The sequence below is a fragment of the Micromonospora sp. NPDC002575 genome, from assembly GCF_042889525.1.
Taxonomy (GTDB): domain Bacteria; phylum Actinomycetota; class Actinomycetes; order Mycobacteriales; family Micromonosporaceae; genus Micromonospora; species Micromonospora carbonacea.
In genome coordinates this window covers 1-55,289 of record NZ_JBIARA010000004.1, presented here as the reverse complement: position 1 = coordinate 55,289, position 55,289 = coordinate 1, and the positions used below count along the sequence as shown (strand labels likewise).

General features: G+C 73.0%; 53 protein-coding genes and 1 tRNA gene (1 of these 54 running past the window's edge). 23 read left to right on the top strand and 31 right to left on the bottom strand.

Annotated elements, in window-relative coordinates:
• Both ACFYWL_RS07900 and ACFYWL_RS07895 read right to left on the bottom strand, forming a co-directional pair.
• A protein-coding gene (locus ACFYWL_RS07900) for a (Fe-S)-binding protein (protein ID WP_386968945.1) crosses the window boundary here: on the bottom strand, positions 1–369 show its 5' portion. It extends 1,827 nt beyond the left edge of the window; only the first 369 of its 2,196 coding nucleotides appear in the window; it begins with the start codon at positions 367–369; its stop codon lies beyond the left edge, outside the window.
• Between the two features lie 361 nt (positions 370–730).
• Positions 731–994, bottom strand: a complete 264-nt coding sequence (locus ACFYWL_RS07895; RefSeq protein WP_386968942.1) for a cell division protein CrgA — start codon at positions 992–994, stop codon at positions 731–733.
• 229 nt (positions 995–1,223) lie between these two features.
• Between ACFYWL_RS07895 and ACFYWL_RS07890 the strand changes: the two genes are divergently transcribed.
• The 4 genes from ACFYWL_RS07890 to ACFYWL_RS07875 are packed head-to-tail and all read left to right on the top strand — an operon-like array spanning position 1,224 to position 4,826.
• A complete protein-coding gene (locus ACFYWL_RS07890; protein WP_386968940.1) occupies positions 1,224–2,030 on the top strand; it encodes a DUF881 domain-containing protein in 807 nt (268 codons plus the stop codon).
• Positions 2,027–3,892 (top strand): class E sortase, encoded by a 1,866-nt coding sequence (locus ACFYWL_RS07885; RefSeq protein WP_386968937.1) that lies wholly within the window; start codon positions 2,027–2,029, stop codon positions 3,890–3,892. Before ACFYWL_RS07890 ends, ACFYWL_RS07885 begins: the two co-directional genes overlap by 4 nt.
• A 2-nt stretch (positions 3,893–3,894) precedes the next feature.
• Positions 3,895–4,173, top strand: coding sequence for a hypothetical protein (locus tag ACFYWL_RS07880; RefSeq protein WP_386968934.1), 279 nt, complete (start codon positions 3,895–3,897; stop codon positions 4,171–4,173).
• A gap of 2 nt (positions 4,174–4,175) precedes the next feature.
• Positions 4,176–4,826, top strand: coding sequence for an aminodeoxychorismate/anthranilate synthase component II (locus ACFYWL_RS07875; RefSeq protein WP_386968931.1), 651 nt, complete (start codon positions 4,176–4,178; stop codon positions 4,824–4,826).
• A gap of 21 nt (positions 4,827–4,847) precedes the next feature.
• Here ACFYWL_RS07875 and ACFYWL_RS07870 read toward each other — a convergent pair whose 3' ends face one another.
• The 8 genes from ACFYWL_RS07870 to ACFYWL_RS07835 are packed head-to-tail and all read right to left on the bottom strand — an operon-like array spanning position 4,848 to position 14,213.
• Entirely contained in the window at positions 4,848–5,192 is a 345-nt protein-coding gene (locus tag ACFYWL_RS07870) for a hypothetical protein (protein ID WP_386968929.1), read from the bottom strand.
• 32 nt (positions 5,193–5,224) lie between these two features.
• Positions 5,225–7,039 (bottom strand): Stk1 family PASTA domain-containing Ser/Thr kinase, encoded by a 1,815-nt coding sequence (gene pknB, locus ACFYWL_RS07865; RefSeq protein ID WP_386968926.1) that lies wholly within the window; start codon positions 7,037–7,039, stop codon positions 5,225–5,227.
• Complete coding sequence (locus ACFYWL_RS07860) at positions 7,036–8,469, bottom strand: protein kinase (RefSeq protein WP_386968924.1); 1,434 nt, start codon at positions 8,467–8,469, stop codon at positions 7,036–7,038. The genes pknB and ACFYWL_RS07860 overlap by 4 nt, the downstream gene beginning before the upstream one ends.
• A gap of 1 nt (position 8,470) precedes the next feature.
• A complete protein-coding gene (locus ACFYWL_RS07855) occupies positions 8,471–9,976 on the bottom strand; it encodes a peptidoglycan D,D-transpeptidase FtsI family protein (RefSeq protein WP_386968922.1) in 1,506 nt (501 codons plus the stop codon).
• Positions 9,973–11,466 carry an FtsW/RodA/SpoVE family cell cycle protein gene (locus tag ACFYWL_RS07850; RefSeq protein ID WP_386968919.1) on the bottom strand — a complete coding sequence of 498 codons (1,494 nt, stop codon included), beginning with the start codon at positions 11,464–11,466 and terminating at the stop codon, positions 9,973–9,975. Before ACFYWL_RS07850 ends, ACFYWL_RS07855 begins: the two co-directional genes overlap by 4 nt.
• Positions 11,467–11,496: 30 nt before the next feature.
• Positions 11,497–12,921, bottom strand: coding sequence for a PP2C family protein-serine/threonine phosphatase (locus tag ACFYWL_RS07845; protein ID WP_386968917.1), 1,425 nt, complete (start codon positions 12,919–12,921; stop codon positions 11,497–11,499).
• Positions 12,918–13,406: an FHA domain-containing protein gene (locus ACFYWL_RS07840; protein ID WP_007073875.1), complete on the bottom strand. Its 489-nt coding sequence runs from the start codon at positions 13,404–13,406 to the stop codon at positions 12,918–12,920. Before ACFYWL_RS07840 ends, ACFYWL_RS07845 begins: the two co-directional genes overlap by 4 nt.
• Positions 13,407–13,412: 6 nt before the next feature.
• Positions 13,413–14,213, bottom strand: coding sequence for a DUF3662 and FHA domain-containing protein (locus ACFYWL_RS07835; protein ID WP_043961072.1), 801 nt, complete (start codon positions 14,211–14,213; stop codon positions 13,413–13,415).
• Between the two features lie 208 nt (positions 14,214–14,421).
• On the opposite strand from ACFYWL_RS07835, the gene ACFYWL_RS07830 reads away from it, so the two are divergent.
• The 4 genes from ACFYWL_RS07830 to ACFYWL_RS07815 all read left to right on the top strand — a co-directional run bounded on the left by ACFYWL_RS07830 (position 14,422) and on the right by ACFYWL_RS07815 (position 17,207).
• Positions 14,422–14,507: transfer RNA gene (locus ACFYWL_RS07830), tRNA-Leu, on the top strand.
• A gap of 128 nt (positions 14,508–14,635) precedes the next feature.
• Positions 14,636–15,709, top strand: coding sequence for an NAD-dependent epimerase/dehydratase family protein (locus ACFYWL_RS07825; protein ID WP_386968913.1), 1,074 nt, complete (start codon positions 14,636–14,638; stop codon positions 15,707–15,709).
• Positions 15,706–16,512: a WecB/TagA/CpsF family glycosyltransferase gene (locus tag ACFYWL_RS07820; RefSeq protein WP_386968911.1), complete on the top strand. Its 807-nt coding sequence runs from the start codon at positions 15,706–15,708 to the stop codon at positions 16,510–16,512. The genes ACFYWL_RS07825 and ACFYWL_RS07820 overlap by 4 nt, the downstream gene beginning before the upstream one ends.
• A 92-nt stretch (positions 16,513–16,604) precedes the next feature.
• Complete coding sequence (locus tag ACFYWL_RS07815) at positions 16,605–17,207, top strand: hypothetical protein (RefSeq protein WP_386968909.1); 603 nt, start codon at positions 16,605–16,607, stop codon at positions 17,205–17,207.
• Here the strand turns inward: ACFYWL_RS07815 and ACFYWL_RS07810 are convergent.
• From ACFYWL_RS07810 to ACFYWL_RS07800, 3 genes are all read right to left on the bottom strand, one after another.
• Positions 17,172–17,588 (bottom strand): hypothetical protein, encoded by a 417-nt coding sequence (locus ACFYWL_RS07810; RefSeq protein WP_386968906.1) that lies wholly within the window; start codon positions 17,586–17,588, stop codon positions 17,172–17,174. The two genes, ACFYWL_RS07815 and ACFYWL_RS07810, sit on opposite strands and share 36 nt — an antisense overlap.
• 193 nt (positions 17,589–17,781) lie before the next feature.
• The gene (locus ACFYWL_RS07805) at positions 17,782–18,003 is read right to left on the bottom strand and encodes a DUF397 domain-containing protein (RefSeq protein ID WP_043961068.1); all 222 of its coding nucleotides are present in this window, start codon (positions 18,001–18,003) and stop codon (positions 17,782–17,784) included.
• Positions 17,973–18,854, bottom strand: coding sequence for a helix-turn-helix domain-containing protein (locus tag ACFYWL_RS07800; protein WP_386968903.1), 882 nt, complete (start codon positions 18,852–18,854; stop codon positions 17,973–17,975). Before ACFYWL_RS07800 ends, ACFYWL_RS07805 begins: the two co-directional genes overlap by 31 nt.
• 634 nt (positions 18,855–19,488) lie before the next feature.
• Here ACFYWL_RS07800 and ACFYWL_RS07795 point away from each other — a divergent pair.
• Complete coding sequence (locus ACFYWL_RS07795; RefSeq protein ID WP_386968900.1) at positions 19,489–19,779, top strand: hypothetical protein; 291 nt, start codon at positions 19,489–19,491, stop codon at positions 19,777–19,779.
• 101 nt (positions 19,780–19,880) lie between these two features.
• Positions 19,881–20,339 carry a hypothetical protein gene (locus ACFYWL_RS07790; RefSeq protein ID WP_386968897.1) on the top strand — a complete coding sequence of 153 codons (459 nt, stop codon included), beginning with the start codon at positions 19,881–19,883 and terminating at the stop codon, positions 20,337–20,339.
• Positions 20,340–20,397: 58 nt separating this feature from the next.
• On the opposite strand, the gene ACFYWL_RS07785 is transcribed toward ACFYWL_RS07790, so the two are convergent.
• On the bottom strand, positions 20,398–21,066 hold the full coding sequence (locus ACFYWL_RS07785) for a PASTA domain-containing protein (RefSeq protein WP_386968895.1): 669 nt from the start codon (positions 21,064–21,066) through the stop codon (positions 20,398–20,400).
• A 96-nt stretch (positions 21,067–21,162) separates the two neighbouring features.
• Positions 21,163–21,852, bottom strand: a complete 690-nt coding sequence (locus tag ACFYWL_RS07780) for a PASTA domain-containing protein (protein WP_386968892.1) — start codon at positions 21,850–21,852, stop codon at positions 21,163–21,165.
• 111 nt (positions 21,853–21,963) lie between these two features.
• Between ACFYWL_RS07780 and ACFYWL_RS07775 the strand changes: the two genes are divergently transcribed.
• Positions 21,964–23,295 (top strand): hypothetical protein, encoded by a 1,332-nt coding sequence (locus ACFYWL_RS07775; RefSeq protein ID WP_386968889.1) that lies wholly within the window; start codon positions 21,964–21,966, stop codon positions 23,293–23,295.
• A gap of 72 nt (positions 23,296–23,367) precedes the next feature.
• Here ACFYWL_RS07775 and ACFYWL_RS07770 read toward each other — a convergent pair whose 3' ends face one another.
• On the bottom strand, positions 23,368–24,846 hold the full coding sequence (locus ACFYWL_RS07770; protein ID WP_386968887.1) for a glutamate--cysteine ligase: 1,479 nt from the start codon (positions 24,844–24,846) through the stop codon (positions 23,368–23,370).
• A 369-nt stretch (positions 24,847–25,215) separates the two neighbouring features.
• A complete protein-coding gene (locus ACFYWL_RS07765; protein WP_386968884.1) occupies positions 25,216–25,797 on the bottom strand; it encodes a YceI family protein in 582 nt (193 codons plus the stop codon).
• A gap of 102 nt (positions 25,798–25,899) precedes the next feature.
• Between ACFYWL_RS07765 and ACFYWL_RS07760 the strand changes: the two genes are divergently transcribed.
• Positions 25,900–26,400: a MarR family winged helix-turn-helix transcriptional regulator gene (locus ACFYWL_RS07760; protein WP_386968881.1), complete on the top strand. Its 501-nt coding sequence runs from the start codon at positions 25,900–25,902 to the stop codon at positions 26,398–26,400.
• 204 nt (positions 26,401–26,604) lie between these two features.
• Here ACFYWL_RS07760 and ACFYWL_RS07755 read toward each other — a convergent pair whose 3' ends face one another.
• The 3 genes from ACFYWL_RS07755 to ACFYWL_RS07745 all read right to left on the bottom strand — a co-directional run bounded on the left by ACFYWL_RS07755 (position 26,605) and on the right by ACFYWL_RS07745 (position 32,371).
• Positions 26,605–29,247: an ATP-binding protein gene (locus tag ACFYWL_RS07755; RefSeq protein ID WP_386968879.1), complete on the bottom strand. Its 2,643-nt coding sequence runs from the start codon at positions 29,245–29,247 to the stop codon at positions 26,605–26,607.
• Positions 29,248–29,518: 271 nt separating this feature from the next.
• Entirely contained in the window at positions 29,519–30,673 is a 1,155-nt protein-coding gene (locus ACFYWL_RS07750) for an acyl-CoA dehydrogenase family protein (RefSeq protein ID WP_386968876.1), read from the bottom strand.
• Positions 30,674–30,838: 165 nt separating this feature from the next.
• Positions 30,839–32,371, bottom strand: coding sequence for an acyl-CoA carboxylase subunit beta (locus tag ACFYWL_RS07745; protein WP_386968874.1), 1,533 nt, complete (start codon positions 32,369–32,371; stop codon positions 30,839–30,841).
• A gap of 216 nt (positions 32,372–32,587) precedes the next feature.
• Here ACFYWL_RS07745 and ACFYWL_RS07740 point away from each other — a divergent pair, with 216 nt between their 5' ends.
• Positions 32,588–33,160, top strand: coding sequence for a snapalysin family zinc-dependent metalloprotease (locus ACFYWL_RS07740; RefSeq protein WP_386968871.1), 573 nt, complete (start codon positions 32,588–32,590; stop codon positions 33,158–33,160).
• A 91-nt stretch (positions 33,161–33,251) separates the two neighbouring features.
• Here the strand turns inward: ACFYWL_RS07740 and ACFYWL_RS07735 are convergent, their stop codons facing one another.
• Positions 33,252–34,172, bottom strand: a complete 921-nt coding sequence (locus tag ACFYWL_RS07735; protein ID WP_386968868.1) for a hydroxymethylglutaryl-CoA lyase — start codon at positions 34,170–34,172, stop codon at positions 33,252–33,254.
• 346 nt (positions 34,173–34,518) lie between these two features.
• Positions 34,519–35,856 (bottom strand): acetyl/propionyl/methylcrotonyl-CoA carboxylase subunit alpha, encoded by a 1,338-nt coding sequence (locus ACFYWL_RS07730; protein WP_386968866.1) that lies wholly within the window; start codon positions 35,854–35,856, stop codon positions 34,519–34,521.
• Positions 35,857–36,067: 211 nt separating this feature from the next.
• On the opposite strand from ACFYWL_RS07730, the gene ACFYWL_RS07725 reads away from it, so the two are divergent.
• Both ACFYWL_RS07725 and ACFYWL_RS07720 read left to right on the top strand, forming a co-directional pair.
• A complete protein-coding gene (locus tag ACFYWL_RS07725; protein WP_386968864.1) occupies positions 36,068–36,589 on the top strand; it encodes a SigE family RNA polymerase sigma factor in 522 nt (173 codons plus the stop codon).
• Positions 36,582–37,856: a rod shape-determining protein MreC gene (locus ACFYWL_RS07720; RefSeq protein WP_386968861.1), complete on the top strand. Its 1,275-nt coding sequence runs from the start codon at positions 36,582–36,584 to the stop codon at positions 37,854–37,856. The genes ACFYWL_RS07725 and ACFYWL_RS07720 overlap by 8 nt, the downstream gene beginning before the upstream one ends.
• 65 nt (positions 37,857–37,921) lie before the next feature.
• Here ACFYWL_RS07720 and ACFYWL_RS07715 read toward each other — a convergent pair whose 3' ends face one another.
• Positions 37,922–38,482, bottom strand: coding sequence for a hypothetical protein (locus ACFYWL_RS07715; protein WP_386968857.1), 561 nt, complete (start codon positions 38,480–38,482; stop codon positions 37,922–37,924).
• A gap of 237 nt (positions 38,483–38,719) precedes the next feature.
• Here ACFYWL_RS07715 and ACFYWL_RS07710 point away from each other — a divergent pair, with 237 nt between their 5' ends.
• Positions 38,720–38,989, top strand: coding sequence for a DUF4158 domain-containing protein (locus ACFYWL_RS07710; protein ID WP_386968854.1), 270 nt, complete (start codon positions 38,720–38,722; stop codon positions 38,987–38,989).
• Positions 38,990–39,317: 328 nt separating this feature from the next.
• On the opposite strand, the gene ACFYWL_RS07705 is transcribed toward ACFYWL_RS07710, so the two are convergent.
• The gene (locus tag ACFYWL_RS07705; protein ID WP_386968852.1) at positions 39,318–39,509 is read right to left on the bottom strand and encodes a DUF397 domain-containing protein; all 192 of its coding nucleotides are present in this window, start codon (positions 39,507–39,509) and stop codon (positions 39,318–39,320) included.
• Complete coding sequence (locus tag ACFYWL_RS07700) at positions 39,500–40,267, bottom strand: helix-turn-helix domain-containing protein (RefSeq protein WP_386968849.1); 768 nt, start codon at positions 40,265–40,267, stop codon at positions 39,500–39,502. The genes ACFYWL_RS07705 and ACFYWL_RS07700 overlap by 10 nt, the downstream gene beginning before the upstream one ends.
• A gap of 211 nt (positions 40,268–40,478) precedes the next feature.
• Between ACFYWL_RS07700 and ACFYWL_RS07695 the strand changes: the two genes are divergently transcribed.
• Both ACFYWL_RS07695 and ACFYWL_RS07690 read left to right on the top strand, forming a co-directional pair.
• Positions 40,479–40,889, top strand: coding sequence for a hypothetical protein (locus ACFYWL_RS07695; protein ID WP_386968847.1), 411 nt, complete (start codon positions 40,479–40,481; stop codon positions 40,887–40,889).
• Positions 40,890–40,909: 20 nt separating this feature from the next.
• Positions 40,910–41,194 carry a hypothetical protein gene (locus tag ACFYWL_RS07690; RefSeq protein WP_386968844.1) on the top strand — a complete coding sequence of 95 codons (285 nt, stop codon included), beginning with the start codon at positions 40,910–40,912 and terminating at the stop codon, positions 41,192–41,194.
• A 186-nt stretch (positions 41,195–41,380) separates the two neighbouring features.
• Here the strand turns inward: ACFYWL_RS07690 and ACFYWL_RS07685 are convergent, their stop codons facing one another.
• The 3 genes from ACFYWL_RS07685 to ACFYWL_RS07675 all read right to left on the bottom strand — a co-directional run bounded on the left by ACFYWL_RS07685 (position 41,381) and on the right by ACFYWL_RS07675 (position 46,745).
• Positions 41,381–42,004, bottom strand: a complete 624-nt coding sequence (locus ACFYWL_RS07685; protein WP_386968841.1) for a TetR/AcrR family transcriptional regulator — start codon at positions 42,002–42,004, stop codon at positions 41,381–41,383.
• 109 nt (positions 42,005–42,113) lie between these two features.
• Positions 42,114–44,948: a hypothetical protein gene (locus ACFYWL_RS07680; RefSeq protein ID WP_386968838.1), complete on the bottom strand. Its 2,835-nt coding sequence runs from the start codon at positions 44,946–44,948 to the stop codon at positions 42,114–42,116.
• Between the two features lie 9 nt (positions 44,949–44,957).
• Complete coding sequence (locus tag ACFYWL_RS07675; protein WP_386968835.1) at positions 44,958–46,745, bottom strand: HSP90 family protein; 1,788 nt, start codon at positions 46,743–46,745, stop codon at positions 44,958–44,960.
• Positions 46,746–46,931: 186 nt separating this feature from the next.
• Here ACFYWL_RS07675 and ACFYWL_RS07670 point away from each other — a divergent pair, with 186 nt between their 5' ends.
• Entirely contained in the window at positions 46,932–47,318 is a 387-nt protein-coding gene (locus tag ACFYWL_RS07670; protein ID WP_386968832.1) for a hypothetical protein, read from the top strand.
• A gap of 75 nt (positions 47,319–47,393) precedes the next feature.
• Here ACFYWL_RS07670 and ACFYWL_RS07665 read toward each other — a convergent pair whose 3' ends face one another.
• The 3 genes from ACFYWL_RS07665 to ACFYWL_RS07655 form a co-directional block, all read right to left on the bottom strand.
• The gene (locus ACFYWL_RS07665; RefSeq protein WP_386968830.1) at positions 47,394–49,112 is read right to left on the bottom strand and encodes an esterase/lipase family protein; all 1,719 of its coding nucleotides are present in this window, start codon (positions 49,110–49,112) and stop codon (positions 47,394–47,396) included.
• An 81-nt stretch (positions 49,113–49,193) separates the two neighbouring features.
• Positions 49,194–50,096, bottom strand: a complete 903-nt coding sequence (locus tag ACFYWL_RS07660) for a sulfurtransferase (RefSeq protein WP_353900061.1) — start codon at positions 50,094–50,096, stop codon at positions 49,194–49,196.
• A 50-nt stretch (positions 50,097–50,146) separates the two neighbouring features.
• Positions 50,147–50,914 carry an SGNH/GDSL hydrolase family protein gene (locus ACFYWL_RS07655; RefSeq protein ID WP_386968827.1) on the bottom strand — a complete coding sequence of 256 codons (768 nt, stop codon included), beginning with the start codon at positions 50,912–50,914 and terminating at the stop codon, positions 50,147–50,149.
• Positions 50,915–51,124: 210 nt separating this feature from the next.
• Here ACFYWL_RS07655 and ACFYWL_RS07650 point away from each other — a divergent pair, with 210 nt between their 5' ends.
• The 4 genes from ACFYWL_RS07650 to ACFYWL_RS07635 all read left to right on the top strand — a co-directional run bounded on the left by ACFYWL_RS07650 (position 51,125) and on the right by ACFYWL_RS07635 (position 55,166).
• Positions 51,125–52,414 (top strand): ATP/GTP-binding protein, encoded by a 1,290-nt coding sequence (locus ACFYWL_RS07650; protein WP_386968824.1) that lies wholly within the window; start codon positions 51,125–51,127, stop codon positions 52,412–52,414.
• A 15-nt stretch (positions 52,415–52,429) separates the two neighbouring features.
• Entirely contained in the window at positions 52,430–52,843 is a 414-nt protein-coding gene (locus ACFYWL_RS07645; RefSeq protein ID WP_386968822.1) for an RloB family protein, read from the top strand.
• A 69-nt stretch (positions 52,844–52,912) separates the two neighbouring features.
• Positions 52,913–54,682, top strand: a complete 1,770-nt coding sequence (locus ACFYWL_RS07640; protein WP_386968820.1) for a proline--tRNA ligase — start codon at positions 52,913–52,915, stop codon at positions 54,680–54,682.
• A 58-nt stretch (positions 54,683–54,740) separates the two neighbouring features.
• Entirely contained in the window at positions 54,741–55,166 is a 426-nt protein-coding gene (locus ACFYWL_RS07635) for a CBS domain-containing protein (RefSeq protein WP_386968817.1), read from the top strand.
• Positions 55,167–55,289: the final 123 nt, after the last annotated feature.

Genomic DNA, 55,289 nt, shown 5'->3' with positions numbered 1-55,289 from the left:
CACGCCGAGGACCGCGATCAGCTCGGTGACCAGGCCGTAGACCGCCAGGCCCCCGATCAGCGGCAGGCCGCCGGTCGGGGAGACGACCTCGAAGTACGCCTCCAGGACCAGCAGCGACAGCACGATGAAGCCGACCATGACGAACCAGTGCGCGGCGCCGACCACGCTCCAGCGAAGCATCCTGGTGTGGCCGGCGGTCTCGGCCAGCATCGTCCTCGTGCGGGCGCCCCGGTCGCCGAACCGCTCCGGGTCGGGCTGACCCAACCGGATGACTGCCACGATCCTCATGACCGCGCGCACCGCAAGCCACACCGCCACGGCGGTGACGGCCGCCGCGAGGATCGTGGTGACGATCTGGACGCTGCCCATCGAGTTGGCCTCCCGGTCTGCTGCCTGTCGAGCGGCTCGGCGGCCGGGGCCGGGTCAGGGGCGCGACCGACGCCGCGCCGTCGTCGCACCCCGACCGGACCGGTCGATGACCTTGCTCCGCTCGGTCATACAGTGCAGCCTACGCGAGAGTTACCCATCAGTAACGTGAGCCTTCTCGCACCTGAGCCGCGCCGCCCTGCGGACACCATAGGGTGCCCGACGTCGAAACGCCGGGCAGGGGCACGGCAGGGTGCCGCGGATCGTGCCGGGAGGGCGGGCCCGGGGCGGTGTTCGCGCTCCCGCCCGCCTGGCAGGCGACGCCGGCCCCTCGGGGTCAGCGTCAGCCGGGCCCGCCGCGGGGTCAGCGCCAGCGGGAGAGCAGGACCAGGGAGGCGACCATCGCGCCGAAGCCCACCGCGAGGTTCCAGTAACCCCACGACATGACCGGGTACGCCTGCTCGGAGAGGTAGTAGACCACCAGCCAGGCGATGCCGCCGACGATCAACGCGACCGCCGTGACCGGCAGCCAGACCGGGCTAGGCTTGCGCGTCGCCGCCGTCGCCGTCGGACGCACGTCCGTCGGCGGGGTGTACACCTTCTTCTTGCGGACCTGAGACTTGGGCACGACGCTCTCCAGAGGGGGTGACGACCTCGTCCGGCCTGACAACCGGGCGCGGGGGCGACGGTCCATGGCCAATAATGTTCGACAGCTAGCGTAGTCCGGATGACCCGTTCAGGCCATGAATGGGGTCAGGCCGATGCACGGAGTGACCGAAAAAGGCGGGACTGTTCGGGTCGCCGCACCGGCCCGCATCGTCGCGGGCCGACACGAGACGACGCGGAAGGAGCGCTCGGTGGAATACACGTCCGGCGCGGCCTCCTGGCAGAAGGTCCTCCGCCGGGCGGTCGCCGGTCTTCTGCCCCGGCGTCCCCGGCAGCGGCGTCCGGGCTGGTCGATCGGCGTGCCGCTGATCGCCGCCGCGGCCGGGCTGCTGTTCACCACCACCGCGACGACCGCCGGCGGCACCGCGCTGCGCGAGGACCGCCGGCCCCAGCTCACCCAGCTCATCGAGGACCGCCGGGTGCAGGTCGCCGCGAGCGAGCGCCGGGCCGCCCAGCTCCGGGGAGAGGTCGAGGACGAGACGGCGACCCTGGCCGATTCCGACGGCCCGATCAGGGAGCAGCGGGACCGCGCCGCGGCCAGCCGGCAGGACGCCGGGTTCACCGCGCTCACCGGCACGGGTGTCACGGTCGAGCTCAACGATGCCGTACGGCGGGCCGACCAGGAGCTGCCCGACGGCGCCACCAACGACGACCTGGTCGTCCACCAGCAGGATGTGCAGGCCGTCGTGAACGCGCTCTGGGCGGGCGGCGCGGAGGCGATGTCAATCATGAACGTCCGCGTCCTCAGCACCAGCGCGGTACGCTGCGTGGGTAACACCCTGCTGCTGCACGGGCGGGTGTACTCCCCTCCATTCAAGATCATTGCAATCGGCGACCCCGCTGCGCTCCGGCAGGCCCTCGCCGCGTCTGAGGGAGTGCAGATGTTCAAGGGCGCGGTCAACGACTTCCAGCTGGGCTACCGGGAGACCGTCTCGACGGTCACGGTGCCGGCGTTCGAGGACTCGACAGCCCTACGCTCGGCGACGGTGCCCCGGTGACCCGGAGGCCCGACGACAGCTGGGACGGCCAGCACCGGGGCCGGCAGGAGGAGGACACGACCTTCCTCCCCAGGCTCGACCGCGCCGACCCGGCCACCCCCGGGCCGGCGTCCCCTCACCCGGCTGCTCCCGGCCCGGCTACCGCAGACGCGGTGACCGCTGCTCCGCCCGGCCCGGCCCGCGCCGACCGGCCCGGCCCAACCGGTCCCTGGCCCGCCCCGGTGCTGACGCCCCGCCCGGCGGTGCCCCAGGCCCATCAGCCGGCGACCTCCCCGGCCCACCGGCCGGCGGTCTCCCAGGCGCACCGGCCGGCGGCGACCGACCGGATGCCCACGGAGGCCGTCCCGCCCCTGGCCGGGCCCCGCACCGCCCAGGAACGACCCGCACCGGCCCCGGACCCGGGGCGCGCCCACGACTGGTTCGCCGGCACCCCCCAGCGGTCCGCATCCGGGCCACCGGCCCCGGCCCACCCCTCGCAGGCCGCGCCCGCCCGGCCCCCCGTGGACGCCCCGGCCCGCCGGCCGGCGGCCCAGCCCGATCAGGCGTCGTACGGACGGCCCCCGGGCAACGGCGTCGAGCCCGAGCGGGCACCGCACGAGCGGCAGCCCGCCGGTGGCGGCGTCGGGTTCGGGCCAGGACACCGGCCGGCCGAGTTCGGGCCGGCCCCCCGACCGGCGCACGACACCGACGGTCCCACGGCCTTCATCCCTCCGGTCGAGGCGCGCGCCGCCGACCGCCCCGGGGCATCCCCCTCCCGTGGGTCCGGCTTCCCGGGCACCGTGCCGCCCGACGCGGTCGGCCGCCCCGCGGCGGACCGCCGCCCCGGCACCCCGCCGCCCGCTGCGGACCGTCGCCCCGGCACCCCGCCGACCGGGCCGGTGTCGCCCGCTCCGGTGTCGCCCGGGGTGGGGCGTCCGGTTCCGCCGGGCGGCGGCACTGGTCACCCCGCCGACCCGGCGGCCACCGCCGTCATCCCGGCGGTGCCCCGTCGGCCTCCGGCCCCCGACGCGACCGCGCTGATGGGCGCGGTGCCGCGCCTGCCCGACACCGGCGACGGGGCCGCCACGGAGGCGGAGCCGGCCGAGCCGTCCCGACTGCGCCGCGGCGAGCGGGTGGTCCAGCTCCGGGCCGAGCAGACCGACGAGGGCTACAAGAGCGTCTACTCCGACCTGACCCGGCCGACGTTCTGGACCCGGTTGCGCACCGGGATCCGGTTCACTGGCGAGCTGCTGATCACCTTCGGCCTGGTGGTGCTCCTCTTCGCCGGCTACGAGGTGTGGGGCAAGTCGGCCATCGTCGACGCCCACCAGAACGACCTCAGCAACCAGCTCGCCCAGGCGTGGGGCCCCACCGGCGACCCGACCGTGGCACCCAGCGCCAGCGCGTCGACGAAGCCGAAGCCGCCGGTGCACGGCAAGCCCATCGCCGGGCTCTACATCCCGACGCTCGACAAGAACTGGGTCGTGGTCGAGGGGGTCACCCAGCAGGACATCCGGTACGCCCCGGGTCACTACCCGGACAGCGCGATGCCCGGCGAGGTGGGCAACTTCTCCGTCGCCGGCCACCGCAACCGGGCGACCTTCTGGCGGCTGGACGAGCTGAACCCCGGCGACGCGATCGTCGTCGAGGGCAAGACCGAGTGGTACGTCTACCAGGTCTACAAGTCGCGCATCGTCAAGCCCAACCAGGTCGAGGTCGTCGCCCCGGTGCCGATGCAGCCGGGCGCGAAGCCGACGAAGAAGGTGCTCACGCTGACCACCTGCAACCCGAAGTTCGACAACTACCAGCGCCTGATCGTGCACGCCGAGCTGACCCGCACTCAGCCCAAGTCGGCGGGCCGACCGGCGGAGCTGGGGGGCTGACGATGTACGCCTGGATCTGGCGCAAGCTGCCGCTGGGCGTGCCCGGCAAGCTGCTCGGCTCGCTGCTGCTCGCCACCGCCACGGTGGCCCTGCTCTGGTACGTGGTCTTCCCGTGGGCGGAGCCGCTGCTCCCGTTCGACGACGTGCAGGTCACCCAGGACTCCGGCGTGCCGGGCGGCGGTTCGGGCGTGGACGGCGACGCCCCGCCGGCCGGCGACGAGCACGACCTGCCGTACGACACCGAGCAGAACAACACCCCGCCCCCCTCTCCGAGCAGGTGACGATGCGCGTCCTGGTGATCGACAACTACGACTCGTTCGTCTTCAACCTCGTGCAGTATCTCGGCCAGCTCGGGGTGGACTGCGAGGTGCGGCGCAACGACGAGATCGACGTCGAGGAGGTGGGGCGGGTCGGCGCGGCCGGCGTCCTGCTCTCCCCGGGGCCGGGCAGCCCCGACCGCGCCGGCATCTGCCTCGACGTCATCCGCCGGTACGCGGGCGAGCTGCCGATCTTCGGGGTCTGCCTGGGTCACCAGGCCATCGGCGAGGCGTTCGGGGCCACCGTGACCCGCGCCCCCGAGCTGCTGCACGGCAAGACCTCCGAGGTCAGCCACCACGGCGTCGGGGTGCTCGCCGGCCTGCCGGACCCGTTCACCGCCACCCGCTACCACTCCCTCGCCGTGCTGCCCGAGACCCTGCCCGAGGAGCTGGAGGTCACCGGCTGGACGGGTTCGGGGGTGGTCATGGCGATGCGGCACCGCACCCTGCCGATCGAGGGCGTCCAGTTCCACCCGGAGTCGGTGCTGACCGAGGGCGGTCACCTGATGCTGGCGAACTGGCTCGCCGCCTGTGGCCACCCGGAGGCGCTGGAGCGGGCCCCGGCGCTGGCCGCCGAGGTGGACGCGCGCCGCCGCGCCGCCTTCGCCACGGCGTGACGGGCGTCGTGGGTCGTATCGTCAGTGTTCGCTGGCGTCCCGCCGGCGGGCCCGGGCGGTCAGCAGGGTGACGGCCAGGACCGTCAACGAGACGACGCCGACGGCCTGGCCGATCCGGTCGATGCGCTCCGAGTTGCAGGCCCGGTACGCCCTCTCCCAGTAGTCCCCGTCCGAGGGGCCCCGCCAGCGGCTCAGGTCGGTCTGCAACACGTTGCCGCAGCTCTGCTGCTCGTGGTCGCCCGGGCCGAGGATGTGGATCGGCACGATCAGCAGGAGCGCCACCACGGCGGCACCGAGCCACGCGACCCGGGTCGGCGTCACCCGGGCGCCCGATCTCGATCCGCCCCGCGCGCTTTCGATCATCATCGGTCAGATGGTAGGGCACCCATCGGCCGGCGTCAGTCCTGGTCGAGGCGGGCCGGCGGGGTCGGGAAGGGGAAGCCGCCGCCGTTGCCGCCCCCGGTGGGGGTCGGCGTGGGCGTGGCCGGCGGGTTGCCCGTCGGCTCGGTCGGCTCGGGGCTGGGCTCGGGGATGTCGACCTCGATGGTGACCCGCTTGCCCCGCTCCAGCTCCGTGCCGCCCCGGGGGTTCTGGCCGGACACCTTGCCGGCCTGGTCGGCGGGGACCTCGTCGCCGTCGACGATCTTCACCACGTACCCGGCCTGCTCCAGCTCCCGCTTGGCGTCGTCGGCCGAGGAGCCGACGACATTCGGCACCTGCCGGACGTTGCCGCGGGAGACCTCCACGGTCACGGTGCTCTCCTCGGCGACCTTGGTGCCGGACTTCGGGGAGACGTTCGTGACGATCCCCTCCGGCGAGGAGCTGCTGACCTCCTTCTTGTTCACCTTCAGGTTGAGGGCTTCGAGCTGCTGCTCGACGTTCTCGAACTGGGAGCCGACCAGCCCGTTGGGGATCGCGACCTCCGGCTTGCCGGAGCAGATCTGGATGGTGACGCCCCGGCCCTTCTCCAGTTGGGTGGTCGGCGGCGGGTTCTGCGCCGCGACGGTGTCCTTCTTGCAGGTGCTGTTGGCGATCGGGTCGCCGACGGCGGGGACCAGGCCGGCCTGTTCGAGCTGGGCCACCGCCGCCGCCTGGGTCTGCCCCGTCAGGTCGGGCACGGCGATCTTCTCGGCGTCGCTCCCGTTCATGAGGAAGGCGGTGATCAGGGCGATGATCGCGAGCACCCCGAGCGCGGCGAAGGTGGCGATCACCCAGGAGGACGCCCGGCGCTGGCGCGGGTCGCCGACCCGGGCCGGCGGCTGCTGCCGGGTGGCCGCGCCCCCGACGACCTGGGTCGGGTAGCCCGACCCGGCGGCCGACATCGGCGCGGTCTCGGCCTCGCGCATCACCGGGGTGGCGAGCACCGGCCGGCCGGCCGCCGCCCGGAGCAGGTCGGCCCGCATCTCGCCGGCGCTCTGGTAGCGGTTGAGGGGATTCTTCGACAGCGCCTTGAGCACGATCGCGTCGACCGCGGGGTTGACGTCGGGGTTGATGTCGCTCGGCGTCGGCGGGGCCTCCCGCACGTGCTGGTACGCCACGCTGACCGGGCTGTCCCCGACGAACGGCGGGTGGCCGCAGAGCAGCTCGAACAGCACGCAGCCGCCGGCGTACACGTCGGAGCGGGCGTCGACCGCCTCGCCGCGCGCCTGCTCGGGCGAAAGGTATTGCGCCGTGCCGATGACCGCGCTGGTCTGCGTCATCGTGGTCGCGCCGGAGGCCAGCGCCCGCGCGATGCCGAAGTCCATCACCTTGACCTGGCCGGTCTGGGTGAGCATCACGTTTCCGGGCTTGATGTCCCGGTGGATGATCCCGTGCCGGTGGCTGAACTCCAGCGCGGCGCACATGTCGGCGCAGATCTCCAGCGCGCGGCGCGGCTGGAGCCGCCCCTCGACGCCGAGCACCTCCTTGAGGGTCCGCCCGTTGACGAACTCCATCACGATGAACGGCAGCGTCTCGCCGGTCGGCCCCGTCTCCTCGCCGGTGTCGTAGACCGCGACGATGGCCGGGTGGTTGAGCGAGGCGGCGTTCTGTGCCTCGCGGCGGAACCGCATCTGGAAGGTGGCGTCGCGGGCCAGGTCGGCCCGGAGCATCTTGATCGCGACGTCGCGGCCGAGCCGGAGGTCACGGCCGCGGTGCACCTCGGCCATGCCGCCGTAGCCGAGCAGCTCGCCGACCTGATACCTGCCACCGAGCAGGCGGGCCTGCGCTGTCATCGCGTCTGTCGTCCTTCGCTCGTCGTCGTCTCGCCGCCACCCGGCAGGAGTCGTCGTTCCACCCGACGGTACGGCGTCCCGGACGGATCGTCGCGCCCGCCGGCCTGGAGCACGTCGGACGCCACGGCCCGGGGGCCGGACCCGCCGGGGTCACCGGCTGCCGTGTTCTTCCGCAGGTTGTAGGAAATCACGCCGGAGCAGAGCAGGACCAGTGCGGCCACCAGGATGAACAGCCAAACCGCCCCTGACCTGGACCGCTGCGGCGGGGCCGGGGGCGGGCCAGGCTGGCGGGCGTACGCGAGGGGGTTGGCCTGGCGGACCGGGGCCGGCGGCGGCACGGTCGCCGCGCCGCGCGGGTAGGCCGGCGGCTGGTGCACCGCGGGCGGGCGGGGCTGGTGGGTGACCGGAGGGCGGGGCGTCGCCACCGGGGGACGCGGCTGCGGCGGCGCCGGGATCGGGCGCTGCTGCGGCGGCGCGGAGGTGGGCACCGGGCGCTGCGCCACCGCGGGCGGCCGGGACGCGGGCGGCACCTGGGCGCGCGCCTGAGGGCCGGCCGGGGATGCCGGGGCGGCGGAGACCTGCCCGACGTGGCCGCCGCCACGGGGCTGCTGCCCCAGCGCGAGCTTCGCCTGCCGGGCCACCCCGGCGAGGGCGGCGGCGCTGGGCCAGCGGGCGGCCGGGTCCTTCGCCATGGCCCGCTCGACGATGGCCCGGACCGGGGGCGGGATGTCCGCCGGCAGCGGCCGGGGGGTGTCCCGGACGTGCTTCATGGCGATCTCTAGCGGATTGTCGCCCTCGAACGGCCGCCGGCCGGCCAGGCACTGGTAGGCGACCACGCCGAGGGCGTAGACGTCGGAGGCGGGCGTGGCCACCGCGCCGGTGGCCTGCTCGGGAGAGATGTAGGAGGCGGTGCCGAGCACCGAGCCGGCGGCGGTGAGCTGGGCGACCAGCTCCGACCGGGCGATGCCGAAGTCGGTCAGCACGAGGGTGCCGTTGGGCCGGACCAGCAGATTGCCGGGCTTCACGTCGCGGTGCACGATGCCCTTGCAGTGCGCCGCGTGCAGCGCGTCGGCGGCCTGGGCGAGCAGGGCCATCGTGCGCGCCGGGGTGAGCCGGCCGACCCGGCCCAGCGTCGAGGAGAGCGCATCGCCCTCCACGTATTCCATGACCAGGAAGGCGATCTGCTGGTCGTGGCCGAAGTCGTAGACGTCGACCACGCCGGGGTGGTTGATCGTGGCCATGGTGCGGGCCTCGCCGCGGAACCGCTCGGCGAAGTCGGGGTCGTCGAGCAGCGCCGGGAGCAGGCTCTTCACCGCGACCGTGCGGCCCAGCACCTGGTCGGTGCCGCGCCACACGTCGCCCATGCCGCCGCTGGCGATCCGCTCGTCGAGGCGGTAGCGGTTGCCGAGCTGGACCCCGGGGCTGAGCATGTCAGCGCCCCCCGGAGTCGGCAGCCGCCGCCTGCATGATCTTGCCGGCGATCCGGGCCGCCTCGGCGCTGCCGCCGCTGCCCGCCTCCTCCAGCACCACACACACGGCGGAGACCGGGGTGCCCTTCGAATCCAGGGCGAAGCCGATGAACCAGCCGTGGTCGGGGGTCTGGGGGCCCGACTGGGCCGTGCCGGTCTTGCCGCCGACGGTGTAGCCGTTGAACTTCGCGTTGCGGCCGGTGCCGTTCTCCACCACGCTCACCATCATGTCGCGCAGGTCCGACGCGACCTGCCCGCTGACCGGTTGGCGCAGCTCGCGCGGCTTGGCCGTGTAGTAGCTGGTGGTGCGGTCCGGCGCGAGGAGCTGCCGCACCAGGTAGGGGCGCATCTGGCTGCCGCCGTTGGCGACCGCCCCGGCGATCAGGGCCCCCTGCAGCGGGGTCATCTTGACGTCCCGTTGGCCGATGGAGGACTGGGCCAGCGCGGCCGGGTCGGTGCTGCCGTCGGGGCCCTGCATGGCCCCGGTCCGGCTGGCCGCCACCGGCAGCCCGCCCTCGCCGAGCTGGCCGACGGTCAGGTCGTCCTGCTCGAAGCCGAACTGCTGGGCCTTCTCCTTCACCTTGTCCGCGCCGAGCTCCACGCCGAGCTTGGCGAAGCCCGTGTTGCAGGACTCGGTGACCGCGCTGATCAGGGTGACCTCGGACTCGGGACAGATCGACGGCACCGCGTTGCGGATCGGGGTGCCCGAGGTCGGCGGGGTGTAGCTGGGGCCGGCCGAGATCTGGGTGTTCTTGCCGATGCCGTTCTCCAGCGCGGCGGCGGCCACCACGATCTTGAAGGTGGAGCCCGGGGGCAGCACCTCCGACAGCGCCCGGTTCTTCAGCGGGCCACCCTCGGCGCTCTCCAGCTTGTTGTACGCCGCCGTCGCCTCGTCGGTGTCGTGGCTGGCCAGCGGGTTCGGGTCGAAGCTGGGCATGGAGACCAGCGCCTGCACCGCGCCGGTACGCGGGTCGAACGCGATCGCCGCGCCCTTCTTCGCGCCGACCTGGTTGTTGGACAGCCCGTTGAACGCGGCGTCCTGGGCCCGCTTGGAGAGGGTCAGCAGCACGTTGCCGCCGCCGGTCTCGTCGCCGGTGAACATGTCCTTGATCCGGTTGGCGATCAGCGCGTCGCTGGTGCCGGCGAGGAAGTCGTTCTCGATCCGCTCGATGCCGGTGTCGCCCAGGTTGACCGGCTTGTAGCCGAGGACGTGCGCGTACTTCTCCCCACCGGGGTAGGTGCGCAGGAACCGCAGCTTGCCGCCGGTCTCCTTGCTGGTGGCGAGCGCCGTGCCGCCGGCCTCGATGTTGCCGCGCTTGCGCTCGTACTCGGCCACCTGGACCCGGCCGTTGTAGTCGCTGTTGCGGTATTCGTCGGCCTTGTACGCCTGGATCCAGTTCAGGTTCGCGAAGAGCAGACCGAACAGGACCATCGCGACGACGCCGACGCGGCGCAGGGGTGCGTTCACGGCCGGATCACCTCCGTGGGGGCACCGTGCAACTGCTCGGGTGGGCCGCCCCCTGGTCGGGCCGCCGGGCCGCCGCCGCTGGTGACCGGGCGGCGGGCCGCGTCGGAGACCCGCAGCAGCACCGCGATGAGCAGCCAGTTGGCCATCAGCGACGAGCCGCCGGCGGAGAGGAACGGGGTGGTCTGGCCGGTCAGCGGGATGAGCTTGCTGATCCCGCCGACGATCACGAAGACCTGGAGGCCGAGGGTGAAGGCGAGGCCGCCGGCGAGCAGCTTGCCGAACGAGTCCCGCACGGCGAGCGCGGCCCGCAGGCCCCGCTCCACGATGAGCAGGTAGACCACCAGCAGCGCGGAGAGGCCGAACAGCCCGATCTCCTCGCCGATGCCGGCGAAGATGAAGTCGTTCTGCACCTCGGGGATCTCCAGCGGCTCCCCGCCGCCGGGGCCCGCGCCGAACAGGCCGCCGCTGCCCAGCGCCAGCAGGCCCTGCACGAGCTGGTAGCCGTCCTGGTAGGGGTCGGCGAACGGGTCCAGCCAGATCTGGGCCCGCAGGTGGAAGTTGGCGAACGGCCCGCCGACGAGACCGCCGAGCACGTACGCGAGGTAGGCGCCGCCGAAGAACAGGATCAGGCCGATGAGCAGCCAGCTCACCCGTTCGGTGGCGATGTAGAGCGTCACCACGAACATGCCGAAGTAGAGCAGCGAGGTGCCCAGGTCCTTCTCGAAGACGAGCACCAGCACGCTCAGCGCCCAGACCGCGAGCACCGGCCCCAGGTCCCGCCCGCGCGGGAAGTCGATGCCGAGGAACCGGTGGCTGGCCAGCGACAGCACCTCGCGTTTGCGGACCAGGTAGTAGGCGAAGAAGGCGAGCAGCGCGAGCTTGGCGAACTCACCCGGCTGGATCTGCCCCAGCCCGGGCACGATGATCCAGAGCTTCGCGCCGTAGATCTCCGAGTATTTCGCCGGCAGGACCGCCGGGATCATCACCAGCACGATGCCGGCGAGGCCCAGGGTGTACGCGTACCGGGAGACCGAGCGGTGGTCGCGCATCAGCGCCAGCAGGCCGGCGGCGAGCATCACCGACCCCAGCGTCCAGGCGAACTGGCGACCGCCGTTGCCGGCGAAGATCGCCAGCGACTCCCGGTCAGCGGGGGCGGCCCGGGCCAGGTCGAGCCGGCGCAGGAAGCCGACCCCGATGCCGTTGAGCAGCGCCACCGCCGGCAGCAGGGCCGGGTCGGCGTAGGGGGCCAGGAACCGGATGACGACGTGCAGGGCGAGGAAGACGCCCGCCAGCACGGCGGTGGGGACCCAGAAGTCCGGGGTGACCGTGTCGAGCACGGTCGCCTCCACCGTCGCGCCGTACGCGGCGACGATCACCAGGGCCAGCAGCAGCAACGACAGTTCCGCGTTGCGCCGCGACCGGGCCAGGCGTACGCCGGGCTGCTCGCCCGTCGTGGCGGGCGAGGCGGCCGGTGCGGCGGCTGCGGTCACGGAGGTGTCCTCGGTTTTCTCAGCCGACGCTCACTCCGGCGACCGGCAACCGGCCGGGTCGGCCGGCGGAACCGTGTCGGAGGGCAGCACGTCGGGCGTCTCGGTGGGCGAGGGGGTCGGGGTGGCGACGGGTCGGGCGGTGCCGGAGGCCGTGCGGGTCGCCCCCGGCTTGACCGGGGGCCTCGTGGGCTCCGGCGTCGTCGCCTCGGGGGTCGGCGTCGGGGTCGGCTGGCAGATCGGCTTGAGGTTGGGGTTCAGCGGGTCGTCGCTGGTCAGCTCGGCCAGCCGGCGCTCGGCGTCGGGCTCGTCGCGGGCCGGGATGCCCTGCTTCACCTGCTCCTGCGCGGCGAGGGTCAGGTCGTCGAGCCGGGCGGGGCTGACGGAGTGCTCGGCGGAGAGGTCGAGGCCGGCGATCTGCCCCTGCACGCCCCGGAACACGGCCACCCGGCCGTCCTCGGTGGCGCCGACGTAGTACTGCCGCTGCGTGTACGTCCACCCGCCGAGGAGCGCGCCGCCGAGGATGACCAGCAGGGCGAGGGTCATCGCCGCGGTACGCAGGGGACGGCGCTTCGGGCGGTCGTCGTCGCCGTCGTCGTCTGCCGGCTCCTCTGGAGCGGGCGGCCGGGGGGCGGAGAGCGCGGAGGCGCGCGCGGCGGGGGTGGAGACGTCGGCGGAGGTGGCCATGCCCCGGTCCCGGGCGGCGGCGCCGCCGACGATCGGGCTCGCCTCGACGATGTCCCGGTCGGTGGCGTCGGCGATGATCACCGTGATGTTGTCGGGGCCGCCGCCGCGCAGCGCGAGCTGGACGAGCCGCTCGACGCACTGCTGCGGGTCGGCGTACTCCCGCATGGTGTCGGCGATGGTCTCGGCGCTCACCACGCCGGAGAGGCCGTCGCTGCAGATCAGGTAGCGGTCGCCGGGGAGCACCTGCCGGACGCTGTATTCCGGGTCGATGTCGCGGCCGTCGAGCGCCCGGGTGAGCAGCGAGCGCTGGGGGTGGCTGCTCGCCTCCTCGGCGCTGATCCGGCCCTCGTCGACGAGCATCTGGACGTAGGTGTCGTCCTTGGTGATCTGCGCGAACTCGCCGTTGCGCAGCAGGTAGGCCCGCGAGTCGCCGATGTGGACCATGCCGAGCTTGGTGCCGGAGAAGAGGGTCGCGGTCAGCGTGGTGCCCATCCCCTCCAGCTGCGGGTTGGCGTCCACGGTGTCGCGGAGCTGCTGGTTGGCGGTGCCCACGGCCGAACGCAGCGCGTCGACCAGGGCGTCACCGGGGACGTCCTCGTCGAGCGGCGCCATGGCACCGATGACGATGTTGCTGGCGACGTCACCGGCGGCCATGCCGCCCATGCCGTCGGCGACGGCGAGAAGCCGCGGCCCGGCGTAGACGGAATCCTGGTTACCGTCTCGGATCAGACCGCGGTCGCTGTGGGCCGCATAGCGCAGGGTCAGAGTCATGGCCGTAATTCGAGAGAGGTGCGTCCGATGCGGATCGGCACGCCGAGGGGGACGGGGGTTGGTCCGGTGACCTTAGCGCGATCGAGGTAGGTGCCGTTAGTCGATCCGAGGTCCTCGACGAACCACTGCCCGTCGCGGGGCACGAGCCGGGCGTGTCGCGCCGAGGCGTAGTCGTCGGTGATGACGAGGGTCGAATCCTCGGCCCGACCGATGGTGATCTGCGCTTCGCCCAGGGTGATCCGGGTGCCGGCGAGCTGACCGGCGGTCACCACCAGCTGGTGCGCGGCCCTGCCCCGCTTCACCTTGGCCGGTTTGGCCTGCGGCTGGCCGGTCGAGGCGCCCACGGCCCGGGGCGCGGCCACCAGCCGGCCCGACCGGGCGCCGGCGAACAGGTCCCGGCGGATGACGCCGACCACCGTGAAAACGAAGATCCACAGCAGGATCAGGAACCCGAACCGGGCGACGGTGATGACGAGTTCCGGCAAGGCGGATCAGCCGTCCACGCGGAAGGTCAGGGTGGTGGTGCCGAGCTGGATCATGTCGCCGGGGTTGAGCGCGACGGCGGAGACGCGCTGGCCGTTGACCATCGTGCCGTTGGTCGAGCCGAGGTCGGTCAGCACGACCTGGCCACCGTCGAAGTCCAGCCGGGCGTGTCGGCGGGAGATCCCGACGTCGGGCAGGCGCAGGTTGGCCTGGTCGCCCCGGCCGATCACGGTCGAGCCCATCTGGAGCGGGTAGGTGCGGCCGTCGCCGGAGACCAGCCGGACGTTGCGCCCGCCGCCGTGCCCCGGCGGCGGGCCGTAGCCGCCGCCCTGGTCGTACGCCGGATAGGCGGGGCCGGCGTCGTAGCCGCCCTGGTCGTAGCCCGGGGCGGAGACCGGTGCCACGTCGCCGCCGGTGTAGACCTCGGCGGTGACCCGGAACATGCCGGTGTCGAGGCCCTCGCCGCGCTCGATCTCGACGATCACGTCGCCGTAGACCGTCCAGGCCTGCTCGCCGATGAACTCCGCCTGCGACTGGGCCAGCTCCTGGGCCAGGGCGGCGGCGTACGGCGCCAGGCGGTTGTGGTCGTAGGGCGAGAGATCGATCACGTAGCGGTTGGGCACCAACGTGCGCCCGCCGGCCAGGATCGCCTTGTGCGCCTCGGCCTCCCGCTGCATGGCGTTGAGGATCTCCACGGGGTGGACCACCCCTTTGAAGACCTTGGCGAAGGCTCCCTCCACCAGGCCTTCCAGACGCTTCTCGAAGCGTTGCAGCACGCTCACCGGCTCCTCCTCGGGTCCCGAGGACATGATGGTATCCGGCCGGCGCGCGCGCAGCTCACACGCCGCTCGGCCGGCCCTCGCCGGCCCGTTCGAACGGGCCCTTTCCCCCGTGCTACAGTTTCGTCCGCCACGAACGGTAACCGGTCGCGGCGCAGGCCAGGGACACCGTAGGATGTGCCGGGCCCGCTGGGGACAGCGGATCCGGAGCAGGCTAGAGTGTTCCGGGTCAAGCCACGGGGAAGTGGCGGAATGGCAGACGCGCACGGTTCAGGTCCGTGTGCCCGAAAGGGCGTGGGGGTTCAACTCCCCCCTTCCCCACCAGAGCGAGGGCTCCGCAGCACGCGGGGCCCTTTCGCCGTTCCGTGGGGCCCGGCGTCCCATCCGGTGGGTGCCGGACGTCACGCTATGCTCCGATCGTTTCCCTGCCTCCGATGGACCAGGAGTGGCGTGTGAGTGTCGCGTTGGTGACCGGGTCGGGCGGCCTGATCGGTTCCGAGGCGGTCCGGCACTTCGCCGGCCTCGGTCTCGACGTCGTCGGCATCGACAACGACATGCGGCAGGAGTTCTTCGGCGTCGAGGCGTCGACCGCGTGGAACGTCCGGCGGCTGGCCGAGGAGCTGGGCGGGGCGTACTCGCACCACAGCATCGACATCCGGGACCGCGACTCGCTGGCGAAGCTCTTCGCCCGGTACGGCCGGGACATCGCCGTGGTGATCCACACCGCCGCGCAGCCGTCGCACGACTGGGCGGTGCGCGACCCGTTCACCGACTTCGACGTCAACGCCGGCGGCACCCTCAACGTGTTGCAGAACGTGCGCGAGCACTGCATCGAGGCTCCGGTGATCCACTGCTCGACCAACAAGGTCTACGGCGACCGCCCCAACAGCCTCCCGCTGGTCGAGCTGGAGTCCCGCTGGGAGATCGAGCCGGGGCACCCGTACGAGCAGGGCATCCGCGAGGACATGTCGATCGACGCCTGCCTGCACTCGGTCTTCGGCGCGTCGAAGGTCGCCGCCGACGTGATGGTGCAGGAGTACGGCCGCTACTTCGGGATGCGCACCGCCTGCTTCCGGGGCGGCACGCTGACCGGCCCGGCGCACTCCGCCACCGAGCTGCACGGCTTCCTCGGGTACGTGATGCGCGCCAACATGGAGCGTCGGACGTACAAGATCTTCGGCTACCAGGGCAAGCAGGTGCGGGACGCGATCCACAGCTCGGACGTGGTGTCGGCGTTCGAGGCGTTCTTCCGCGACCCGCGCTCGGCGGCCGTCTACAACCTCGGCGGCGGCCGGCACTCCAACACCTCCAACCGGGAGGCGTTCGCCCTGGCCGAGCAGATCACCGGCCAGGAGATGATCACCGAGTACGTCGAGGCGAACCGGATCGGCGACCACAAGTGGTGGATCGGCTCCAACGAGGCGTTCCAGGCCGACTACCCGGCCTGGAAGCAGGTCTACGACGTACCGATGATCATGCGCGAGATCTACGAGGCCAACGTGGACAAGTGGGTGCCCGGGGCATGACGGACGGCAGCAAGCGCAACGTTCTCGGCGTCCTCGTCGACGCCACCGACTACGCCACCGCGACCGAGCGGGTGGTGACGGCGGCGCACGAGCGTCGGCCGCTGGCGCTCACCGCGCTCGCCGTGCACGGGGTGATGACCGGGGTGCTCGACCCGGCGCACAACGCCCGGCTCAACTCGTTCGACGTGGTCACGCCCGACGGGCAACCGGTGCGCTGGGCGCTCAACCTGCTGCACCACGCCAACCTGGCCGACCGGGTCTACGGCCCGCTGCTGACCCTGCACGTGCTGCGCCGGTTCGCCGAGGAGGGCCTGCCGGTCTATCTGTACGGCTCGACGGAGGAGACGCTGTCCCGGCTGATCCCCGCCCTGGAGCGGATGTTCCCGGCGCTGAAGATCGCCGGGGTGGAGCCGTCGAAGTTCCGCGCCGTGCAGCCCGGCGAGGACGCCGAGATCGCCGACCGGATCCGGTCCAGCGGGGCCCGGCTCGTCCTGGTCGGCCTCGGCTGCCCCCGGCAGGAGGTCTTCACGTACGCGATGCGCCCGCTGCTGGACATGCCGATGATGGCCGTCGGGGCGGCCTTCGACTACCACGCGGGGCTGCTGCGCAACCCGCCGCCGTGGATGCAGCGGGCCGGCCTGGAGTGGTTCTGGCGGCTCGGCCTGGAGCCGAAGCGCCTCTGGCGGCGGTACGTCATCCTCAACCCGGCCTACCTGGCCCGGCTGGCGGCGCAGAAGACCGGCCTGTGGAAGGCGAAGCCACCCACTCCGGCCACCGAGCGCCCCGCCACCTTCGCCGTCTAGGCCGCCCGCGCCACCCCTACGGGGCGGGGCTGCGGGACGAACGGGGGGCCGACCCGGATTCGGCGGGCGTCGAACTGGGCAAGGCTGATGCCATGGACGGGCATCTCATCGTGCTGTTGCCGGTCGCCGGCGTGTGGCTGGCCGCGGGCCTCCTCGCCGAGCGGCTGCCCCGGCCGCACCGCGCCCGCGCGCTGCGCCGGCGTACCGGATGGTTGCTCGCCCTGACGGCGACCGGCCTCGGCCTGACGGCGACGGTGCTCGCCGCCGGCCTGACCAGCGCCGGCGCCGGGACGGTCGACCGGGCCGCCGCCGGGCTGGCCCTGGCGGCCACCCCCGCGCTGCTGGTGGCGGCCGTCACCGCCCGCCGGGTCCGCCGGCTGTGGGCCGGTGCGGGGGCGTTCGCCGCCGCACCGGAGACGCCTGCCCCGCACGGGCTGCGGGCCGCCGCGGCGCATCCGCTGATCGGCCTGCCGCTCCAGGTCACCGCCCTGGCCACGGTGCCGGGGGTGCTGTCGGCCAGCGGCCTCGACCTCTTCGCCGGGCCCGGCACCACCGGCGCCGCGATCACCGTCGCCGCGCTGGGCGTCGCCGCGATCGGGGTACGCCACGCGCTGCGCCACAGCCGCCTCGCCGAGCGGGCGGTGACCCGACGCCCGGGGTCAGCGCGAGCGGCCAGCGCCGCCCTGCACGTATAGCAGCTCCAGGATCGCCCGGGTCGCCTCGAACCAGCGGTCCAGCCAGCCGGGCGGCGGCACGCTGCCCTTGGGGGGCAGCTCCAGCAGCAGCCCGCGCAGCAGCGGGTGGTCGACCAGCGAGTCGGTGGCCGTCGAGCCGGTCGACCAGCCCGACGGCGGGAACGACGGCTCGGTCAGCGGGTTCGGGTCCAGCGACGGCAGCGACAGCGGCGGGCCGGCCTGGTCGAGGGCGGTCGAGCCGTCGTCCCGGGCGCCGATCTCGGTATCGGTGGAGACCACCTCCGTCAGGACCGTGTCCCGGCGGGCCCCGCGGTATTTCCCGCCGAACCGCTCCGGCTTGCCCGGACCGTTGGTGAGGTTCTCTGAACCGATCGTCGTCATCGTCTCGCCTGCCTCGCTCGGGTGCCGATCCGGGTGGCCGTTGCCGATCCGGTAGCTGGTCCGGGTCGTCGACCAGCGCCGTCCCGACGGGTTCAACGACCCGGGCCGACGGTGGAAACGCGACGGGCGCGACCCCCGCCCCGGCCACGCTGCCGGAAGAGGGGTCACGCCCGTCGTGTCTAGGGGTCAGCGATCAGTCCCGGAGGAACGCGCCGTCCCTGGCCCCGGCGACGAAGGCGTGCCAGCCCGCCGGAGCGAAGACCAGGTTGGGACCGCTCTTGTCCTTCGAGTCCCGTACCCCGACCGCCCCGGTCACGTACGCCACCTCCACGCAGTTGTCACAGTTCGGCCCGCTCTTCGAGCTCTTGAACCACGTCGCCCGCGTCAGGTCCCCACGGAACCCCTTGGTCGCCATTTCCACAACGGCTCCTCTGCCAGTTTTGCGATTTGTGCGATGGATTCCTCCGGGCGTGTGGCTGCTGCTCGAACATGATCGAAGATGAAGCTGTACTTCTGTAGCTCGTCGCTCTTCTCCAGGAAGAGCCCACCCGTGGCGTTCTCCGCGTACACGACATCCGGATCATTTGCTTCTGGGAAGCTGAGGATGGTGAAGGTGCCGTCCATCCCGGCGTGCGCCCCGACCGAGAACGGCAGGATCTGAAGCGTCACGTTCGGCAGCTCCGCCACCTCCACCAGCCGCTTGAGCTGACCACGCATCACCGCGTCGCCGCCCACCGGCCGGCTCAGCACCGCCTCATCGAGCACCACCCACAGATCGACCGGATCGTCCTGGGTCAACAACGACTGACGGCCCAGTCGGACACGCACCCGTTGCTGAACCTGTTCGGTGGTGAAGTCCGGACGGGCGGCACGGATCATCGCCGAGGCGTACTCCTCGGTCTCCAGCAGGCCCGGGACGACCTGCTGCTCGTACTGCCGGATCGAGCTGGCGGCCGACTCCAGGCCGACGTACGCCCCCACCAGCACCGTGCTGTAGGGATGCCACCAGCCCTTCTGCCGGGCCTCCCGGGCGATCTGCACCAGCTCGTCGCTCTCCGCGCCGGACACTCCGTAGATCAGCAGCATGTCCCGGACGTCGCGCGGGGTGGCGGTGGTGTGGCCGGTCTCGATCCTGGAGATCTTCGACGCCGAGCACTCCAGCTGCTCGGCCACCGCCTCGATGGTGATGCGCGCGGCGTCGCGGTGCCGGCGCAGTTCGGCGCCGAGCCGGCGTCGACGGATGGTCGGGCTGCGCCGCTCGCTCACGACGCGCCCCGACGGCCCCCTGGGCCGAATCGCTCGCTGCTCGCCCTCACCCGGTTACCTCCGGTCGGTCGCGCCCGGGGTCGACGCCCGCCGGGGGCGCGACCGTCGGAACGGCGGGCGAGCGTTCGCGGCAGGGGTGATGGTGCCGGTCGTCGACCGGCCGCGTCGGGCGAAACCGGCGTCCAGTGTGCCGGTCCGGGGACAGCGGCATCAAGCGTCTATTTCCGCGAGCCGCTCACGTATCGGCAAAAGTCGACATGCAACTTGCATGAAGCACGCCACTCGTGCAATCTGTCCGTAGGGCTCGAATCACTCACCGTTCCGGTCGGCCGCCGGAGAGAGGCGATCCACCGACGGGTGGGGCGTCCGGTCGAGGGATCCCAGCCCGGCACCGCACGACAGGTCCGCTCCGGGCGAGGTCCCCGCTGCCGCACGTCAGTTGACTGTGGCGGCGGGCGCGACGACCGGGAGCGGCGGGGTGCTGGTCGGGCGCGGGCACGCCACCAACGCGCCCGACCCGACCAGCGCCACCAGCTCCGCCGGTTCACGAGGCACAACCCCGTCACCGGGCGAGACATCCCCCGAAACCCCAGCCACCGGCGTGCCCGCCGGCCGATCTCCCCAGGAGACCTCTGTGCTTCCCCGCTCAGGTGACGTGCTGCACGTGACGCGCGCGGCGAGTGTCCAGTTCCTCAAACCGATCATGTTCCGCGTGATCCGGGTGCTCGACTGGCCCACCTACGACGGTTGGATGTGGCTCGAGGGCTACGAGCTGAACGCGGCGGGGGACGCGGTGAGCAGGCGTTCGATCTACGTGCAGGCCGCGGGGCTGCGTCAGCTCCGGGTCGCCGCGCAACCCCGGCAGCGCGCCGTCCCCGTCCGGCCGCGCCGCCCCGTGGTGCGCACCCCCGCCCGGGTCGGCTGACCAGCCCAAACCCGTCCCGGTGGGCGTGCCGCCGCCATAGAATCGGTACGCCCACCCCGGCGAACGTCTCCACCCCGCGCGTCCCGGACCCTGAACCTGGGATGGTCATGGTCATACTGCCCGCCGCGCGGCGGCACCACAGGTCCCGCACGATCTACGCCTTCGGGCTGCTGGCGCTCCTCGGCGCCGCCACCACCCTCGGGGTGGTGGTCCGCTATCCGGCCCTGTCCGCCACCGAACTGGCCGCGCCGGTCCCCGCGCCGGAGATCACCGTCATCGACGAGGAGCCCGAGCCCGGCTGGGCCGCCCCGGCGGATCCACCGGCGGTGCCGGGCCCGGTCGGTGCGGGAGCTGGCGCGGTGGGCGGGCCGACCGATCCACCGTCCGGCGCGGGTGCCGGCGTCGGAACGGACCCGGTGGTCGAGGCCGGGCGGGCCCCGGCCGGGCCTGCCGCCCAGCGGGACGAGACGAGCCGGTCCCTGTTCTGGTCCGGCCTCCTCGGGCTCGCCATCTCCCTGGCCGGGCTGGGCCTGGTCGGCACCAGACGCCGCAGGTGGTGACCGGCACCGGGCCCGGAGCTCGATGACCCGACGCCGGGCGTGGTGACCGGATCCGGCGTCAGGGGGTCGCCGTGGTCGTCGGGGCCGCCGCGCTGCTCGTCGGCGTCGGGCTCGCCGCGACCACCAGGGTGACCTGCCCACCGGCCGGCACCAACGCGCCCGCCCCCGGGTCGGTCTCCAGCACCGTGCCGGCCGGCCGGTCGGACTCGCGGGTCTCGACCCGGTGCTCGACCCCGAGCCGGTCCAGGATCCGCTCGGCCGTCGCCCTGGGCAGCCCCACCAGCGGTGGCATCGGCACCCCGGCCGGGGTCGTGGCGGGTGGCGTCGTGGCCGGCGTGGTGGACGGCCCACCGGTCGTCGCCCCGGTCGTCGGCGCCCCGGTCGTCGCCGGTGCCGAGGTCGGGCCCGCCGACGGCGTCTCCTCGGGGCCGGTGCCGCCGCCGGCCGACAGGGCCAGCCAGAACCCGACGCCCAGCAGGCCGAGCAGCAGCAGCGCCACGACACCGAGCAGGATCGGCGTCCACCAGCGCCGGCCGGGTTGCTCCTCGGCGTACCACTCGCCGGTCGGGGCCCCGTACTCCGCCGGCCGGGGCGGCGGCACCCCGGCCCGGCCGGACCACACCTGCCCGCCGGCCGGCTCCGGCCGGGCCTGGCCATCGCGCTTCGGCAGCGGCCGGGTCTGGTCACCGGCGTCGTCGGGGGGCGGGTCCTGGCGGTCGTCGCTCATGGCACGTCCTCTCCCACACCGGGCGGGCGGCTGGCCTTCGCATCCACGCTAACCGCTGTGGGCCGGCGTGGACGGGAGCGGCGCGGCGAGCCGCCGTCACGGGGTGGGCGGCTCGCCGCTCGGCTCGTCCGGCTCCTCGCCGCAGGTCAGGGTCACCTGGTCGTTCCAGTACGCCGTGCTGCCGGCCGCCGGCGCCTGAGCCGTGACGGTGCCCGTCCGGCCCGTCGGGTAGCGCAGGTAGAGGCCCTCCTCGACCAGGTCATCGGCCGCGTCGTCGCAGTCGTCGCCGACCACGTCCGGCACGCTGACCGCGGGCGCCGGCCCGGCGACGTACAACGCGACGGTCGTGCCCCGCGACACGGGTGAGCCGACCGGCGGGTCGGCGCGCCGCACGTCCCGCCCCGACCCCGTGCCGAAGACCAGCCGCCAGCCCAGCCGCAGGTCCCGCAACTCGTCCCGCGCGTCCTCGAAGTCGGTGCCGACCACGGGCGGAACGGTCAGCCCGGTGGAGCGGGTGGGCGCGGTGGTCCGGGTCGCCGGCGCGGTCGTCCGGGCCGGCGCGGACGGAGCGTCGGACGGGGGCGTCGTGGCCGAGACGCCGGGCTGCGCGGCCGGGAGGCCGGACGGCGAATCGTCCTCCCCGGCCAGCAGCCAGCCACCGGCCGCGCCGACCAGCGCGAGGAGAGCGACGGCCAGGCCGCCGCCCAGCACCTTGGCCGACCGGCCCGTGCCGGGCGTGCCGGCCTCGTCGGGGTACGCCTCCCGCGCGGTGTTCCCGTCCGTCATCGTGCCCACCACCTCATCACCGGCGACCGTACCGGGGTCGCGCCGAATGCCCCGGCCCGGGTTGTCCGTCACGACTCGCCGGTCCGACCCTGGGACGTTACGCTGCCCGGCATGGCCAGACAGGGCTGGGGAGGATCGATCGCCACCGCGATCGGTGTCGCTGCCGGCGCGGGCGCCGCCCAACTGGGCTTCGGCTACGGGCTGGGCATCATCAACTGGTCGGCGTCGGGCGTCGGCGCGGGCGAGGCGGCGTGGGTGGCGAGCCTCGCCTGGGCGACCTGGATCTCGGCCACCTCGACGATCGCCGGCGCGGTCTGCGCCCAGCGGCTGCGCCGTCCCGTCGCCCGGGGAGCGGACCGTGCCGCGACCGGACCGGGCGGGGCCGCGAGCGGCCCGGAGTCCGCCGCCGCTGCGGAACCGGCCGCCCCGGAGCCAGCCTCGGCCCCGACCGTCTCGACCCCGACGACTTCGGCACCGGCATCCTCGGCACGGGCTGCCGCGCCGGAACCGGCCGCGGTCGACCCGGGACCGGATGTGCCCGACCCGGGACCGGATGTGGTCGACGCCGTCGACCAGGCCGAAGCGCCGAAGCCGATTGACCCGCCCCGGCCGGCCCACCCGCCCCGGCCGGCGGGAGCGATCGCGTTGGCGCTGGCCGCTACGGTCGGGGCGCTGGTCACCGTGCTGCTGGTCGCCGTGCCGGCGCGGGTGGCGGAGGTGCCCGGCGTCGCCGCGCCGCAGGCCGTGGCCGCGGGGTACGCCGGGGTGGGCCTGCTCCTCGGGCTGCTGGTGGCGGTCTGGGCGCTGCGCTCGCCCGCTGCGGCGGCAAACGTGATCGCCACCGGCGGCTGGCTCTGGCTCCTCGCCGTGGTCGTCGTGATAGACGGGGTGCTCGCCGGGCGCGGGCTGACCACCGCCCAGCTCGGGATCTGGCAGCTCAGCGCCGACCGGCCCGACTTCTGGATCCGAGGCTGGTTCTACTGGCCCGGCGCGTTGCTGGCGCTCGGCTCGGCGTTGCTGATCGGGGCGCTGGGCTCGCGGCGTGCCGCCCGTTCGGCGGAGCACCGGCTGGGCGCGGCGGCCTCCGGCGGGGCCGGCCCGCTCCTCGTCGCGCTGGCGTACCTGCTGGTCGTGCCCGGCCTGACCACACTCGGCCGGGAGCAGGTGTCGGCGCACCTGGCCGCCCCGTACGCCGTGGTGTTGGGCTTCGCCGGCTCGGTGCTGACGGCGGCGCTCGCCCAGCGCTCCGCGACCCGCCGGGGCGCCGGGCGCGATCGCGGCGGACCGGCGGACGGGCCCGCGCAGCCGACGACGGACGGACGCGGCTCCGCCTCGCCACCGGCGCTGCCCCGGCAGCGCCCCGGCACGGCTGAGGAGGCGACCGCGACGACCGGCACCGACCCGGCCCGGCCGGTCGACACGGAGGCCGACCGGTCGGCTTGATCGACCCGGTGCCGGCGGCGTGGCGGTGTCCCGCCCGCCGGTTGCCGCCACGTCGGCGACATGGCGGTTCGGTCAGTCGACCGGCCAGGTGTGCACCGGCTCGTTCTCCCGCTGCAACTCCGCGTAACGCTGCACCATGTGGTGCAGCGCGGCGTCGCGTCCCATGCCCCGGTGGTGTTCGGCCGCCCAGACCGTCTCGGTCTGCCAGACCGCGCCGTTGCGGCCGGTGCGGCAGCGCTGCTCGATGATGCCGAGCAGGCGGTCCCGCTCGCCGGGCGCGACGCCGAAGCGGTCCAGCCCGGTGGCCGCCGTCGGCAGCAGGGTGTCGAGCACCAGCTTGGTCACCGGCACGTCCCCGAGGCGCGGCCAGTGCAGGACGGCGTCCATCCCGCGCCGGGCGGCGGCGTGGAAGTTCTCCTCGGCCGAGCTGAAGGTGAGCTGGCTCCAGATCGGCCGGTCCGCCTCGGCCAGGCCCCGCGCCAGCCCGAAGTAGAAGGCGGCGTTCGCGAGCATGTCGACCACGGTCGGGCCGGCAGGCAGCACCCGGTTCTCCACCCGCAGGTGCGGGCGGCCGTTCATGATGTCGTAGACGGGCCGGTTCCAGCGGTAGACCGTGCCGTTGTGCAGCCGCAGCTCCGCCAGCTCGGGCACGCCCCCGGCGTGCAGGACCTCGACCGGATCCTCGTCCTCGCAGATCGGCAGCAGCGGCGGGAAGTAGCGGACGTTCTCCTCGAACAGGTCGAAGATCGAGGTGATCCAGCGCTCGCCGAACCAGACCCGGGGGCGTACGCCCTGGGCCTTCAGCTCGTCGGGGCGGGTGTCGGTGGCCTGCTGGAACAGGGCGATCCGGGTCTCGGCCCAGAGCTGCCGGCCGTACAGGTAGGGGGAGTTCGCCCCGACGGCCACCTGGACGCCCGCGATGGCCTGGGAGGCGTTCCAGTAGTCGGCGAAGCTGTCCGGGGCGACCTGGAGGTGGAACTGGAGGCTCGTGCAGGCGGCCTCCGGGGCAATGGAGTCGGTGTGCGTCCGGAGCCGCTCCACGCCGCGGATGTCCAGCTCGATGTCCTCGCCCCGGGCGCCGACGATCTGGTCGTTGAGCACCCGGTAGCGGGCGGCGGTGGAGAGGTTGTCGGCCACCAGGTGCCGCTCGGTCAGCGTGGGCAGGATGCCGACCAGGACGATCCGCGCGTCGGACGGCGCCGCCCGCGCGTCGGCCCGGTCCAGGCTGCTGCGCAGGTCACGCTCGTAGTCGGCGAAGCCTGCGCCCTCGATGAGCCGGGGCTCGGCGTTCAGCTCCAGGTTGAACCGCCCCAGCTCGGTCTGGAACAGCGGGTCGGCGATGTCCGCGAGGATCTCGTCGTTGCGCATCGCCGGTTCGGCGGCCGGGTCCATCAGGTTGAGCTCGATCTCCAGCCCGGTCATCGGCCGGTCGGCGTCGAAGCCGAAGTCGTCCAGCATCAACGCGAAGACGTCCAGGCATCTGCGGACCTTCTGCCGGTAGCGGACCCTGTCCTCTCGGGAGAAGGCGCCCTGCTCGACGTCCCTGCCCATGTGTCCTCCCGGCCCGAGGCGCAACGGGGCATGCCGCCCGCAGCGCACATTGTGAATCTTCTACGGTAAAAGCACCCCCTACGCCGGGCCAGAGGCCGACGCCGGGTGGCCGATCCGGTGGCGACCGCGACCGGCCTGGCACGTGCTTCCGATTGGATCTCTACCCAGGTGGCGGTGCGCCCCATCGTCCATGCGGAGGAGCCGACCGTGAAAATTCGCACGCTCCCGCCGAAGGGACTCCGGTGGGACCGTCCGCGTCACGCACCGGCAGCCAGCGCCGGAGACGCCGCGCAGCCGCCGCCGCGCGGGACGGCCACGGGCCCGCGTCGACTGGTGCGACGCGGGCCCGGGTCTCGTGGAGCGGGGCGGTCAGCCCTGGCGGACGGCCTCGCCCTCAATCTCAATCTTGATCTTCTTGCCGACCAGCACGCCGCCGGTCTCCAGGGCGACGTTCCAGGTCAGGCCGAAGTCCTCGCGGTCGATCTCGGTGCTGGCGGAGAAACCGAAGATGTCCTGGCCGAACGGGCTGCGGCCGACGCCCTCGAACTCGACCTCCAGCTCCACCGGACGCGTCACGCCCTTGATGGTCAGCTCACCGGTGAGGACGAACTCGTTGCCGGCCCGGGACTTCACGCCCGTGCTGCGGTACTCCAGGGTCGGGAATGCCTCGGTGTCCAGGAACTCGGGGCTGCGCAGGTGGGCGTCGCGGTCGGCCTGGGCGGTGCTGATGCTGGCGGCCTGGATGGTGGCGGAGACCGAGGACTGCATCGGGTCCTCGGCGATGGTGATGGTGGCGGTCGCGTCGGCGAACTCGCCGCGCACCTTGCTGACCATCATGTGCCGGGCGACGAACCCGACCCGCTTGTGGGCGACGTCCAGCAGGTAGGTGCCGGCCGCCGGGATCGTGAGGCCCTCCCACTCGCGGGTAACCGATCCGTTGCTGCTGGTCATGGCGCTGTCCTCCAGGAGTGTTTGTTCAGTGTCCCAACGACTGACGGAGCAACTATAGACAGAGCAATATTCCGTGTGTCAAGTATTGCTATGATGAAGCACGTGGACCAGAACGTGTTCGACGACCCCCGGATCACCGCCGTCGGTCTCCTCGTCGAGGCGCACGCCGGGCTGTCGGCCCGGTTCGCCGCCCAGTTCGAGGAGCACGGGCTCTCCCCGGTCGAGTTCGAGGTGCTGACCCGCCTCGCCCGCTCGCCCGGCAACCAGCTGCGAATGACCGATTTGGCCGCGCAGACCTCGCTCTCCACCAGCGGGGTGACCCGCGTGGTGGACCGGATGGAACGCGACGGCCTGCTCTGCCGCCGAGCCTGCCCGTCCGACCGGCGCAGCTCGTACGCGGTGGTCACCGCCGCCGGGATGCAGCGGCTGGACCAGACCCTCCCCGGGCACCTGCGGATCATCGAGCAGTGGTTCACCGGCCAGTTGGCGCCGGAGGAGCTGCGCGCCGTCCTCGACGGCCTGCGGCGCGTACGCGACGCGGTGCATCCGGGCGCGACCGCCGGCAGCACCGAGCCGCCCCCGACGGACGTCGCCCACTCCTGATCCGCCCCTGCGGACGGGCGGGAGGCACCGGCAGAAAGACCGGCAGAACCTCCTCGCCCACTGGCAACAACCCGCCTTAAGCGGACAAACCTCCCCGCCGAGGGTGGCTACTGTTCTCTCAGCGGGGGCGCACCGGGGGGTGCCGGCGCGGGCGATGAGCGAGGGGTAAAACCAGGGGGCTTCTTCGCTCGCGCCGCCCCCGCGTCAACATTCTCGGGCCTGGCCGATCAGCCCGGGCCGCCGCAGCGGCGTCAGCAGCTCGGCCTCCCGAGGCAGCAGGCCGATCCCACTCTGCCGGCAGGCGTCGTCGAGGCGATCGAGCACGCCCGCGTCCCCCGTGCTGGCCGCGAGCCCGACGAGCGCCTCCACCAGGTCCCGCCGCTCCTGACCGGCGACGGCGCCCTCCGCCGCGGCGGCGAACCACTCGGCCGCCAGCTCACGATCGGCCCGGTGCAGGGCGATGTTCGCCTCGATGAGCGCGCAGATCCCGTCCTCGAACCGGGGTTCTCCCGACCGGCCGCGCGGCGGCTCGGCGCCGAGCGCCGCGTCACCGGCCGCGCAGGTGCGCAGGCCCGCCAGCACCTCGGCCGCCTCGTCGGGACGCCCGTCCTGGGCCAGCGCCAGCCCGATCGTGCCGAGGGCCCGCCGCCGGTGCCCCGGGTCGCCGACCTCCACCAGCCCGGCGACCACCCGGCGGCACTTCTCCACGGCGTCGGCGTACCGGCCCTCCAGCCGGGTGACCTCGGCCAGGTCGGCCCGCGCCAGCACACGCAGCCGTCGCTCGCCGGACTGGGCGGCCAGCCGGTCCATGGCGGCCAGGCGACGCCGGGCCCCGGCCAGGTCGCCCACCCGGATGTCGTGCCAGGCGAGGCTGTGCTGCGCCACGGCCATGTCGCGCAGCCGGCCGTGCCGGGTGGCCAGGGCGAGGACGGCGGCGGCCTGGTCGCGCGCCTCGTCGTGCCCGCCCGTCGCGACCAGCAGCGCGCAGAGCACCGCCCGCGCCTCCAGCTCCCCGGCCACGTCACCGGCCCGGTGCAGGATGGCCCAGGCGTCCCGCGCCGCCGGCAGTTCCTGCTCCGCCGCTCCGTGCTCGACGGCGAGCCGGGCCGCGCCCAGCACCGCCCGGGCGCGCAGGCCCGGATCGGCGGCGGCGGTACGCGGGTCGGCCAGCAGCCGCCGCAGCCACTGCCGCCCGACGACGTCCCGGCCCCGGAACCGCCACCAGCGGGCCAGCCCGACGGCAAGCTGAAGCGCGGTCGACGGGTCGTCGACCGCGGCGTGGGACAGCGCGGCGGTGATGTCGCCGGTCGCCTCGTCCAGCCGGCGCACGGCCGAGGTCAGCTGCGGGCCGGCCAGCTCGGGTGCCGTCCGGGCCACCAGCCGCGCGAAGACCTCGGCGTGCCGCCGCCGGACGGCGCACCGTTCCCCGGCCCCGATGGCCTGCTCGGCGGCGAACTCCCGCACCGCGTCGAGCAGCCGGAACCGGAACGGGCCGGTCCCCCGCACGCTCAGCAGGCCGAGCTGGAGCAACCGGTCCAGCAGCGGGACCGGATCGATCGAGACCGTGCCCTCCGGGTCGGCGTCGTCGGCCAGCATCTCCTCGGCCAGCTCCACCGACCAACGGTTGCGGAACACGGAGAGCCGACGCAGGGCGGCCCGCTCGTGCGGGGCGAGGAGGCGGTAGCTGGCGGCCACCGCGTCCCGCAGGGTGACCGTCGCCCCGCCTCCCGGCGTCCACCCCGGCCCGGGCCGCTGGGCCGGCGAGGTGGCGAGGTCGAGGACCCGGTCGCCGTACCGGTCGAGCAGCTCGTTGAGGTCGAGGATGCGCCCCCGGGCGGCCATCAGCTCGATGGCGAGGGGCAGCCCACCCAGCCGGCGGGCCAGCGCGGCGAGGGCCGGCAGCTCGGCCGGGTCCGGCGGCTCCCGGCGCACCCGGGCCAGCCGTGCCGTGAACAGCGTCACCGCCGGGTAGCCGGCCAGGACGTCCGGCCCGGCCGGGTCCAGCTCGGGCGGGGGCACGTCCAGCGGCGGCACGGGCCAGACGCGCTCGCCGGGCACGCCGACCGGATGCCGCCCGGTCACCAGCACCCGCAGCGTGGGCACCGCCCCCGCGAGCCGATGCAGCGCACCGGCCACCGGGTCGGGCGCCCGCTCCACCGCGTCGATCAGCAGCAGCGCCGGACGGGCGGCCAGTTGCACCGCGAGGTCGGACGCGCGGGCCGAGCCGAAGGCCGCCGCCGCTGCGGAGAGCACGTCGGCGGCGTCCGAGCCCTCCCCGACGAGCACTCCCGCGACCTCGCGCGCAGCCCGTCCGGCGACGGCGTGGGCGACCGCCAGGGCCAGCGCCGTCTTGCCCACCCCGGCCAGCCCGACCAGGCTGACCACCGGCGGGCCGTGGTCGGCGGTGAGCAGTTCGACGAGTTCGGCCACGTCCCGCTCCCGGCCGATCAGCTCGACGGGGGGCGGGAGCGCGATCGGCGTACCACCGGGATGGGCGGCCGACGACGGCCCGACACCGACCGGACGGGGGACCGACGGCGGCGGGGCGGCGGGGGGTTCGTCGGCCGCGCGGGCGGGGTCGGCCGGGGTCGCCCCCCGCGCGGCGGCGACGAACGCCGCCCGCGCGGACCCGGCGAGGCCGAGGGCGCCGGCCAGCAGATCGACGGTGGTCCGCTGCGGGCGCGCGGAGCGGCCCCGCTCAAGGTCACGGACCGTCCGCACCCCGACCCCCGCACGGGCGGCCAGCTCGGCCTGGGTGAGGCCGGCGGCGTGCCGGTGCGCGCGCAGCAGGGCCGACAGTCCGGTACGACCGTCCGCGCCCGGCGGACGGCCATGATCGGGAGCCATGGGCAGGAAGGGTACGGATCGGGTATGACTGTCGTCAGCCAACCGTCGCCCTGCCGACGCTGACCGGCGCGGATATCCGACAGCGCCCGGCGGTCGGCGCTGCCCAGCGACGTCGGCCGGCGCTGCCCAGCGACGTCGGCCGGCGCTGCCCAGCGACGTCGGCCGGCGCTGCCCAGCGGCGGCCGGCGCTGCCCAGCGGCGGCCGGCGCTGCCCAGCGGCGTAAGAAGGGGACCCTTCTATGCCTCAGGCGTTAATAGGGGGCCCTTCCTTTCACAGGCCGAGGTCGCGGGCGATGATCATGCGCTGGACCTCGCTGGTGCCCTCGCCGATCTCCAGGATCTTCGAGTCGCGCCAGAACCGGGCCACCGGATACTCGTTCATGAAGCCGTAGCCGCCGTGGATCTGGGTCGCCTCCCGGGCGTTGTCGACGGCGACCGTGCTGGCGTGCAGCTTGGCGATCGCCGCCTGCCGCTTGAACGGCTCGCCGGCCAGCATCCGGGTGGCGGCGTCGTAGTAGGCCAGGCGGGCGGTGTGCGCCTTCAGCTCCATGTCGGCGATCTTGAACTGGATGGCCTGGTAGTTGCCGATCGGCTGGCCGAACGCCTGGCGCTCCTTCGCATACTTGATCGACTCGTCCACGCAGCCCTGGGCGAGGCCGACGGCCAGGGCGGCGATGGCGATGCGGCCCTCGTCGAGGATGCGCAGGAACTGGGCGAAGCCCCGGCCCCGCTCGCCGAGCAGGTTGGCCGCCGGCACCCGGCAGTCGTCGAAGGTCAGCTCGTGGGTGTCCGAGGCGGTCCAGCCGACCTTGGAGTAGCCCGGGGCGACCGTGAACCCGGGGGTGCCGGACGGGACGATGATCGTGGACAGCTCCTTCGACCCGTCCGGCCGGGTGCCCGTGACGGCGGTGACCGTGACCAGGGCGGTGATGTCCGTGCCCGAGTTGGTGATGAACGCCTTCGAGCCGTTGATCACCCACTCGCCGGTGGACTCGTCGAGGACGGCCCGGGTCCGGGTACCGCCCGCGTCCGAGCCGGTGCCGGGCTCGGTGAGGCCGAAGCCGGCGAGGGCCTCGCCGCTGAGCAGCCTCGGCAGCCACCGTTCCTGCTGCTCGGCCGTGCCGAAGCGGAAGATCGGCATCGCGCCGAGGGAGACCGCCGCCTCCAGGGTGATCGCCACGCTGGAGTCGACCCGGGCCAGCTCCTCCAGGGCCAGGCAGAGCGCGAAGTAGTCGCCGCCCATGCCGCCGTGCTCCTCGGGGAAGGGCAGGCCGAACAGGCCCATCTTGCCCATCTGCCGGATCACCTCGTACGGGAAGGTGTGCTTCTCGTAGTGCTCGGCGATGACCGGGGCGACCACCTCGCGGGCGAAGTCCCGCACGCTGGACCGCAGCGCCTCTTGCTCCTCGGTGAGCCGGAAGTCCATCGGTTCCTCCTGTACGCAGTCCCCTGCCGGGCGCTCGTGACGCCGACGGGGTGGGGTGGTCCTGGGTAGCGGTGGTGGCCGTCGGTGGTGGCCGTCGCTGTGCTGGTGGGGCGTCACGGTGGCGGCCCGGCGTCGCGGTGGCGGCGCCGGCCCGGGCGCGGTGGGTCAGACCGGGGTGACGCCGTGCCGGCGGCGGGAGAAGTGCCGGTCCTTCGTGCGGGCGGCGGCGTACCGGCGGACCAGCTCGGCGCGCAGCTCGTGCGGCTCGACGATCGCGTCGACCACCAGCTCGCTGGCCAGGCGGACGACGTCGATGTCGCGCTCGTACTCGGCGCGCTTGGCGGCGACGAAGGCGGCGCGTTCCGCCTCGTCGGCGATGGCCGCGATCTTGTTGGCGTAGACGGCGTTGACGGCGGCCTCCGCACCCATCACCGCGATCTTCGCGGTGGGCAGGGCGATCGTCGCGTCGGGCTCGAAGCCGGGGCCGGCCATCGCGTAGAGGCCCGCGCCGTACGCCTTGCGGACCACGACGCAGATCTTCGGCACCGTCGCCTCGGAGATCGCGGTGATCATCTTGGCCCCGTGCCGGATGATGCCCTGCTTCTCCACCGCGCTGCCCACCATGAACCCGGGCACGTCGGACAGGAACAGCAGCGGCACGTTGAACGCGTCGCAGAGCTGCACGAACCGGGTCGCCTTGTCGGCCGAGTCGACGAAGAGCACGCCGCCCTTGAACATCGAGTTGTTGCCGATTACGCCGACGACCTCGCCGTTCAGCCGGCCGAAGCCGATGGTCAGCTCCCTGGCCCAGAGCGCCTGGATCTCGAAGAAGCTGCCGTCGTCGAGCAGGCCCTTGACGTACCGGCGCATGTCGAACGCCTGCCGCTCGCTGGCCGGCACGAGCGCGGCCAGGTCGGCCTTGGCCGGCGCGGGCGTCGCCTCGGCGGCCGGCGGCGGCTGGGTCCAGTTGGCCGGCAGGTAGGACAGGTAGCGGCGGACGACGTCGAGCGCCTCGGCCTCGGTCTTGCAGAGGAAGTGCCCGACGCCGGACTCGGCGCAGTGCACCCGCGCCCCGCCCATCGCCTCCAGGGTGGTCTTCTCGCCGGTCACCATCTCGACCATCCGGTCGGAGCCGAGATACATGCTGGCGTTGCCCTCGACCATCGCCACCACGTCGCAGAACGCCGGGATGTAGGCCCCGCCGGCCGCGCTCGGCCCGAACAGGGCGCACACCTGCGGGATCGAGCCGGAGGCGCGGACCTGGTTCCAGAAGATCTTTCCGGCGCCGCGCCGGCCGGGGAACAGGTCGACCTGGTCGGTGATCCGCGCGCCGGCCGAGTCGACCAGGTAGACCATCGGCACGCCGGTCGAGTAGGCCCGCTCGATGATCCGGATGATCTTCTCGACGGTGCGCGCGCCCCAACTGCCCGCCTTGACCGTGGAGTCGTTGGCCATCAGGCAGACCGGCCGGCCGTCGATGGCGGCGACGCCGGTGACGACGCCGTCGGCGGGCAGGCCCTCGGCCAGGGCGTTGGCGTAGAGGCCGTCCTCGACGAACGAGCCCTCGTCGACCAGGAGCGCCACCCGCTCGCGGGCGAAGAGCTTGCCCTTGGCCGAGTTGGCCGCGTGGTATTTGTCCGCACCGCCGGCCCGGGCGCGCTTGCGCAGCTGCTCCAGTGCCTCACCGTCGAGCGTCACGCCGACTCCCCATCGCCGCCACCGTGCCGGCCGCCGCGCGGGCACGCCGACCACCCTGAACGATCGTTAGGTTATCCCATCCGCCGCCCGATCGGCGACCCCGGGGCGGACCGGACGCCGAACGGGCCGCCGATCGACCGATCGTGATCCAGATATTGAAATGCATAGATGATAATCGTTAGGCTCCCGACACCCCCTCCCGGATTGGAGTCAGCGATGGCCTCACGAATCAGCCGGACCCTGGTCGCGATGGTCGCCACGGCCGGCGCGACCCTCGGCGTCACCCTCGCCAACCCGTCGCCCGCGTCCGCTGCCATGACCATCTGCTACAACACCAGCCAGGCGCCGAGCTACGCCAGCATCGCCAACCAGGCCGCCACGATCTGGAACAACGCCACGTCGAACCTGACGCTCACGGCGAACTGCGGCACCAACCTCCGGATCTACCAGATCACCGGCGGCGGCTCGTACGCCGTGCGGACCAGCCTCGGCAACGGACGGGTCTACATCGACACCCAGCAGGCCGCCCAGTACAGCCCGCTGCGGATCATGACCCACGAGATCGGGCACATCCTCGGCCTGCCCGACAACTACAACGGCAACTGCGCGATCCTCATGTCCGGCGGCAGCGCCGGCACGAGCTGCACCAACCCGTACCCGAGCAGCGCCGAGGCGAGCCGGGTGACCAGCCTCTTCGCCGGCACCCGCAGCGCCACCGAGCGCGGCACGGACAGCGGATCGACCGTCTTCCGCGACAGCTGGCCCGCCGCGCTCGCCCCGGTGAGCTGACCGAGCGGGAACACCGGAGGGGCCGGCGGCGTGCCGGCCCCTCCGCCGCGTCTCCCGGCCCCTTCGGCCGGCCCCGCCGCCCGCCGCCCCGTCAGGCCGGCAGGGGCGTCAGTCGGGTACGCGGGCCCGCCCGCAGGACGCCGGAGGGAAGCTTCTTGCCGAGCAGCTCCTCGGCCAGCTCCGCCACCTCGACCAGGGCCGCCAGGTCGATGCCGGTGTCGATGCCCATGTCGTGCAGCATGTGCACCGCCTCCTCGGTGGCCAGGTTGCCGCTGGCCCCCGGCGCGTACGGGCAGCCGCCGAGGCCGCCGACGCTGGCGTCGAACTCGGTCACCCCCAGCTCCAGGGCCGTCAACAGGTTGGCCAGCGCCGTGCCCCGGGTGTTGTGGAAGTGCAGCAGCACGGGCACGTGCGCGTTGCGGTCGCGTACCGCGCTGATCAGCTCGCGGACCCGGCGCGGCGTGCCCATGCCCGTGGTGTCGCCGAACGCGACCCGGTCCGCGCCGTCGCGGACCACCCGGTCGACGATGGCGGCGACCCGCGCCGGGTCGACGTCCCCCTCGTACGGGCAGCCGAAGCTGGTCGCCACGATCACCTCGGCGGTCGCCCCGGCGCCGTGCAGCAGGTCGATCAGCTCGGCGATGTCGTCAAGCGACTCGGCGGTGGACCGGTTGACGTTGCGCCGGTTGTGCGTGTCGCTGGCCGAGACCACCACCTCGATCTCGGTGAACCCGGCCGCCAGGGCCCGCTGCGCGCCCCGGGTGTTCGGCACCAGCGCCGAGTAGCGCACCCCGTCGGCCTTCGCGGCCCGCCGCCACACCTCGTCCGCGTCGGCCATCTGCGGGATCGCCTTGGGGTGCACGAACGACACCGCCTCGATGCGTCGCACGCCGGTGCCGGAGAGCGCGTCGAGCAGCCGCACCTTGGCGTCGGTCGGGATGGGCTCCTCGTTCTGGAGCCCGTCGCGCGGCCCGACCTCCCGGATCGAGACCGCCACTGGCATCTGGGTCATGGTCACCTCGCTGTGACGTCGGGCCGCCGGGGGTGCCGCACGCGCCGCCGCCCCTCGTGAGGACGGCCGACGGGGCGAAGCCAAACGGCCAATGGGTCCCTCCAGACAACCAGAACGCCGCCCCCCACCGCCAGACCGCCCCCCGCCCGCCCCACCACCGCCCACCACCGCCCGCCGCCCCCGCCGCCCCGCCGGCCCCCGCCCTCCCCTCCCCCGCCAAGTTGACCAAGAGGTTTGCGTCACCGGGCACGCCGGATCCTGACGCAAACCTCTTGATCAACGCGGCGAAGCGCGGCGGGGCGAGGCGCGAAGCGGGGCGGGGCGCGGGGCGGGGCGGGGCGGGGGGTCAGCGCATGCGGGAGACGATGCCCGTGTCGTAGTCGCCGGAGAGGAACTCCTCGTTCTCCAGCAGTTCGGCGAAGAACGGCAGGTTGCACTTGGGGCCGGCCACCTCGAACGCGGCGACCGCCGCGCGGGCCCGCTCGATCGCCTCCGCCCGGTCCCGGCCGTCGACGATCAGCTTGGCCAGCAGGCTGTCGTAGAACGGGGTGACCGTGTTGCCGTCGACGTAGCCGGAGTCGACCCGCACGCCTTCGCCGACCGGCTCGCGCCACGTCGTGATCGTGCCGGGGCCGGGCAGGAAGCGCTTCGGGTCCTCGGCGTTGATCCGCAGCTCGATGGCATGGCCGCGCGGCGCGAGCGCGTCCGGGTCGAACGTCGGCGCGAGGCCGGCGGCCACCCGGAGCTGCTCCTCCACCAGGTCGACTCCGTAGACCAGCTCGGTGACGGGGTGTTCGACCTGGAGCCGGGTGTTCATCTCCAGGAAGAAGAACTCCTGCGTGGCGGGGTCGAACAGGCACTCCACCGTGCCCGCGTTGCGGTAGCCCACCGCCTCGCCGGCCCGCACGGCGGCGGCCAGGAGGCGGGCGCGCAGCTCCGGCGAGACCGCCGGGGAGGGAGACTCCTCGACGAGCTTCTGGTTGCGGCGCTGCACGGAGCACTCCCGCTCGCCGAGCGCCACCACCCGGCCGTCGGCCAGGCCGAGGATCTGCACCTCGACGTGGCGCACCCGGGGGAAGTACCGCTCGATCAGCACCGACCCGTCGCCGAACATCCGCTCGGCGAACGCGCGCACCTTGTCGTACTCGCTGTGCAGCGCCCCCTCGTCGGCGGCCACGCCCATGCCCATGCCGCCGCCGCCCGCCGCGGCCTTGACCATCACCGGGTAGCCGATCTGCGCGGCGGCGGCGACCGCCGCGTCGAGGTCGGCGGCCGGCTCGGTGGTGCCGGGCGCGACCGGCACCCCGGCCGCCGCCATCAGGTTCCGGGCGTTGATCTTGTCGCCCATCGCGGAGATCGCGTCCGCGCCGGGCCCGACCCAGATCAGCCCACTGCTCTCGGCGGTACGGGCGAAGTCGGCGTTCTCCGACAGGAAGCCGTAACCGGGGTGGATCGCCTGCGCGCCGGTCGACTTGGCGGCGGCGAGGATGGCCTCGACGTTGCGGTAGCTCTGGGCCGGGTTCGCCGGTCCCACACAGACGGCCTCGTCGGCCTCGGTCACGAACGGCAGGCCGGCGTCGGCCTCCGAGTGGACAGCGATCGCGCGGATTCCGAGCCGGTTCGCGGTTCGGATGATCCGACGGGCGATCTCGCCGCGGTTGGCCACCAGCAGCGATTCGATCATGTTCTCCTCCAGCGTCCAGGGGTGGGGACGATGCCAGGGAACCATGGGTGACGGAGCGTCCACGAGTCAAGCGCGTGGCGGCGGGGCGGACTCAGCAGTCCGTGTCAAGGTGCCCGTGGACGTCAAGAAGTTCCGGAGTCACGGCAACGGTTTCTGGGGGCGAGAGCGTAGGTAGTGGCCGTGAGATTGAAACTGAGGGTGCGGGTGGCTGATGCATGATCGCGAGGATGAAGAGGTGACAGCCTTTGTACGGGCGCGTTACGGATCCCTACTCCGGACTGCCTTCCTGCTGTGCGGAGACCGAGGGAAAGCCGAGGATCTGGTCCAGACGACGTTGGCCAAGACGGTTGTGGTGTGGCCGCGACTGCAACACTCAGAAGGCGTCGATCATTATGTTCGGCGCATTCTAGTCAACACCTTCGTGACCTGGAGGCGGCGCCGATCCTGGTGGGAACAGCCCTTGGGTCGGCTGATGGAGAGTCAGACACGCGACGAGTACGTAGGGGTGGAACAGCGGGACTTGCTCCGCCGGGCGTTGGACGGGCTGCCAGCACGCCAGCGTGCCGCCGTCGTGCTGCGCTTCTATGAGGACCTGTCCGAGAAGGACACGGCCCACGTACTGGGTTGTTCGGTTGGCACGGTCAAGAGTCTTTCATCAAGGGGTCTGCAGACTCTGCGTAAGCGGTGGGTTGAGGCCGACGCTGTTGCTGATCAAGAGGTGCGCTATGCATAACATGACCGAGTTGCGTGACGGCCTGGCGGATCTGGCCGAGTCGGTGACACCGACCGAGGGCTATGAAGGCAAGATCATGTGGCGGGCAGACCGGCGTCGCGGGCGGCGGCGTATCGCCGCCGGAGCCGCGGCCGCAGCATGCGTGGCGGTGCTGGTCACGATGTTTCAGGTTGTCGGATTCGGGCCCTCACCGCAACTCGCTGCACCGCCGCCGGATGGCCCGTTTCTGGGCTGGTCCCCGGTGGGAGACGTAGACGCTGGCCTGGTACGTGAGGCCACCAGCGTCTGGGAACGTACCAACGCGGCAGGCCCACACACTGATGTTCGCGCCCTTGTCGCGACGCGCCACCCACGCCTGCGCTCGACGGTGGTCGTCCTGCAGGGATACGACAAGCAGGGCGCCGCGCGATTGGCATTCTTCACCGGTGATTCCGGTGCGGCGGACGCCTTGCGAATGCGGGTTGATCGGCCGGCGCCCGACCCGGTGAAGACTCAGGTGATAAGTCTGGTCAGTCCACGGTTGTCCGGAGCTGCCGGCGCGGTTAGTAACGACCCTGCGGGCACCTATGCCATTGCCCTCGCCATGCCGGGCGTGACAGCAGTGCGGGTGTCGAGTACCGCCGTCGATGACCAAATCGTACAAGAACCAGACGGACCCACCAGTCGCCTTGTGGTAAAACGATTCCCGATCGCTGCGACCGCGCAGACGACGACGATCGCGGGGTTCATCAAGCCGAAGCGACCGTTCGCCAGCCTCACGAAGGTGTTCGAGGTACCTGGTGAGGGCGGTGTGGACGGCGACGCGCGGGCCGTACCCGCTGAGGTAATCGGCAGGAACGGCCAACAGATGATTGTGGCGTTCCCGAAGGATCAGGGAGTCCGGCGAGGGCAACTAGCCGTCGTCGCCGAAGGTGTGGTCGGACGCGTAACGGCAGTCGATACCATCCGCGGCGAAGCCACTGTCGACCTCGTTACCAGCACCGGATTCGCCGGCCAGGTGTATACGAATATCAGTAATGTTCCGGGTTCCGTACGCGGCACCGGCGGAAAGCTGGTCATGGAAGGCGTTCCCGCAGACGGTAAGATTTACCAGACCAACCGTGTCTTGATGTCGGATCCGTCCCAGCAGAGCAATCAGGTTGGCGCTGTCACGATCGGGCGAGCGTCTGCGGACAAGGCGGCGGGCGCGACCACGGTGGAGCTTACGCCAACAGCCAACCTTGCCAACCTGACCAGATTGTCGATCATGACGCCATCCGCTGGCTGACGGCGGCCACCGCAAGGATGCGCGGAGGTAAGTTGCCCTCCGCGCATCCTCAGCAGGCCTGCAGGTCAGTAGTGGACCGAACCGCTGCCAGAAGCCTTTGCGATGTCACCGCCGGTGTTACCCGTAGAGAAGTAGTGGAAGTGCATAGTTGTGTTCGTCGGAACGTTCGACCAGCACCAGGTACGCGTTACGCCGTCAGTGGGAACAGTGATAGTCCCGCCCGCTGAAAGGCTAACCTTAAACTCATGATAAGACCCCTGGGGAAAATCCCACGTGGCTTCAATATCCTTGCAGAAAGTCGTCTGCGTAGATTTGAAATCTCGGCCGTCCAGACTCCACACTCCATCAAATGTGAAGGAATAGGGAATCGTGGACGCCGCGAAAGGAGTCACTCCCGTCGTGACGGTAGGGCCGTTTTGAGTGTAGTGGTCGATCGGACCCTGAAGCTTGGGCATCTTCCCGACAACCCTCATGGTCACGTTCGGCGGCAGCGACGCCCACACGGCGGCATTGTTCGCCTCGATCTCGGCAGCACTAACCGCCGGTTTCGCCGGCTCACCGCCGACCGCTTCGGATTTAGGCGCTCCTTGAGCCGGAGCAGCCAATAGCAGCAGGCCTGTGGTCATGGCAGCGACGGCTCCAAGAGGTCTCTCTTTGTACGACTTCTCACCAGCATCGGGACAATGCACCCGGCGGACATGTGGTATTGCCAAGAGCCTCTACGTGAGGGAATGGTTCGGGAGGCTTAAGGATGCTTTGACCAGGGGGTCGGCGAGGACGAAGCCTTCGACAGCCGTTTTGATCACTGGCTGGCTGAAGGTCCGGGTGTCGGTCGAGTTCCTGACGGGTGAGCAGGCCGCGAAGTGCGCGGCGTACAACAGGCTCCGTCCCGAACGGAGTTGGAGCGGTTCTTCTTTCTGAACGACGCGGACCGGGCGTTGAACGAGCCGAAGCGGCGGGCCCACAACTGGCTCGGGTTCGCGGTACAGATGACCACGGTGCGATTCCTCTGGGTGTTCTTCGACGATCCGACGGACGTGCCGGCGGAGGTGGTCGACTATCTCGCCGCGCAGTTGGGCGACGGACGCGTCGGCGTTGAAGGCGTACGGCAAGCGGGAGAACACTCGTCATGATCACGTCCGTGAGCTGCGGCGGGTCCGAGTACACGGAGTTCGTCGAGTCGGAGGATGAGCTTCGGGCGTAGGTGGATGCGCGGGGCCTGCGCGACGGGACGGCCCCGGAGCCGCTATTCGACGCGGCGGCGGGGTGGCTGCGGGAGCGACGGGCGCTCGGCGCCCCCGCCACCAAAGGGCCCGAACTGGCCCATCACCGTCGACATCCTGAAGCACTGCGTAGCGGACGACGAGCGCGCGACGGAGACCGGCGGCTGAAGAAGCTGTACCAACAGATCTCCGCGTATTGCGAGGGGGCCTGCGGGTCGAAGGGCTGCGGGTGAGCGGGTCAGGCGACGCGCTTCGCCAGCTCGACGAAGCCGCGCCACGAGGCCGGCGAGAAGGAGAGGGTCCCGCCGTCGCGGTCCTTCGTGTCGCGGACGAGGACGACGCCGGGCAGGTTGTCGGCGACCTCGACGCAGTTGCCCTGGTTGTTGCCGCTCTTCGTCGACTTACGCCACTGCGCGTCGTTCATGTCCATGCTGCCGCCGCTTCCCTCAGAAGATCCAGAGACTGCGACCGAGACAGGGACTCGCCCCGGATGCGTTCCCACCGTCGCTCCAGGGTAACAAGATCCGCCCCCTGCTCCAGGATCTGTGCCTGCGCCTGACTGTCGACATAGGCCACGCGTGCCCCGTCGGGCAACTCGGCGAGGGTGAACGGGCCGCCGAAGCCCGGGTACATCCCGGCGGACGCCGGCACGATGTGGATCTGCACCGAGGGAAGCTGCGCGCACTCCACCAGGTGCTCCATCTGCGCCGCCATCAGCTCGCGGGCATCGGGGCGGGCGCGGCGCAGGACGCCCTCGTCGATGACGGCGACGAACAGCGGGCCGCCGTGCCGTCGCAGGATCGCCTGACGAGCGAGCCGCGTCGCCGCCAACTCGTCGACCTCGGACGGCGACAGGCCCTCGCCTGCGACCGTCGCCCGCGCGTACGCCTCGGTCTGTAGGAGGCCCGGCACCCAGGCAAGCTCGAATCCGCGCAGCGCGACGGCCTCGCGCTCGATCTCCACCCACGGCCGGAACCACGCCGGCTCACGACGCTTCAGGACGTCCGGCCAAAGGTCCTCTACGTCCCGGCCGAGGATGGCCGCGAGCTGCGAGCGGCGCTGCGGCCTCGGGATGCGCCCCTTGCTCACCCACCGCTGAGCGGTCTTAGGGTCCACTCCCACCTGAGCTGCGAGGCTCTCCGCAGTCTCGCCGGCTTGGGCCATGGCCGCTATCAACCCGTGATTCATGGCTTCTCCTGCCTCACCGTCCTGAACGTCCGGAAGTCCTAACCTAACGATGTGTTTGGGTCCTGTCACTATCCGACAGGTTGTTTGTGGGACGGCGTGGGTTGGCGGGCAACGGAGCCCCGGCCCGCGTTCGTCGAGGGGGTCGCCCGGTCGGTCCTGCGCACCAAGCGCGGGCGGCCCCCTCTCCACAGGCGACGGACAGGGGAAGCAGATGCCGCAGCGAGAAGCACCGACCGCGCCGGCAACCCGCCGGGGCCGGGAGGCGGCGGTGACCGACCGGCCGATCGCCCCGGGCGACGTGCTGCACCTGACCCGCGCCGCGAGCCCGCAGTTCGTCAAGCCGATCACCGTACGGGTCATCCGTGAGGTGCGGGACCGGCACACCTACCACGGCTGGACGTGGATCGAGGCGTACGAGTTGGACGCCCGGGGCGACGCCGTCGCCAAACGCGAGCTGTTCGTGCTGCGCGAGGGGCTGCACCGGCTCGCCGGGCCCCCGCGGCAGGCCGCGCCCCCGCGGCAGGCCGCGCCCGCGCGGGGCACGAGCCCGACCCGGGGCACGAACCCGGCCCTGCGGCAGGCCGCGCCCGCCCAGGGCACGAGCCCGGCCCGGGTGCGCTGATGCCCCGCCCGGGTTCCCTCGTGCCACCTCCGGGTGCCGTGCTGCCCCGCCGGCACCTACCGATGCGCCCCGCCTGGCTCTGCCGGGTCTGCGCCGCCCAGTGGCCCTGCCCGCCCGCGCGGCTCGACCTGCCGGCCGAGTTCCACGGCCACAGCGTCGCGCTCGCGTTCTACCTGGCCGCCGCGATGCGGGACGCCATGGACGACATGTACCGGCTCGGCGGCCGGCCCGACAGGGCCGCGATGCACGCCCGCTTCCTCGGCTGGCTCTCCCCGACCTGTTCCCGCCGGACCGAGCGCCACTGACCGCCCGGAGCGATGGGGCCAGGGCCTGTGTCGACGTATGGGAAGGCGCAGGCCGAAGATCGTGCTCGATCCTGGAAAGAGTGGCCTCCGGCGGGAAACGACACGACTACTTCCCTGATCGAGCGTGATCTTGTCCCGGCCTCGGGCGTGATCTTGTCCCGGTCGAGCACCGTCGCGAAGCAGGGCTCAGGCGTCGGCCTCGGCCAGGAGGGCGGCCAGCGTGGCGGCGCGCAGCAGCGCGGCCCGCCGCTGCCGGTCCACCTCGCCGCCGAGGAACGGCGTCGAGTTCATCAGGCCGAACGCGGCGTGCGCCAGCACCCGCGCCTCGCCGTCGGGCAGGCCCGGGTGCAGCGCGGTCAGCACCGTCACCCACTGCTCCACGTAGAGCCGCTGGAGCCGGCGGATGCGGCGGCGCGGCTCGTCCGGCAGCCGGTCCAGCTCGTGCAGGTGCAGGGCGATCACGGCCGGGTTGGCCAGCGCGAACTCGACGTGGAAGTCGATCAGCGACTCCAGCGCCGCCCGCGGGTCGTCGGGATGGCCGGTGACCCGTTCCCGCCCGCCGTCGAGCAACCCCTCGCTGACCGGGATCAGCGCGGCGGCCAGCATCGCCTCCTTGCCGGCGAAGTGGTGGTAGAGGGCCGGGCCGGTGACGCCCGCCGCCGCGCCGATGTCGTCCATCGACACGCCGTGGTAGCCCCTCGCGGCGAAGAGCCCGACCGCGATCTCCAGGATCTCGTCCCGCCGCGACCGTCGCCTGCCAGTGCCCGCCACGCCGCCCGCCGCCCCCCGTGCCCGCTGTTCCACCGTCACCCGGCAAGCGTAGACCCGCCCGGACGCCGGGGTTACCCGCCGGTCGGCCCCCGCCAGCCGTCGTCGCCCCGCCAGTCGTGTCGTCGCCCCGTCAGTCGTCGTCGCCCCGTCAGTCGTCGTCGCCCAGGCCGTGCTCCTCGCGGACCGCCGCCGCCTCGTCCGGGCGGCCCAGCTCGTCGAGCACCCGGGCGAGCAGCCACGCCGCCTGGGACGCCGGCCGGGAGCCCGGGGGCAGGCCGCCCAGCACCTCCCGCAGCAGCGGCTCCGCCTCGCCCGGCCGGCCCGCGCGCATCAGCAGCTCGCCGCCGAGCAGCTCCACCCGGGCCGCCTCGCCGAACGCCTCGATCGACCGTAGCCGGGCCGGCACCCCGGCCAGCCGGTCCAGCCCCTCGTCCGGCCGGTCGTCGGCGGCCAGCACCCGGGCGCCGACCTCCGCCGCGAGCGCCGCCTCGTACGTCACCACCGGCGGCGCCTCCGGCCGGCCGGTCAGCGCGGCGGCGAGCCCGTCCACCACCTCGACGGCGCGCACCGCCGCCGGCACGTCCCCGGACCAGTTCAGGGCGTCGGCCTCCCGGCGGCGGGCGCGCAGCTCGTCGACCGGCGCACCGGCCAGCCGGTAGGCGGTGGCCGCCTCGGCGAACCGCTGCGCGGCCAGCGCGTCCCGGTCGGCGTCGTAGAGCAGGCCGCCGGCCTCCTCCAGCACCTGCCCCCGGTGGGGCAGGTTGTCCGGCCCGTCGAGGTTGCGGGCGAGCTGGTCCAGCAGGGCCAGCGCCGGATCCAGCTCGCCGAGGTCAACGTAGATCCCGGCCAGCAGGTGCCGGCAGCGGTCCGCCTCGGCCTGCGCCCCGAGCCGGTCCAGCCCGAGCACCGCCTCCTCCGCCACCTCGGCCGCCTCCGCCGGCCGCCCGGCCGCCCGGTAGGCGTTCGCCAACTCCCAGCGCAGGAAGGCGTCCCCGTCGGCGCCCTGCTCCACGCAGAGGGTCACCGCCTCGGCGAAGTCCTCCACCGCCTCGGCCGCCCGGTCCGCGCCCAGCAGGGCCCGCGCCCGGAACACCCGCACCGGCAGCCGGGCCTGCGCCGGGGCCGTCTCCAGCGCCTCGTCGCAGGCGGCCACCCGCTCGGCCGGGTCGTCCGTCGCCCGCGCGTACGCCAGGGTGGCGGCGGTGACCAGCTCGCCCACGCCCACTTCGCGGGCGAGCCGGCGGGCCAGCTCGGCCGCGGCCCGGAACTCCTCCGGCCGCTCCAGCTCCTCCAGCACGTGCGCGCGGTGCAGCGCCACCCGGGCGGCGAGCCACGGGTCGACGTCGGCATCGGCGGCGGCCCGGTCGGCGGCGGCCAGCGCCTCCTCCCACCGGTGCAGGTGCGCCAGGGCGAGGGCGAGCCGGTCGTGCCCGGCGGCCCGCTCCCGGGCGTCGCCGTGCCCGGCGAGGAAGTCGGCGGCGTCGCGCGCCAGCGCCAGCCCCTCCTCGCCGTCGCCGGTGAGGCAGAGCAGCGCGCCGAGCCGGCCGGCGACCACCTGCTCCCGCACCGGGTCCGGCAGTTCCCGGTACGCGGCCAGCGCCGCCCGGTTCGCCTCCTGCGCCGCCTGCGGGCCGTCGGCGTCGGTCAGCTCGCCGGCCCGCAGCTCCAGCCGCCGCGCCGCCGTCCGGGGCGGCTGCCCGGCCGCCCCGAACCGCTCGTCGTAGGCGGCCAGCGCGGCGGCGAAGCCCGCCCGGTCGTGCGTACGCCAGCGCTCGTCGGCCAGGTCGAGCAGCTCGTCGGCGGTGGCCTCGGCCGGCACGGTGGCCGCCGGGGCCGGTGCCGCCGGCGGCTCGGGCCGGCGGGCCGGGCGACGGCGGAGGCTGGCCGACAGCGGCAGGTGCTCGCCGTCGGGGCCGGCGGCCAGCCGCCGGGCGATCCACTCCGACTGGTGGGTCGTGCCGTTGCGGGCGTCGAACCGCGCGGCCAGCGCGGTCGCGGTGTCGGTCAGCTCGGCGGCGAGCGCGGCGGCGGACACCTCGCCCGCCGGCCGGTCGCCGGCCGCCCGGCGGTGCAGAGTGACGTCGCCGGCCCCGGCGGCGCGGCGCAGCGCGGCGGCGGCCGTGGCCGCGAAGTGCATCGCGGCGGCCGGGGTGGGCGCGCGGTCCAGCCAGTCAAGGTGCCGCTCGACGATCTCCACGGCCCGCGCCTCGTTGCCGGTCAGCGTGCAGAACTCGACGTGGTCGCCGATGTCCCACAGGTCCGACAGGTTGCCGCGCAGCCGCCGGTACGCCTCCCGGTGCGCGTCCCGCGCCGCGTCGCCCCGCCCCGAGCGCAGGTATGGCACCAGCAGCGCGGTGAGGATCGCCTGCGGCTGCTCCGTGCAGGTCAGCCGGCCGGCGAGGACCGGCTCGGCCAGCGCCACCGCCTCGTCGTGCCGGCCCACGTGGGCGAGGTGGGCGACCTGGGTGGTGGGATCGCAGCCGGCGCAGTCGGACAGCTCGTCGCGCGGGGCGGTCAGCCACTCCTGGTACCACCGCTCGGCGGCCTCGGCGTCGCCCACGTGGTCGGCGACCAGGTAGCGGTGCTTGTGCACGGCCTGGAGGCTGTGCCCCGCGTTGGCGTACCGGCGCTGCATGTCGTCGAGCACCGCGTACGTGCGGTCGAGCGGCAGCTCGGGGAACTTCAGCATGGCGTTGACCATGTACTTGAAGTGCCAGAGGAGCTGGTGGGCGTACCGCTCGTGGTAGGGCTGCGGGTCCCGGTCGAACTCGGCCAGGCACCACGAGAAGGTGACGAAGGACTTCGCCGGCTCGCCGCCGTAGACGTACGCGGTGGTGGCGTGCATCCGCACGGCGAACGCCAGGTGCCGGTCGTCGCCGCCGTCGGCGCGGCGCAGCAGCTGCTCCAGGGCGGCCGTGCGCCCGGCGCCGTACGGCATGCCGCTGCTCTCGTGCAGCATCCGCCACAGCTCGTCGTCACTCATCGGTGCCACTCACTCCCGTCCCGGTACGGCCCGGCCGAGCAGGCCGAGGAAGGAACTGTTCAGCAGCGCGGCGTCGGCCGCGCGGATCGGGTGGTGCCCGAGCAGCAGGGCCTGCCCGTACAGCGCCTCGACGGCGAGCCCGACCAGCTCCGGGTCGTCGAGGGTGGTGACCCGGCGGACCAGCGGGTTGCGGTGGTTGAGCACGAGCTGCGGGCGGTCCGGCGGGGCGGACGCGGCGAGCGCGTCGAGCACGCCGCCCCACAGCTCGTCGGCGGCGTCCCGGGTCGCGGCGAGCTGGTCGTTGAACGCCGCCGAGCGGCTGACCAGGTAGAGCGCGGGCAGCGACACCGGGTCGTACGCCCGCACCACCACCTCGCAGCCGAGCCGTTCCAGGGCCCGCTGCGCCCCGGCGAGGAACGGCCGCAGGGCCAGCTCGACGGCCGGGTCGAGGGCGTCGAAGCGGGTGGTCAGGTCGCTGGGCTCCAGCCGTTCGATGAGCACCGACCGGTCGATGGCCGGCAGCCGCTCGATCAGCTCCGTGTCGTACGTGAACCCGGCGTTGACCACCGCCAGGTCCTGCGCGGCGGCGACGGCGGCGAGCTGGCGGAACTCGTCCAGGCTGGCCGCATACCGGACCAGGCCGTGGCGCTGCCGGAACTCGGCCAGGGTGAGGGTGCCGACGTTGGTCTCCATCGGCCACCACTGGTCGACCAGCCGCAGCATCTCGTCGTCGTGCAGCGCGAGCGCCTTGACTCCGAGGTGGTGCACCTGGAGGAACTCGCCGAGCCGGCGCGGGTCGTGCCGGGCCAGCCGGACCAGCCAGCCGCGCACCTGCTCGCCGAGGGCCTCCCGGGTGGCGGTGAGCAGGGCGTCCTCGTAGAGCGCCTCGCGGCTGGCGGTGGGCCGCAGCTCACCGGCGTCGACCACGCAGTGGGCGAAGAACGCCCAGTCGGGCAGCAGCCCGTCGGCGTGCTCGGTGAGCAGCATCCGCTTGAGGTAGACCCGGTGGCCGGCGCGGGCCGCCGGGTTCACCGGGGTCGGCAGGATGAACGCGACGCCGGTCAGGCCGGCCTCCGGCACCGACAGCGGCACCACGTCGAACGGGTCGACGCCGAGGAGCTGGCGGGCGTAGCGGGTCAGGGCCGGCCGGTCGACGCCCGCGCCCGGGGCGGTCGGCCAGGGCGGCCCGCCGGTGGTGGTGACCGTGTCGCCGACCCGGACGGTGACCGGCAGCAGCGACCCGTAGAGCCGGGCCAGCTCGGTGACGGTCGCGGTGGCGAACCACTGGTCGGCGTCGCGGCGCGGCACCAGCGTCACCGTCGTCCCGGGCTCCGGGCGCTGCTGCCCGGCCGGCGCGACCTCGACGGCGTACCGGCCGTCGGCGTAGCCCGTCCAGAGCACCGTCGGCTCGTCGGCGTGCCGGGTGACCACCCGGATCTCGTCGGCCACCAGGAAGCAGGAGAGCAGCCCGATGCCGAACTGGCCGAGGAACTCGTGCCGGGAGAAGCCCAGCTCGTCGCGCTTGGAGCTGCGGCCGATGGTGGCCAGCAGCTCGTGCACCTGCGCCTCGGTGAGGCCGATGCCGGTGTCGTGCACCCGCAGCGTCCCGTCGCCGGTCAGCTCGGGCGGGAAGATCCGCACCAGCGCCGGGGCGTCGGGCTCGCCCGCCCGGCGCGCGGTGATCGCGTCGACGGCGTTCTGCATCAGCTCACGGACGTAGACCCGTGGGCTGCCGTACAGGTGATGACTGAGCAGGTCGACCACGCCTCGTAGGTCGACCTGGAAGGTGCGGTCCAACGCTGCTGCTCCCCGGTCCGATGCCGGCGCTCACCGTACCGGTGATCACCGACGCGTGGCTGCCCCCGGTCGGCCTGATCGCCGGACACGCGGCCGTACGGCTGATCGCCGGACACCCGGCCGTACGGCCCCTAGCCTGAAGGCCGGGACGCGCGCCGGAGCGGAACGGGCCGGACGGGGGGCACGGTGGTCGACGGCGGCACGAACGAGCGCCCGCTGGTGCTGGCGGGGATCCTGCTCGGCGGCGCGGGCGTCTTCGACGTGCTGGCCGGCGTCGGCGACCTCGTCGGCGACCCGTACGTCTCCATCGAGGGCGGCGCGTTCTACCACTACGACCTCACCGGCTGGGCCTGGGCGAGCCTGACCGCCGGGGCGCTGCTGGTGGTGGCGGGGGCGCTCGTGCCGCTGGGCCGGCGCTGGTCCGCCCGGCTCGCGCTGTTCGCCGTCGCCGCCGCCGTCGCGACGCACCTGCTGCTCCTGACGTACAACCCGCTCCGGGTGCTGATCGTCCTCGGGCTGGCCCTGGCCGCCGCCCGGCTGGTGCTGCGGCAGCGGCGCTCGGCCACCGACTGACCGCCTGACCGGCCGCCGACTGACTGCCTGACCAGCCACCGGCAGACCGCCTGACCGGTCGGCCGCGTCACCGCCTCAGCGGGGTTTCCGGGCCGGTTGGCAGGCCTTGCCGGTCAGCGCCGGGTCCGGCTGCTCGCTCTCCTCCCACACCGGGTTGGCCGAGATCGTCAGCGGGGGCGCCTGCCACGCGGCCCCGAGCCGCTGGAGCAGGGGATACTCGCGGCGGGTCCGCTGGACCAGCTCGCCGCCGAGGAAGTTGACCAGCCGGTCCTGGACGAGGGCCCGGTTGAGCAGGCCGCCGTGCACGCCCGGGGTCTGGAAGACCGGGATGCCGGTGTAGTCGCCGGGCGGGGCCTCGGCGGCCGTCGTGTACGGCAGGAAGGCGACCATCCGCACGCCGGGCACCGGGCACATGAGCTGGTTGCGGTAGAAGGGGGCGTCGTCGAGCAGCGACCGGATGAACGGCTCGTCCGGCCCGTTGCCGGGCGCACCGGCGAGACGCCCCAGCCCGAACAGGGCGCGGAGCATCCAGCCGGTGACCACGCCCCACCCGTGCTCCTGCCCGCGCGGCGGGTAGTAGGCCCGGCCGGCGTTGATCAGCGGGCTGAACATGACCAGCGCGACGACCGCCGGGTGGGGCCGCTGGGCAAGGTAGGTGCGGGCCACGATCGCGCCCTCGCTCTCCCCGACCAGGGCCACCTTCCGGCCGGTACGCCGGTGCAGCCGGTCCACCTGCGCGGCGAGCAGCCCGACGCTGTCCGCCACCGAGATGGTGGTGTCCTGTGGCCGGTAGGGCAGGGGCTTGCCGTCGGGGCCCAGCCCCCGGTAGGAGAACCGTTCCGCCCTCGGGTCGGGCGGCTGCTCGCCCCCGTACGCGGAGCCGTAGCCGGCCAGCACCACCACCGCCTCGGTGACCTCCGCCGGCAGCGGCCGGGTGAGCAGCACGTCCTCGGTGCGCAACTGGTTGCCGGGCACCGTGCTGACCAGCGACGGAATCAGCAGCGGCACGACGAGTGCCAGCAGGGCCACGATCGGGGCCACCGGCACCCGGGCCCACCGCAGCCGGGGCGCGAGCACGGCCGCCCGTACCGTCCGGTTCCACAGCATGCCGTTGGCCACGCCCGCCGCCCCTGCCACCGGCACCGTCCACCAGCCGGGCACGCTCCACGCCACCGCCCCGGCCATCGTGAGCACCACGAAGTTGAGCAGCGTCCACCCCACCAGGGGCAGCGAGGGCAGTCCCCGCCACCACGGCCCGACGGCGGCGGCCCGTTGCAGGAACGGCGCGAGCAGGAACATCGGCAGCAGCGACGCGAGCAGCACCCAGGACAGCGCCACCACCGACGCGGCCACCGAGATCACCGCCCACGGCAGGACGAGGACCGTGACCGCCGCGGAGATACCGATGTTGCGCTTCAACAACTGGCGTACGGGTGGTCGCTGCGCCTCGACCGGCCAGGCCAGCGCGACCAGGATGGTGGTCAGCCCGCCCCGGGTGAGCGCTATGTAGGCCAGCCAGAGGGCGAACTCCAGCCACGACTGGTGGTAGACGAACAGCCACCTCAGGTCGTGGTACGTGTCGTACGGCCAGACCGCGCTCACCTGGGGCGCGATCCCCTCGGCCGCCACGAAGCCCATGGCGACCAGGACGGCGGCCTCGACCGCCGGGAACACGGCGGTCAGCACGAGCAGCGCGACGAGCCTGCGGTCCAGGGTCAACACGGCCTCCTCGCCACCGTCGCGGTCCTGCTCCTCTCGCAGGCTCCACCGGTGGCGGGCTCCGTGTCGGCGCATCCGGCACATTGCCCACAGAAGGACGGGTGCCGGCCGTTGCGTTCCCCGGGGCCAGACGCCCGTGCCCCGGGGAACGATGGGTCAGCCGGCCAGGCCGCCCGGCTGGTCGCCCTTCACGACGGGGGCCCGCACCAGGTTGCCCCACTCGGTCCACGAGCCGTCGTAGTTGCGCACCTGCGGGTAGCCGAGCAGGTGGTGCAGCACGAACCAGGTGTGGCTGGACCGCTCCCCGATGCGGCAGTACGCCACCACGTCGTCGGACGGGCTCAGCCCGAGCTGGTCGGCGTAGATCGCCCGCAGCTCGTCGGCCGACTTGAACGTGCCGTCGTCGTTCGCCGCCGACTTCCACGGCTTGCTCACCGCGCCCGGGATGTGCCCGCCGCGCAGCGCGCCCTCCTGCGGGTAGTCCGGCATGTGCAGCATCTCGCCCGTGTACTCGCCCGGCGAGCGCACGTCCACCAGCGGCCGGCCGGCGGCGACGTGCGCCATCACCTGCTCCCGGTACGCCCGGATCGGCGCGTCGTTGCGCTCCGGCACCGGGTACGCGGCGCGGGGCCGGGCGACCTTCTCCCGGGTCAGCTCCCGCCCCTCGGCTGCCCACTTCTGCCGGCCGCCGTCGAGCAGGCGCACGTCCGCGTGCCCGAAAAGCGAGAAGACCCAGAGGGCGTACGCCGCCCACCAGTTGAAGTTGTCGCCGTAGAAGACGACCGTGTCGTCCCGCCCGATGCCCTTGGCGGCGCACAGCTCGGCGAAGCTCGCGGCGTCCAGGTAGTCCCGGGTCACCTGGTCGTTCAGCTCGGTGTGCCAGTCGACCTTCACGGCGCCCGGGATGTGCCCGGTGTCGTAGAGCAGCACGTCCTCGTCGGACTCGACCACGACGAGGCCCTCGTCGCCGAGGTGCTCGGCGAGCCAGTCGGTGGTGACGAGCCGCTGCGGGTCGGCGTACGACTGGAGGCGGGGATTCGGATCACTCGGCACAGGCATGACCCCCAAGGTACGCCGCGGCAGTCACGCGGCGTGGATGGTCCGCACGGTCAGTCGGAGACCGGGCCGAGCACCGGCCGCTTCGCGGTGACGGTGTCGCCGGACGAGCGGCCGGTCAGGCGGCGCTTGATCCACGGGGCCAGGTGCCGGCCCGCCCAGCGCAGGTCGGCGGCGCGGGCGGCCAGCCACGGCGTCGGCGCGGGATGCGGCGGGACCAGCAGCCAGTCCTCGTCGCAGCCGACGCCGAGGGCGGTCAGCACCTGCCCGGCGACCCGCCGGTGCCCCGCCGCCGACAGGTGCAGCCGGTCGGTGCTCCACAGCATCGGGTTGAGGAAGGTGTCGTCGGCGTAGAGGTCGACCAGGATCGCGCCGTGCCGCTCGGCGGTCTCCCCGACGGCCCGGTTGAGCAGGTGCACCCGGGGCGCGACGAGCCGCTGCCCGGGCAGCCGGGCCATCACGTCGGCGAACCGGAACAGCAGCACGTCCGCGCCCCCGGAACGGAGCTGCCGGACCACGTCGTCGAAGCGGGCCACCAGCGCGTCCGGATCGAAGGTGCGGCGCAGCACGTCGTTGCCGCCGGCCGCGAAGCTGATCAGGTCGGGCTTCATCGCCAGCGCGGCCGGCACCTGCTCGGCCACCACGTTGGGGAAGATCCGGCCCCGGATCGCCAGGTTCGCGTACCGGAAGTCGGGGCCGGCCTCGGCGGCGAGCCGGGTGGCCACCAGATCCGCCCAGCCCCGGTAGGTGCCGTCCGGATACGCGTCGTCCATGCCCTCGGTGAAGCTGTCCCCCACCGCCACGAAACTGCGCCAGCGCACGCCGTCTCCTCACGCCTCCGTTGCCTGCGGCACCCAGTCTGTCACCGGTCGGTTTCCCTGGGCTGCCGCCCGCCGCGCAAGGTGGCGGAGGTCATCGGGCATGTCCCGGCAGCGACGATTTGACGGCATCCGACGTGTCGACACAGGGCACATCTCGTAGATTTACGACGAGAAGCAGCCTATGCTCGCGGCAGATGCGAGGGGATAACCATGCTGATCCGGTTCGAGGCCGCGAACTTCCGATCGATCCTCGACCCCGTCGAGCTGTCGATGGTCGCGGTCGACAGGGATCGGATCGAGGCACGCCCCGTACCCAACATCAACGAGAGCTTGCTGTCCGTCGCCGCAGTCTTCGGTCCCAACGCATCCGGCAAGTCCAACCTCCTCGCGGCGATGACGTGGCTACGGAACGCCGTGGCCGAGTCGCTCCGGTTCTGGGACGACGCAGTTCCCGTCGAGCCCTTTGCCTTCGCCGACGGCCGCGACCGGGCCTCGGAGTTCACCCTTGAGGCGGTGATCAGGGGGGTCCGCTTCGAGTACGTCGTGGAGGTGGACCGCCAAATCGTGCGCTACGAGGCGCTGTTCCACTATCCGGAGAAGAAGCGCCGAAGGGTCTTCGAGCGCGAAGGCACGAGCCTGACATTGCAGCGCGGTCTCGGCAGGCTGTCCGGCACCCGCGAGTTGCTGACCGATCGGGCTCTGGCGCTCTCCATCGCCCGACGGTTCGATGAGCCCCTGGTGTCCGACTTCGCGGGTTTCGTGCTGTCCATGCAGACGTTCGGGCAACGTCTCAACCGCCGGTTCCCCACCCCCGCGTCGGGTGCGTCGACCCGTCGCTGGTTCGAAGAACCCCACGGCTCGGACCAGCCGGTCCTGCCCGGTTTCACCGATCCGCACGAGGAGTTCAAAGCCGACCGTGCCCAGGCGCTCGCCCTGCTGCGGATGGCGGATCTCGGCATTGACGACGTGGTGATCGACGAGCACGAGGCGGTCATTTCGAGCACGGATCCGGAGGCCGGCCGGATGCGCAGGCAGCGACGGATCCGACTCGTGCATCGCACCGCCCAGGAAAGGGTCCCGTTCGACCTGTCGGCAGAGTCGGAAGGCACCCGCACGTGGTTCCAGCTCATCGGCCCCGTCCTGAGCGCGTTGAAGACCGGGTCCCTCCTGTTGTTTGACGAGTTGGACGCAAGCTTGCATCCCACGCTTTCCGCGGAGGTGATCCGCCTGTTCAGCGACCCCGCCACCAATCCCTCGGGTGCGCAGTTGGTCTTCAGCTCCCACGACACGAGCCTGCTCAACCACCTCAACCGTGACGAGGTGTGGTTGACCGAGAAGGGCGAAGACGGATCCACCCGCCTCGGTGCTCTCGCCGAGTTCGCCGGTGAACGGGTGCGCCGGTCGCAGAACCTGGAGAAGGCATATCTCCACGGCAGGTTCGGCGCGCTGCCCGAGGTCGATCGCACGGACGTGCTGCGTGCGCTCGGCCTGATCGGCTGATCATGTCGGCGGGCGATGGACCGTCGCCAAGACGAGGAAGTGGACGAGTGTTGGTGCGTGTTCGACGTCGAATGGCCACAGAACCATCCCTACCTCGATGAGGCTGTCCGGCTCGCGGCCAGGCACGGCATCCGGCTCGCGATCTCGAACCCATGCTTCGAGCTGTGGCTCATCCTCCATTTCCGGGAGCACAACGCCTTCCTGACCACCAGTGACGCGGAACGGCAGAGCCGTCTCCTCGACGGAAGGCCGGGCAAGCGCATAGATGGCGGGCGTTACGTGGAAAGGCGCGGCGACGCGGCAGAACGCGCGATTGCCCTGGACAGGCGGCACGCGAGCAACCAAACCTCGTTTCCCGACAACAACCCCTCGTCAACGTTCCACGAACTCCTCGCGGCGATCGAGCCTGTCCGCACCGTTGACCTTTGACGTACGGAGGACGCGGCAGCCGGCCGAATCGGATCGCCCCTACGCGGTAACCGGCCGTACGCTGCGCTGATGTTGTTGCGCATGTCGACCCTGCTGCTGCGGACCCTGCGCGAGGACCCGGCGGACGCGGAGGTGCCGAGCCACCGGCTCCTGCTGCGCGCCGGGTACGTCCGTCGCGCCGCACCGGGCGGCTACACCTGGCTGCCGCTGGGCAAGCTGGTGCTGGACCGGGTGGCCGAGATCGTCCGGGGCGAGATGACGGCCATCGGCGACCAGGAGGTGCACTTCCCGGCGCTGCTGCCGGCCGAGCCCTACCGCACCAGCGGCCGGTGGGCCGAGTACGGCGACGACCTCTTCACCCTCGCCGACCGCCGGGGGGCCGAGCACCTGCTCGCCCCGACCCACGAGGAGCTGGCCGCGCTGCTGGTGAAGGACCTGTTCACGTCCTACCGGGACTTTCCGGTGACGCTGTTCCAGGTGCAGACGAAGTTCCGCGACGAGGCCCGCCCCCGCGCCGGGCTGCTGCGGGGACGCGAGTTCCTGATGAAGGACGCATACTCGTTCGACCTGGACGACGCGGGGCTGACCGCCGCGTACGAGCGGCACCGGGCGGCGTACCGGCGGATCTTCGACCGGCTGGGGCTGGAGCACACGGTGGTCCGCGCGACGTCCGGGGCGATGGGCGGGTCGGCGTCGGAGGAGTTCCTGGCCGCCACGGACGTCGGCGAGGACACCTTCGTCGGCTGCACGGCCTGCGACTACGCGGCCAACACCGAGGCGGTCGTCACCCGGCCTCCGGCGGCCGGTGATCCCGACGCGCAGCCGGCGTCGGCCGTGCACGACACCCCGGAGACGCCGACCATCGCCGCGCTGGTGGACCTGGCGAACACCCGCCGGCTCGCCGGCCGCGCCGACTGGACGGCCGCCGACACCCTGAAGAACGTCGTGCTGACCGTACGCCGGCCGGGCGCGGCAAAGACCGAGCTGCTGGTGGTGGGGCTGCCCGGGGACCGCGAGGTGGACCTGAAGCGGGTCGGCGCGGCGCTCGCCCCGGCCGCCGTGTCGGTCTTCGACGACTGGGCCGCCCACCCGGAGCTGGTACGCGGGTACATCGGGCCGCAGCGGCTGGCCGAGCTGGGCGTCCGGTATCTCGTCGACCCCCGGGTGGTCCCCGGGACGGCCTGGCTGACCGGGGCCAACGAGCCGGGCCGGCACGCCACCGACGTGGTCTGCGGCCGGGACTTCACCCCGGACGGGACCATCGAGGCGGCCGAGGTGCGCCCCGGCGACCGGTGTCCCGCGTGCGACTCCGGCGCCCTGAGGATGCGGCGCGGGATCGAGATCGGGCACATCTTCCAGCTCGGCCGGCGCTACACCGACGCGTTCGCCGTCAACGTGCTCGGCCCGGCCGGCAGGCCGGTCCGCCCCACCATGGGCTGCTACGGCATCGGCGTGTCCCGGGCGGTCGCCGCGATCGCCGAGCAGCACCACGACGACCGGGGCCTGGTGTGGCCGGCGGCGGTCGCGCCGTGCGACGTACACCTGGTTGCGGCCGGGAAGGGGCCGCAGCTCGACGCGGCGCTGGAGCTGGGCGGACGCCTCGCCGCCGCCGGCCTGCGGGTGCTGGTCGACGACCGCACGCACGTCTCCGCCGGGGTGAAGTTCGCCGACGCCGAGCTGATCGGCGTCCCGCGCGCCGTCGTGGTCGGCCGCCGCCTCGCCGACGGGTACGTCGAGCTGCGCGACCGGGCCACCGGGGAGCGGGCCGAGCTGCCGATGGCGGGGCTGGTCGACCGGCTGCGCGACGAGGCGCTGCACGCCCGGGGCGATCTGGTGTAGCGGGCGGCGCACTGGGTACCGGTTACCGATCGGCACTGGTGTGTATTCGGAGGCTCCCATGACCGGTTACCGGGTCAGCGACGTGATGACCAGGCAGGTGGTCTACCTGCCCGCGGAGACCACCCTGGACGAGGCGGCCAGGGTGATGAAGGAGGCGGACATCGGCGACGTGGTGGTCACCGAGGGCGCGAGCCTCGCCGGCATGCTGACCGACCGCGACATCGTGGTCCGGGCGGTGGCCGAGCGCAGCGATCCGGCCACCACCACGATCGGTTCGGTCATCACGCGCGAGGTGGTGATGATCGAGCAGCACGCGACCGCCGGGGAGGCGGCGTCGCTGATGCGGGAACGCGGCATCCGCCGCGTCCTCGTGTGCGACGGCGAACGCAAGCTCGTCGGCATCGTCTCCCTCGGCGACCTCGCCATGCAGCTCGACCCCAGCTCCGCGCTCAGCGACATCAGCGAGCAGGCCCCGACCGTGTGAAAGGAGGGGCCCCTTGTTAACGCCTCCGGCTTGGGGTCTAGCGGTCCTCGCAACGCCTAGTTCTTCTGGGGGTTGCGAGGACCGTGGTCGTTTCCGCTGAGGTCAAGGCAGAGTTCTTCCGGA

What these genes read in the sequence shown, in the direction of transcription:
- ACFYWL_RS07695 (WP_386968847.1), top strand. Translation starts at nt 40,479, where the DNA reads ATGCCGCAGCGAGAAGCACCGACCGCGCCGGCAACCCGCCGGGGCCGG.
- ACFYWL_RS07880 (WP_386968934.1), top strand. Translation starts at nt 3,895, where the DNA reads ATGTACGCCTGGATCTGGCGCAAGCTGCCGCTGGGCGTGCCCGGCAAG.
- ACFYWL_RS07740 (WP_386968871.1), top strand. Translation starts at nt 32,588, where the DNA reads ATGGCCTCACGAATCAGCCGGACCCTGGTCGCGATGGTCGCCACGGCC.
- ACFYWL_RS07860 (WP_386968924.1), bottom strand. Translation starts at nt 8,469, where the DNA reads ATGCTCAGCCCCGGGGTCCAGCTCGGCAACCGCTACCGCCTCGACGAG.
- ACFYWL_RS07870 (WP_386968929.1), bottom strand. Translation starts at nt 5,192, where the DNA reads ATGATGATCGAAAGCGCGCGGGGCGGATCGAGATCGGGCGCCCGGGTG.
- ACFYWL_RS07875 (WP_386968931.1), top strand. Translation starts at nt 4,176, where the DNA reads ATGCGCGTCCTGGTGATCGACAACTACGACTCGTTCGTCTTCAACCTC.
- ACFYWL_RS07705 (WP_386968852.1), bottom strand. Translation starts at nt 39,509, where the DNA reads ATGGACATGAACGACGCGCAGTGGCGTAAGTCGACGAAGAGCGGCAAC.
- ACFYWL_RS07815 (WP_386968909.1), top strand. Translation starts at nt 16,605, where the DNA reads ATGGACGGGCATCTCATCGTGCTGTTGCCGGTCGCCGGCGTGTGGCTG.
- ACFYWL_RS07680 (WP_386968838.1), bottom strand. Translation starts at nt 44,948, where the DNA reads ATGAGTGACGACGAGCTGTGGCGGATGCTGCACGAGAGCAGCGGCATG.
- ACFYWL_RS07665 (WP_386968830.1), bottom strand. Translation starts at nt 49,112, where the DNA reads ATGCGCCGACACGGAGCCCGCCACCGGTGGAGCCTGCGAGAGGAGCAG.
- pknB (WP_386968926.1), bottom strand. Translation starts at nt 7,039, where the DNA reads ATGACAGCGCAGGCCCGCCTGCTCGGTGGCAGGTATCAGGTCGGCGAG.
- ACFYWL_RS07720 (WP_386968861.1), top strand. Translation starts at nt 36,582, where the DNA reads ATGCATAACATGACCGAGTTGCGTGACGGCCTGGCGGATCTGGCCGAG.
- ACFYWL_RS07645 (WP_386968822.1), top strand. Translation starts at nt 52,430, where the DNA reads ATGGACCGTCGCCAAGACGAGGAAGTGGACGAGTGTTGGTGCGTGTTC.
- ACFYWL_RS07635 (WP_386968817.1), top strand. Translation starts at nt 54,741, where the DNA reads ATGACCGGTTACCGGGTCAGCGACGTGATGACCAGGCAGGTGGTCTAC.
- ACFYWL_RS07735 (WP_386968868.1), bottom strand. Translation starts at nt 34,172, where the DNA reads ATGACCCAGATGCCAGTGGCGGTCTCGATCCGGGAGGTCGGGCCGCGC.
- ACFYWL_RS07725 (WP_386968864.1), top strand. Translation starts at nt 36,068, where the DNA reads ATGCATGATCGCGAGGATGAAGAGGTGACAGCCTTTGTACGGGCGCGT.
- ACFYWL_RS07820 (WP_386968911.1), top strand. Translation starts at nt 15,706, where the DNA reads ATGACGGACGGCAGCAAGCGCAACGTTCTCGGCGTCCTCGTCGACGCC.
- ACFYWL_RS07810 (WP_386968906.1), bottom strand. Translation starts at nt 17,588, where the DNA reads ATGACGACGATCGGTTCAGAGAACCTCACCAACGGTCCGGGCAAGCCG.
- ACFYWL_RS07715 (WP_386968857.1), bottom strand. Translation starts at nt 38,482, where the DNA reads ATGACCACAGGCCTGCTGCTATTGGCTGCTCCGGCTCAAGGAGCGCCT.
- ACFYWL_RS07785 (WP_386968895.1), bottom strand. Translation starts at nt 21,066, where the DNA reads ATGAGCGACGACCGCCAGGACCCGCCCCCCGACGACGCCGGTGACCAG.
- ACFYWL_RS07700 (WP_386968849.1), bottom strand. Translation starts at nt 40,267, where the DNA reads ATGAATCACGGGTTGATAGCGGCCATGGCCCAAGCCGGCGAGACTGCG.
- ACFYWL_RS07755 (WP_386968879.1), bottom strand. Translation starts at nt 29,247, where the DNA reads ATGGCTCCCGATCATGGCCGTCCGCCGGGCGCGGACGGTCGTACCGGA.
- ACFYWL_RS07835 (WP_043961072.1), bottom strand. Translation starts at nt 14,213, where the DNA reads ATGTCCTCGGGACCCGAGGAGGAGCCGGTGAGCGTGCTGCAACGCTTC.
- ACFYWL_RS07775 (WP_386968889.1), top strand. Translation starts at nt 21,964, where the DNA reads ATGGCCAGACAGGGCTGGGGAGGATCGATCGCCACCGCGATCGGTGTC.
- ACFYWL_RS07765 (WP_386968884.1), bottom strand. Translation starts at nt 25,797, where the DNA reads ATGACCAGCAGCAACGGATCGGTTACCCGCGAGTGGGAGGGCCTCACG.
- ACFYWL_RS07750 (WP_386968876.1), bottom strand. Translation starts at nt 30,673, where the DNA reads ATGGACTTCCGGCTCACCGAGGAGCAAGAGGCGCTGCGGTCCAGCGTG.
- ACFYWL_RS07790 (WP_386968897.1), top strand. Translation starts at nt 19,881, where the DNA reads ATGGTCATGGTCATACTGCCCGCCGCGCGGCGGCACCACAGGTCCCGC.
- ACFYWL_RS07640 (WP_386968820.1), top strand. Translation starts at nt 52,913, where the DNA reads ATGTTGTTGCGCATGTCGACCCTGCTGCTGCGGACCCTGCGCGAGGAC.
- ACFYWL_RS07660 (WP_353900061.1), bottom strand. Translation starts at nt 50,096, where the DNA reads ATGCCTGTGCCGAGTGATCCGAATCCCCGCCTCCAGTCGTACGCCGAC.
- ACFYWL_RS07780 (WP_386968892.1), bottom strand. Translation starts at nt 21,852, where the DNA reads ATGACGGACGGGAACACCGCGCGGGAGGCGTACCCCGACGAGGCCGGC.
- ACFYWL_RS07845 (WP_386968917.1), bottom strand. Translation starts at nt 12,921, where the DNA reads ATGACTCTGACCCTGCGCTATGCGGCCCACAGCGACCGCGGTCTGATC.
- ACFYWL_RS07770 (WP_386968887.1), bottom strand. Translation starts at nt 24,846, where the DNA reads ATGGGCAGGGACGTCGAGCAGGGCGCCTTCTCCCGAGAGGACAGGGTC.
- ACFYWL_RS07805 (WP_043961068.1), bottom strand. Translation starts at nt 18,003, where the DNA reads ATGGCGACCAAGGGGTTCCGTGGGGACCTGACGCGGGCGACGTGGTTC.
- ACFYWL_RS07650 (WP_386968824.1), top strand. Translation starts at nt 51,125, where the DNA reads ATGCTGATCCGGTTCGAGGCCGCGAACTTCCGATCGATCCTCGACCCC.
- ACFYWL_RS07730 (WP_386968866.1), bottom strand. Translation starts at nt 35,856, where the DNA reads ATGATCGAATCGCTGCTGGTGGCCAACCGCGGCGAGATCGCCCGTCGG.